The 57,671-nt window shown below is 39.7% G+C and carries 59 protein-coding genes, 1 tRNA gene and 1 pseudogene (1 of these 61 running past the window's edge); 33 read left to right on the top strand and 28 right to left on the bottom strand.

Annotated features, from left to right (window positions below; genetic code table 11):
* Positions 1–442 carry the 3' portion of an acyl-CoA dehydrogenase FadE gene (fadE, locus tag AC4IFT_RS18075; RefSeq protein ID WP_490752175.1) on the top strand. The gene continues 2,024 nt to the left of window position 1, outside the view, so 442 of the gene's 2,466 nt are visible here — the last part of the coding sequence; the start codon falls outside the window, past its left edge; it ends in the stop codon at positions 440–442.
* 292 nt (positions 443–734) lie between these two features.
* Here fadE and lysA read toward each other — a convergent pair whose 3' ends face one another.
* Positions 735–2,000: a diaminopimelate decarboxylase gene (lysA, locus tag AC4IFT_RS18070; RefSeq protein ID WP_490752173.1), complete on the bottom strand. Its 1,266-nt coding sequence runs from the start codon at positions 1,998–2,000 to the stop codon at positions 735–737.
* Positions 2,001–2,125: 125 nt separating this feature from the next.
* Here lysA and AC4IFT_RS18065 point away from each other — a divergent pair, with 125 nt between their 5' ends.
* On the top strand, positions 2,126–3,061 hold the full coding sequence (locus AC4IFT_RS18065; RefSeq protein WP_490731999.1) for a LysR family transcriptional regulator: 936 nt from the start codon (positions 2,126–2,128) through the stop codon (positions 3,059–3,061).
* On the opposite strand, the gene AC4IFT_RS18060 is transcribed toward AC4IFT_RS18065, so the two are convergent.
* Positions 3,035–3,955 (bottom strand): LysR family transcriptional regulator, encoded by a 921-nt coding sequence (locus tag AC4IFT_RS18060; RefSeq protein ID WP_490731997.1) that lies wholly within the window; start codon positions 3,953–3,955, stop codon positions 3,035–3,037. The genes AC4IFT_RS18065 and AC4IFT_RS18060 overlap by 27 nt on opposite strands.
* Positions 3,956–4,087: 132 nt before the next feature.
* On the opposite strand from AC4IFT_RS18060, the gene AC4IFT_RS18055 reads away from it, so the two are divergent.
* Both AC4IFT_RS18055 and AC4IFT_RS18050 read left to right on the top strand, forming a co-directional pair.
* The gene (locus AC4IFT_RS18055; RefSeq protein ID WP_490752171.1) at positions 4,088–4,960 is read left to right on the top strand and encodes an MBL fold metallo-hydrolase; all 873 of its coding nucleotides are present in this window, start codon (positions 4,088–4,090) and stop codon (positions 4,958–4,960) included.
* Positions 4,961–5,100: 140 nt separating this feature from the next.
* Positions 5,101–5,745, top strand: a complete 645-nt coding sequence (locus AC4IFT_RS18050) for a DsbA family protein (protein ID WP_490752169.1) — start codon at positions 5,101–5,103, stop codon at positions 5,743–5,745.
* A 34-nt stretch (positions 5,746–5,779) separates the two neighbouring features.
* On the opposite strand, the gene AC4IFT_RS18045 is transcribed toward AC4IFT_RS18050, so the two are convergent.
* A complete protein-coding gene (locus AC4IFT_RS18045; RefSeq protein WP_490752167.1) occupies positions 5,780–6,592 on the bottom strand; it encodes a prepilin peptidase in 813 nt (270 codons plus the stop codon).
* Between the two features lie 279 nt (positions 6,593–6,871).
* Between AC4IFT_RS18045 and rsmE the strand changes: the two genes are divergently transcribed.
* The 9 genes from rsmE to hemW all read left to right on the top strand — a co-directional run bounded on the left by rsmE (position 6,872) and on the right by hemW (position 13,637).
* On the top strand, positions 6,872–7,603 hold the full coding sequence (gene rsmE / locus AC4IFT_RS18040; RefSeq protein WP_490731991.1) for a 16S rRNA (uracil(1498)-N(3))-methyltransferase: 732 nt from the start codon (positions 6,872–6,874) through the stop codon (positions 7,601–7,603).
* 9 nt (positions 7,604–7,612) lie between these two features.
* Positions 7,613–8,560 carry a glutathione synthase gene (gene gshB / locus AC4IFT_RS18035; protein WP_206084735.1) on the top strand — a complete coding sequence of 316 codons (948 nt, stop codon included), beginning with the start codon at positions 7,613–7,615 and terminating at the stop codon, positions 8,558–8,560.
* 74 nt (positions 8,561–8,634) lie between these two features.
* A complete protein-coding gene (locus AC4IFT_RS18030) occupies positions 8,635–9,198 on the top strand; it encodes a YqgE/AlgH family protein (protein ID WP_219245916.1) in 564 nt (187 codons plus the stop codon).
* The gene (gene ruvX / locus AC4IFT_RS18025) at positions 9,198–9,617 is read left to right on the top strand and encodes a Holliday junction resolvase RuvX (protein ID WP_206084733.1); all 420 of its coding nucleotides are present in this window, start codon (positions 9,198–9,200) and stop codon (positions 9,615–9,617) included. The genes AC4IFT_RS18030 and ruvX overlap by 1 nt, the downstream gene beginning before the upstream one ends.
* Positions 9,618–9,764: 147 nt before the next feature.
* On the top strand, positions 9,765–10,457 hold the full coding sequence (locus AC4IFT_RS18020) for a YggS family pyridoxal phosphate-dependent enzyme (RefSeq protein WP_490752165.1): 693 nt from the start codon (positions 9,765–9,767) through the stop codon (positions 10,455–10,457).
* Between the two features lie 14 nt (positions 10,458–10,471).
* Positions 10,472–11,293: a pyrroline-5-carboxylate reductase gene (gene proC, locus AC4IFT_RS18015; RefSeq protein ID WP_490752163.1), complete on the top strand. Its 822-nt coding sequence runs from the start codon at positions 10,472–10,474 to the stop codon at positions 11,291–11,293.
* An 18-nt stretch (positions 11,294–11,311) separates the two neighbouring features.
* Complete coding sequence (locus AC4IFT_RS18010) at positions 11,312–11,896, top strand: YggT family protein (RefSeq protein ID WP_490731984.1); 585 nt, start codon at positions 11,312–11,314, stop codon at positions 11,894–11,896.
* 15 nt (positions 11,897–11,911) lie between these two features.
* Positions 11,912–12,505, top strand: a complete 594-nt coding sequence (gene rdgB / locus AC4IFT_RS18005) for an RdgB/HAM1 family non-canonical purine NTP pyrophosphatase (protein WP_490752162.1) — start codon at positions 11,912–11,914, stop codon at positions 12,503–12,505.
* Positions 12,498–13,637, top strand: coding sequence for a radical SAM family heme chaperone HemW (hemW, locus tag AC4IFT_RS18000; protein WP_490752160.1), 1,140 nt, complete (start codon positions 12,498–12,500; stop codon positions 13,635–13,637). Before rdgB ends, hemW begins: the two co-directional genes overlap by 8 nt.
* A 138-nt stretch (positions 13,638–13,775) precedes the next feature.
* Here hemW and AC4IFT_RS17995 read toward each other — a convergent pair whose 3' ends face one another.
* The 5 genes from AC4IFT_RS17995 to trmB all read right to left on the bottom strand — a co-directional run bounded on the left by AC4IFT_RS17995 (position 13,776) and on the right by trmB (position 17,769).
* Positions 13,776–14,726, bottom strand: coding sequence for a siderophore ABC transporter substrate-binding protein (locus AC4IFT_RS17995; protein ID WP_490752159.1), 951 nt, complete (start codon positions 14,724–14,726; stop codon positions 13,776–13,778).
* Positions 14,727–14,930: 204 nt separating this feature from the next.
* Complete coding sequence (locus tag AC4IFT_RS17990) at positions 14,931–15,662, bottom strand: DUF2884 family protein (protein WP_490752157.1); 732 nt, start codon at positions 15,660–15,662, stop codon at positions 14,931–14,933.
* Positions 15,663–15,689: 27 nt separating this feature from the next.
* Positions 15,690–16,616: a glutaminase B gene (glsB, locus tag AC4IFT_RS17985; RefSeq protein WP_490731974.1), complete on the bottom strand. Its 927-nt coding sequence runs from the start codon at positions 16,614–16,616 to the stop codon at positions 15,690–15,692.
* 104 nt (positions 16,617–16,720) lie between these two features.
* A complete protein-coding gene (locus AC4IFT_RS17980; RefSeq protein ID WP_219245907.1) occupies positions 16,721–17,050 on the bottom strand; it encodes a YggL family protein in 330 nt (109 codons plus the stop codon).
* On the bottom strand, positions 17,050–17,769 hold the full coding sequence (gene trmB, locus AC4IFT_RS17975; protein WP_490752155.1) for a tRNA (guanosine(46)-N7)-methyltransferase TrmB: 720 nt from the start codon (positions 17,767–17,769) through the stop codon (positions 17,050–17,052). Before trmB ends, AC4IFT_RS17980 begins: the two co-directional genes overlap by 1 nt.
* 294 nt (positions 17,770–18,063) lie before the next feature.
* On the opposite strand from trmB, the gene mutY reads away from it, so the two are divergent.
* The 9 genes from mutY to AC4IFT_RS17930 all read left to right on the top strand — a co-directional run bounded on the left by mutY (position 18,064) and on the right by AC4IFT_RS17930 (position 26,805).
* A complete protein-coding gene (gene mutY, locus AC4IFT_RS17970) occupies positions 18,064–19,116 on the top strand; it encodes an A/G-specific adenine glycosylase (protein WP_490752153.1) in 1,053 nt (350 codons plus the stop codon).
* A 10-nt stretch (positions 19,117–19,126) separates the two neighbouring features.
* Entirely contained in the window at positions 19,127–19,396 is a 270-nt protein-coding gene (locus AC4IFT_RS17965) for an oxidative damage protection protein (protein ID WP_219245904.1), read from the top strand.
* A gap of 54 nt (positions 19,397–19,450) precedes the next feature.
* Positions 19,451–20,524, top strand: coding sequence for a membrane-bound lytic murein transglycosylase MltC (gene mltC, locus AC4IFT_RS17960; RefSeq protein ID WP_490731966.1), 1,074 nt, complete (start codon positions 19,451–19,453; stop codon positions 20,522–20,524).
* Positions 20,525–20,700: 176 nt separating this feature from the next.
* Positions 20,701–20,776: transfer RNA gene (locus AC4IFT_RS17955), tRNA-Phe, on the top strand.
* A 130-nt stretch (positions 20,777–20,906) separates the two neighbouring features.
* Positions 20,907–22,586 (top strand): DUF6538 domain-containing protein, encoded by a 1,680-nt coding sequence (locus AC4IFT_RS17950; RefSeq protein ID WP_490752151.1) that lies wholly within the window; start codon positions 20,907–20,909, stop codon positions 22,584–22,586.
* Entirely contained in the window at positions 22,586–23,491 is a 906-nt protein-coding gene (locus AC4IFT_RS17945; RefSeq protein ID WP_166684958.1) for a hypothetical protein, read from the top strand. The genes AC4IFT_RS17950 and AC4IFT_RS17945 overlap by 1 nt, the downstream gene beginning before the upstream one ends.
* A 602-nt stretch (positions 23,492–24,093) precedes the next feature.
* Positions 24,094–24,663, top strand: coding sequence for a recombinase family protein (locus tag AC4IFT_RS17940; protein WP_490752150.1), 570 nt, complete (start codon positions 24,094–24,096; stop codon positions 24,661–24,663).
* Positions 24,664–24,982: 319 nt separating this feature from the next.
* Positions 24,983–25,804 (top strand): hypothetical protein, encoded by an 822-nt coding sequence (locus AC4IFT_RS17935; protein WP_490752148.1) that lies wholly within the window; start codon positions 24,983–24,985, stop codon positions 25,802–25,804.
* A gap of 170 nt (positions 25,805–25,974) precedes the next feature.
* Entirely contained in the window at positions 25,975–26,805 is an 831-nt protein-coding gene (locus tag AC4IFT_RS17930; RefSeq protein WP_490752146.1) for a hypothetical protein, read from the top strand.
* A 631-nt stretch (positions 26,806–27,436) separates the two neighbouring features.
* Here the strand turns inward: AC4IFT_RS17930 and AC4IFT_RS17925 are convergent.
* The 9 genes from AC4IFT_RS17925 to AC4IFT_RS17885 form a co-directional block, all read right to left on the bottom strand.
* Positions 27,437–28,588 (bottom strand): MrpH family fimbial adhesin, encoded by a 1,152-nt coding sequence (locus AC4IFT_RS17925; protein WP_490731964.1) that lies wholly within the window; start codon positions 28,586–28,588, stop codon positions 27,437–27,439.
* 40 nt (positions 28,589–28,628) lie between these two features.
* Positions 28,629–29,132 carry a fimbrial protein gene (locus tag AC4IFT_RS17920; RefSeq protein WP_490731962.1) on the bottom strand — a complete coding sequence of 168 codons (504 nt, stop codon included), beginning with the start codon at positions 29,130–29,132 and terminating at the stop codon, positions 28,629–28,631.
* Positions 29,133–29,444: 312 nt separating this feature from the next.
* Positions 29,445–30,068 (bottom strand): fimbrial protein, encoded by a 624-nt coding sequence (locus AC4IFT_RS17915; protein ID WP_490752144.1) that lies wholly within the window; start codon positions 30,066–30,068, stop codon positions 29,445–29,447.
* A gap of 59 nt (positions 30,069–30,127) precedes the next feature.
* Positions 30,128–30,874 carry a fimbria/pilus periplasmic chaperone gene (locus AC4IFT_RS17910; RefSeq protein WP_490752142.1) on the bottom strand — a complete coding sequence of 249 codons (747 nt, stop codon included), beginning with the start codon at positions 30,872–30,874 and terminating at the stop codon, positions 30,128–30,130.
* 102 nt (positions 30,875–30,976) lie between these two features.
* Positions 30,977–33,499, bottom strand: a complete 2,523-nt coding sequence (locus AC4IFT_RS17905; RefSeq protein ID WP_490731956.1) for an outer membrane usher protein — start codon at positions 33,497–33,499, stop codon at positions 30,977–30,979.
* 53 nt (positions 33,500–33,552) lie between these two features.
* On the bottom strand, positions 33,553–34,083 hold the full coding sequence (locus tag AC4IFT_RS17900; RefSeq protein WP_490731953.1) for a fimbrial protein: 531 nt from the start codon (positions 34,081–34,083) through the stop codon (positions 33,553–33,555).
* Positions 34,084–34,146: 63 nt separating this feature from the next.
* On the bottom strand, positions 34,147–34,668 hold the full coding sequence (locus AC4IFT_RS17895) for a fimbrial protein (RefSeq protein WP_490732052.1): 522 nt from the start codon (positions 34,666–34,668) through the stop codon (positions 34,147–34,149).
* Positions 34,669–34,757: 89 nt separating this feature from the next.
* Positions 34,758–35,096: a helix-turn-helix domain-containing protein gene (locus AC4IFT_RS17890; RefSeq protein ID WP_490731951.1), complete on the bottom strand. Its 339-nt coding sequence runs from the start codon at positions 35,094–35,096 to the stop codon at positions 34,758–34,760.
* 1,116 nt (positions 35,097–36,212) lie between these two features.
* A complete protein-coding gene (locus tag AC4IFT_RS17885) occupies positions 36,213–38,423 on the bottom strand; it encodes an extracellular solute-binding protein (protein ID WP_490731949.1) in 2,211 nt (736 codons plus the stop codon).
* A 345-nt stretch (positions 38,424–38,768) separates the two neighbouring features.
* Here AC4IFT_RS17885 and AC4IFT_RS17880 point away from each other — a divergent pair, with 345 nt between their 5' ends.
* From AC4IFT_RS17880 to AC4IFT_RS17870, 3 genes are read left to right on the top strand one after another with little or no spacing between them, the layout of a single operon-like run.
* Positions 38,769–39,590 carry an MBL fold metallo-hydrolase gene (locus tag AC4IFT_RS17880; RefSeq protein ID WP_490731947.1) on the top strand — a complete coding sequence of 274 codons (822 nt, stop codon included), beginning with the start codon at positions 38,769–38,771 and terminating at the stop codon, positions 39,588–39,590.
* A gap of 13 nt (positions 39,591–39,603) precedes the next feature.
* A complete protein-coding gene (locus tag AC4IFT_RS17875; protein ID WP_490731945.1) occupies positions 39,604–40,851 on the top strand; it encodes an MFS transporter in 1,248 nt (415 codons plus the stop codon).
* Between the two features lie 23 nt (positions 40,852–40,874).
* A complete protein-coding gene (locus tag AC4IFT_RS17870) occupies positions 40,875–41,588 on the top strand; it encodes an MgtC/SapB family protein (protein ID WP_490731943.1) in 714 nt (237 codons plus the stop codon).
* Between the two features lie 71 nt (positions 41,589–41,659).
* On the opposite strand, the gene hypT is transcribed toward AC4IFT_RS17870, so the two are convergent.
* The gene (hypT, locus tag AC4IFT_RS17865; protein WP_490731941.1) at positions 41,660–42,568 is read right to left on the bottom strand and encodes a hypochlorite stress DNA-binding transcriptional regulator HypT; all 909 of its coding nucleotides are present in this window, start codon (positions 42,566–42,568) and stop codon (positions 41,660–41,662) included.
* Positions 42,569–43,025: 457 nt separating this feature from the next.
* On the opposite strand from hypT, the gene cuyB reads away from it, so the two are divergent.
* The 6 genes from cuyB to AC4IFT_RS17835 all read left to right on the top strand — a co-directional run bounded on the left by cuyB (position 43,026) and on the right by AC4IFT_RS17835 (position 50,577).
* Positions 43,026–43,757 carry a cysteate racemase gene (gene cuyB / locus AC4IFT_RS17860; RefSeq protein WP_490731940.1) on the top strand — a complete coding sequence of 244 codons (732 nt, stop codon included), beginning with the start codon at positions 43,026–43,028 and terminating at the stop codon, positions 43,755–43,757.
* 78 nt (positions 43,758–43,835) lie between these two features.
* Positions 43,836–45,137, top strand: a complete 1,302-nt coding sequence (locus tag AC4IFT_RS17855; protein WP_206084713.1) for an anaerobic C4-dicarboxylate transporter — start codon at positions 43,836–43,838, stop codon at positions 45,135–45,137.
* A 733-nt stretch (positions 45,138–45,870) separates the two neighbouring features.
* The gene (locus AC4IFT_RS17850) at positions 45,871–46,944 is read left to right on the top strand and encodes a zinc-binding dehydrogenase (RefSeq protein WP_353242824.1); all 1,074 of its coding nucleotides are present in this window, start codon (positions 45,871–45,873) and stop codon (positions 46,942–46,944) included.
* 148 nt (positions 46,945–47,092) lie between these two features.
* A complete protein-coding gene (locus tag AC4IFT_RS17845) occupies positions 47,093–47,953 on the top strand; it encodes an ABC transporter substrate-binding protein (RefSeq protein ID WP_370661211.1) in 861 nt (286 codons plus the stop codon).
* 157 nt (positions 47,954–48,110) lie between these two features.
* The gene (locus AC4IFT_RS17840) at positions 48,111–49,595 is read left to right on the top strand and encodes a sugar ABC transporter ATP-binding protein (protein WP_490731937.1); all 1,485 of its coding nucleotides are present in this window, start codon (positions 48,111–48,113) and stop codon (positions 49,593–49,595) included.
* Positions 49,596–49,605: 10 nt separating this feature from the next.
* A complete protein-coding gene (locus tag AC4IFT_RS17835; RefSeq protein WP_490731935.1) occupies positions 49,606–50,577 on the top strand; it encodes an ABC transporter permease in 972 nt (323 codons plus the stop codon).
* A 160-nt stretch (positions 50,578–50,737) separates the two neighbouring features.
* On the opposite strand, the gene AC4IFT_RS17830 is transcribed toward AC4IFT_RS17835, so the two are convergent.
* From AC4IFT_RS17830 to AC4IFT_RS17820, 3 genes are all read right to left on the bottom strand, one after another.
* Positions 50,738–51,745 (bottom strand): LacI family DNA-binding transcriptional regulator, encoded by a 1,008-nt coding sequence (locus AC4IFT_RS17830; protein ID WP_490731933.1) that lies wholly within the window; start codon positions 51,743–51,745, stop codon positions 50,738–50,740.
* Between the two features lie 243 nt (positions 51,746–51,988).
* The gene (locus AC4IFT_RS17825) at positions 51,989–52,783 is read right to left on the bottom strand and encodes a sulfite exporter TauE/SafE family protein (RefSeq protein WP_490752141.1); all 795 of its coding nucleotides are present in this window, start codon (positions 52,781–52,783) and stop codon (positions 51,989–51,991) included.
* Positions 52,784–52,837: 54 nt separating this feature from the next.
* Complete coding sequence (locus AC4IFT_RS17820) at positions 52,838–53,185, bottom strand: thioredoxin family protein (protein WP_490731929.1); 348 nt, start codon at positions 53,183–53,185, stop codon at positions 52,838–52,840.
* Positions 53,186–53,357: 172 nt separating this feature from the next.
* On the opposite strand from AC4IFT_RS17820, the gene AC4IFT_RS17815 reads away from it, so the two are divergent.
* On the top strand, positions 53,358–54,233 hold the full coding sequence (locus AC4IFT_RS17815; protein ID WP_490752140.1) for a leucine-rich repeat domain-containing protein: 876 nt from the start codon (positions 53,358–53,360) through the stop codon (positions 54,231–54,233).
* 49 nt (positions 54,234–54,282) lie between these two features.
* Here AC4IFT_RS17815 and AC4IFT_RS17810 read toward each other — a convergent pair whose 3' ends face one another.
* The 3 genes from AC4IFT_RS17810 to AC4IFT_RS17800 all read right to left on the bottom strand — a co-directional run bounded on the left by AC4IFT_RS17810 (position 54,283) and on the right by AC4IFT_RS17800 (position 55,439).
* Positions 54,283–54,690 (bottom strand): DUF3597 domain-containing protein, encoded by a 408-nt coding sequence (locus AC4IFT_RS17810; protein WP_490752138.1) that lies wholly within the window; start codon positions 54,688–54,690, stop codon positions 54,283–54,285.
* 184 nt (positions 54,691–54,874) lie between these two features.
* Positions 54,875–55,255, bottom strand: coding sequence for a hypothetical protein (locus AC4IFT_RS17805; RefSeq protein WP_490731923.1), 381 nt, complete (start codon positions 55,253–55,255; stop codon positions 54,875–54,877).
* Between the two features lie 40 nt (positions 55,256–55,295).
* Complete coding sequence (locus tag AC4IFT_RS17800) at positions 55,296–55,439, bottom strand: hypothetical protein (protein ID WP_490752136.1); 144 nt, start codon at positions 55,437–55,439, stop codon at positions 55,296–55,298.
* 164 nt (positions 55,440–55,603) lie between these two features.
* On the opposite strand from AC4IFT_RS17800, the pseudogene AC4IFT_RS17795 reads away from it, so the two are divergent.
* A pseudogene (locus AC4IFT_RS17795) lies at positions 55,604–55,768 on the top strand (SymE family type I addiction module toxin); the annotation flags it as partial.
* Between the two features lie 26 nt (positions 55,769–55,794).
* Here the strand turns inward: AC4IFT_RS17795 and AC4IFT_RS17790 are convergent.
* From AC4IFT_RS17790 to AC4IFT_RS17775, 4 genes are all read right to left on the bottom strand, one after another.
* Complete coding sequence (locus tag AC4IFT_RS17790) at positions 55,795–56,130, bottom strand: DUF6572 domain-containing protein (RefSeq protein WP_490752134.1); 336 nt, start codon at positions 56,128–56,130, stop codon at positions 55,795–55,797.
* Between the two features lie 226 nt (positions 56,131–56,356).
* Complete coding sequence (locus tag AC4IFT_RS17785) at positions 56,357–56,713, bottom strand: hypothetical protein (protein WP_490752132.1); 357 nt, start codon at positions 56,711–56,713, stop codon at positions 56,357–56,359.
* Positions 56,714–56,718: 5 nt separating this feature from the next.
* A complete protein-coding gene (locus tag AC4IFT_RS17780; RefSeq protein ID WP_490752130.1) occupies positions 56,719–57,231 on the bottom strand; it encodes a hypothetical protein in 513 nt (170 codons plus the stop codon).
* The coding region (locus tag AC4IFT_RS17775; protein ID WP_490752129.1) for a VENN motif pre-toxin domain-containing protein at positions 57,228–57,671 on the bottom strand (444 nt) is incomplete at its 5' end. The genes AC4IFT_RS17780 and AC4IFT_RS17775, both read right to left, overlap by 4 nt.

The raw sequence follows: 57,671 nt of genomic DNA, 5'->3' as shown, positions 1-57,671 counted from the left end.
CTTGTTCCCTACAGGCCGTGCGATGTCCATGCCATCAGACAAACTTGACCATAAATTGGCACAGCTGTTGATGGAACCATCAGAAACCCGTGACAGATTAGGCCGTGGCCAATACTTAACGCCAACGGAAAACAACCCTCATGGGTTAGTGAACCAAGCGTTATATGACATCATTGCTGCTGAGCCTATTTTCGAACGCATCTGCCGTCTGAAAGAACGTAAACTGAGCTTCACCCGTTTAGACAAACTGGCAGATCAAATGCTGCCTGAAAATGTCATCACGCAAGAAGAAGCCGATATTCTACGTAAAGCAGAAGCAAGCCGGTTACGTACAATTAATGTCGATGAGTTTGAATTTGATGACTTAGGAGTGCTTCCGTCAAAAAAGTCCCCTGATGAACCGTCAAACGAAGACGCAAGCAAGAAAAAGAAAGCCGCTTAGTTTATAAATAAGTAATAAAGCTCAAGGAGCAACCTACTCCTTGAGCTTTTTGTTATTACTATTAATAGAACAAACTACACCGAAAACTTAACTTGAAAATATAAACAAAGAAAAAAAGAGTATTAACCTCATATTTAAATTATTCCAAAAATATCAATTAATCAGTAGTGGCTCCCTTATATTCACATGCGAAAAAATATTGTAAATCACCCAAAAGAGTAGTTTTTGCTTTCTTCAAAATAAAAAAAACCAGCGACCTAAGCGCTGGTTTTTTTCATCACATTCGCAGTTTTTAAAGTGATAGCTCTAACACTAATAATTCTTCTATTGTTTGGCGACGGCGAATTAATTGCGGTTTACCCTCAACAAACATCACCTCTGGTAATAATGGGCGGCTATTATAGTTTGAAGACATCGATGCGCCGTAGGCGCCTGTGTCGTGGAAAACCAAATAATCCCCTACTTTGACCTCAGGTAACGCGCGAGTCACTACAAGCCCGCCTTCAAGCTGAGTAAATACATCACCAGATTCACATAAAGGGCCTGCGATGATGGTGTCTTTTAGTTGTGACTCATCCGCTGCGCTTCCATCCGCCGGTAAAACTGAAATATGATGATAACTGCCGTACATCGCTGGGCGCATTAAATCATTAAAACCACTGTCGACTAGGACATAATGACGGCTGCCCATATCTTTAACAGCACGCACTTCCGCCAGCAAAACGCCCGATTCTGCAACTAAATAGCGACCCGGTTCGATTTCAAGTTCAATTGCGTGTCCTAGATGCTGTGCTATGCGCTGGCGCGCGTTATCCCATAGACTATAATAATGCTGCACATCGATTAATTCATCGCCTTCACGGTAAGGTGTCGATAACCCACCACCCGCTGAAATAGCATGAAGATCCACACCAGCAGTTGTCACCAGCGCCACCATCGAATCACATACATCTGCAAGATGTTGATAATCAACACCTGAACCAATGTGCATATGAATACCGATCAACGATAAATTGTAATGACGAATTTTCTCAAGTGCAGCTGGCAAATCTTCATGCCAAATGCCGTGTTTGCTGTTTTCACCGCCAGTATTGGTTTTTTGGCTATGACCATGACCAAAGCCTGGGTTAATACGCAGCCAAACTGGGTGCCCCGCTTTTTGCTGACCAATTTGGTCGAGCATATCAATTGAGCCTGCATTGACAGGTATATCCAGCTCCGTCACTTTAGCCAGTGTGGCTCTATCAAGCACGTCCGCAGTAAACACAATTTCTGAATTTTCACGACCCGGCTTGAACCCCGCCACCAGCGCACGTTCGATTTCCCCTAAAGAAACTGAATCGACTTTCACGCCCTGCTCTCTCATTAAGCGCAAAATGTGGATATTTGAACTGGCTTTTTGTGCAAAGCGCACCGTATCAAAGACTTGTAATTGCTTAATACGCTCAATGATGACTGCACTGTCATATACCCAAACAGGAGTACCATATTGTGCTGGTAGCGCGCGTAAATATTCAGGGGTTAAATACTGGCTTGAAGTGGTTGCGAATGAAGTCATTATGTTTCTCGTTTGCAAGTTTTTATTATATTAAAGTCTATTATTCAGAGAAAAGATGGGAAAAAAAATATCCATTTTGCTAAAGTCTATTCATATTTGATATAGCTTTAATTTTGAGGTGAGAAATGCAAGCCATTTCGTGGCGACATATTGAGATATTTCGTGCTGTGATGACCGCTCCTAACTTGACGGAAGCCGCGGCATTGCTGAATACTTCACAGCCGACCATTAGCCGTGAACTGGCTCGCCTTGAGCATTTACTGCAATTTAAGCTATTTGATCGCGTCAAAGGACGCTTGCAACCCACCGCGCAAGGGCTGCGATTTTTAGAAGAAGTTGAACGTTCTTATTATGGATTAGAGCGCATCAAAAACTCGGCAGAAACAATACGCCGTTTTGAACATGCCCAAATTTCAGTGACTTGCTTACCCGCTTTTGCTCAATCCCTTTTGCCGTCAGTCTGCCAATCTTTTATGGAAAACTACCCCGATGTCAGTATCACCGTGATCCCTCAGGAATCTCCTGTCCTTGAAGAGTGGCTTTCAGCCCAGCGCTATGACTTTGGTTTAACAGAACATTTGCAAATGCCACCTGGTACTGAGCAACAAACCCTTGGAAGTTTAAATGAAGTGTGTGTGTTACCTGCGGGACACCCTCTCACACAAAAAAAGGTCTTAACCCCCAGCGATTTTCAGCATCAGCGGTTTATTAGTTTGTCTTTAACTGACAGCTACCGCCAATTAATTGACTCAACATTTGCGGAGCAGCAAATTGACCGAAAAATGGTGATGGAGACGCATTCTGCCTCGTCTATTTGTGCGATGGCTCTAAAAGGCATTGGAATTTCCATTGTTAACCCACTAACAGCGTTGGATTTCCACCAGCAATCTTCAGGTAAGCTGGCTCTGCGCCCTTTAAGCTTTTCAATCCCATTTACAGTCAGTTTAATTAGGCCTATTCACCGGCCATCATCGCAACTCACTGATATTTTCACACAACACTTAAAAAAACAATTTAACCAGATTGAACAGCATTTAGCGTTGGCCTTGCTGCATCAGTGATAACCAATGGGGCGAAGTACTAAACCAGTTAGCAAGGTAATCAATCACTGCACGTAGTGAAGTTGGCATTTTTTGTCGACTGGTATACACAGCGTAAATACCTAATGGCATTGGTGTGTAATCAGGTAATAATTGAATTAATTCACCTGAATCCAAATACTTTGCTACTGAATAATAAGGCTGCATAGAAATACCAGCCCCATTTAAGGTCGCTTCGGCGATAAAAACAGACTCATTGGCACTCAATCTTCCATCCACTAACACTGTGTGTTGTTCCCCCTCTTTTTCAAACGCCCATAAACTACGGCCAAAGAAGTTATAGGTTAGGCAATCCATTAAAGCTAAATCTGCTGGTTTTGCTGGTCGCGTTTTTCCTTCCAAAAAACGGGGGGATGCACAGATCACGGAATAACAAGTTGAAAGTGGTTTGGCAATCAGGCTTGGTTCTAGCTGGTTAGTAATACGGATCGCTAAATCAATTCTTTCCTCAATAAGGTTCACCGATTTATTCGAGATTTGCATATCAATCGCCATATTGGGGTACTGTTGCATAAACTCGGTTATTGCAATAGAAAGTGCGCTTTGGGCAATAGATTGTGAACAACTAATGCGTACTAGCCCTGATAGTGCTTGGTTATCATGCTCTTGTTGCACAGGCACGGTTTGTGAAATCGCATTTAGCTGTAATGATTGTTGGTAAACTCCCTCCCCCGCCGAGGTTAAACTAAGCCGCCTTGTTGTACGGTTTAATAACCGAACCCCCGCCCATTGTTCCATCTCAGATAAATAGCGCGTCACCATCGCGCGAGACATATCTAGCTTATCTGCCGCACGACTTAGACTGCCACTTTCCACAATAGTGATAAACACTTCTACTGCTTTTAATCTATCCATAACTCACCAATTCGATCGATTTATGCAACAAATAAAGCCTAATTATGCTGTTTTTCCCAGCATTATTACAATCTAATATACACACCAAGCCAAACAACGCTTACCTACATCACTTAATTTTAGGATATAAAAATGAAACTCACCTTATTAGCAGCAACGACATTATTCGCAACTACTATGCACATGGCACAGGCTGAAAAGCTCACATTAGATGTGTATAACCCAGGCCATAACAGTGTTTTCCCTGTTTCTTCTGAAATTATTAGCGGCCCAACTGAAGTGGTTTTAATTGACGCTCAGTTTCAAAACAACGACGCACAAAAATTAGTCGATAAAATCCAAAAGCTGAATAAAAAATTAACAACCATTTATATTAGCCATTCAGACCCTGATTATTATTTTGGGTTAGAAACACTGACAAAAGCCTTCCCTGAAGCAAAAGTGGTTGCAACTGCCGAAACAGTTCAAGCCATTAATGCAACTAAAGATGGCAAACTGGCCTATTGGGGTGGAGAGTTAAAAAATGAAGCGCCAAAACATGTTATTGTTCCTGAAGTCATTAAAGGGAATAGCTTTACCGTTGATGGTGAAAAATTAGAGATTAAAGGCCTCGATGGTGCATCACCAGACAGAACGTATGTGTGGGTGCCCTCTTTAAAAGCGGTCGTGGGTGGCGTATTAGTTTACGATAACCTCCATGTATGGGTGGCAGATACCCAAACTGAAGTTTCACGCCATAACTGGCAACAAGCTTTAGAAAGTATTAAAGCACTTAAACCCGAAACTGTTGTACCAGGGCATTTTACTGGCAATTCTAAGTTTGATATTGGCACCGTTACATTTACTCAGCAATATTTAAGCGACTTTGAAACTGCGACAAAAGCAAGCAAAAACGCAGATGAGCTGATTAAAAAAGTAGAAACGCAATACCCTAATTTAGATGAAAAATCGAGCTTAGAGCTAAGTGCCAAAGTGATTAAAGGCGAAATGCAGTGGCCTCAATAAGCCAATAAATTATCCCCTATTTCGTTTGTTTTCGTTCTTCTTGTAACTTATCAATACACATTAAGAACGAAACTCTCTAGTGGGGTACATTACGATACAACCTTAAGTCTATTAAGAATATAATTCAGCGAGACATTATCATGAGCAATATTACCCTACATTATATTTATGACCCTTATTGCGGCTGGTGTTATGCAGCCGCACCATTAATTGAAGTTGCAGCAAAACACCCAAACATTCATATCGAAATGCATGGCGGTGGCATGTTAGCAGGCAGCTCCCGACTGCATTTAGATGATAATTTTCGCCAACACATTATCCAATCAGATAAACGCATAGCGTCAATGACAGGGCAAGTTTTTGGTGACGATTACCTCAAAATGCTGCATGAACCTAACTTCATTATGGACTCAGCAATACCGCAAACCGCGATATTAGCAGCAACAAAGCAAGGGAAAGGCTTAGAGATGCTAAAGGTAATCCAAAAAGCTCACTATATTTCAGGTCGCCACATTAATGACACCGCTGTCCTATTAGATTTAGCGCAAAACATTGGACTGAATGCAGCTCAATACGCCATGGATTATGCACAATGTGAGCAAGGTGAAACGATGTCTCACATTCAAGGGAGTAAAACACTCTTAGCGCAATCGGGTGCATCTGGCTTCCCTACATTGCTGATTCAGCAACAAGAACAGTGGCTACGGGTTCCATTGCAAAATTACCTCGGCGCCCCTGAAAAATGGCAGCAATTCTTAGATACCATGGTGAATGCTGCTAAATAACCAAATGAGCAAATAACTTGGCTGTGTAATGCACCTATAACTGAATAAGTGATAAATACAGCCAAATACTCGCACTCGCCAAAATAGCAGGGCCAAAAGGAACCGTTGAACCTCCCACACTGACACTATCCCCACTAATCAAATACGATTTTCCATCAGTAACATTGAATTTAGGTAAAACCCAATACCTTACGCTGTAATGCAATAGCCCTAATGCAGCAGCTAGACCTAAAAAATGCGGTAAGTTGATCATGCCAAGCCATGCAGCGCACGCAGCAATCAGTTTAAAGTCACCCCGCCCCATTTGTGGTTGTTTTTTGATTTTTTCCATCACCGTGGTCAATGCAAGGATAGCAATATAAGCCATCACAACAGCATAAATGGCCGAAACAACATTCCCCGCAGGCGAACCTATTTGATATAACAACCCGATGAACAAGGATGGAAAAGTGAGTACATCTGGTAAATACCCTGTTTTATAATCAATAATAAATAGTAAAACGGTGAAATTTAAAAACACAAAAGAAAATAGAATAATAAGTAAATGACTAAAAGAGTAAAAAACCACAAACCCTAATATTGAATAAATGAATAGCAATGAAAAATAACCAACTTCAATTGGTGGTAATTTGAAATATTTTTCAGGAATATAAAGCAATAACTTACGACTCAATATTACCGATAATGCCACCAAGATTAAAACCAGATAAATTTTCTTATTTACCATAACATTAGATAAATTAACATAAAAGCAGCCCCACTCTGCCTTCAGTTTAAATAAAATAATCATTATTTCATTAAATATGAAAACGAATTTTTCTAAAATAGAACACCATAAGTCGAGCATATTAACCCCTTATTCCATTATGGAGAGAAAAATAAATATACTGAGAAAAATTCACAACCTAAACACTTTAATTCCGTTCAATATAATCAGTTTATTCGATCCTAAATTTTTTCTTTTGATTTATCAGCCATGTCTAATTTAGTAACGATGGCACAGACGTACTATAAAAGCCTTTTTTTTCGTTATAAACTAGGCTACAGAGCTTGAGTTTTTTGATTCAATCCCCATATTCACCAGAGTTATCATTTTAATTAATTAAGTCTGTACTAAGGAAACGTCATGCGCATTCCACGCATTTATCACCCTGAGCTAATACAAACCAATACAACCATTCCGCTTGGTGATGATGCAGCAAACCATGTGGGCAGAGTTCTTCGCATGACAGCAGGCCAAAAGCTTGAGCTTTTTGATGGTAGCAACCAAACGTTTAATGCCGAGATTACGGAAGCTTCAAAGAAACACGTTCTGGTCTATATTGAAAGTGGCAACCTTGATGACAGAGAATCCCCCCTCGACTTGCATTTAGGTCAAGTCATGTCCCGTGGGGAAAAAATGGAATTCACTATTCAAAAATCCGTTGAATTGGGCGTAAATACTATTACCCCTTTAATTTCTGAACGTTGCGGTGTGCGTTTAGACGGTGAGCGACTTGAAAAAAAATTACTGCAATGGCAAAAAATTGCGATTGCAGCTTGTGAGCAATGTGGTCGAAACCGTATCCCCGAAATTCGCCCTGTACAAAGCCTTGAAGCTTGGTGTGCAGAGGATGACGGTGCATTTAAAGTCAATCTTCACCCAAGAGCGACAGAAAGCATCAACACCTTACCGACTGAATTAAAAAAAGTAAGACTGCTGATTGGCCCAGAAGGTGGGCTTTCAGCGGATGAAATTGCCATGACAGCGAATTATCAATTTACCGATATCCTGTTAGGCCCTAGAGTACTTAGAACAGAAACGACTGCGCTAACCGCTATCACTGCACTGCAAGTGCGCTTAGGTGATCTGGGTTAAGGAGAAAAAATGATCAAGCTCGGTATAGTGATGGATCCTATTTCATCCATCAAAATTAAGAAAGACACCAGTTTTGCAATGATGTTGGAAGCTCAGCGTCGTGGTTACGAAATCCATTATATGGAAATGAATGACCTCTATTTGCACCAAGGTGAAGCTCGCGCACAAACTAAAATTGTTACGGTCGAAGAAAACCCAGCCAAATGGTACGAATTCCATGGGGAGCAAGATATTGCTCTCGGTTCCCTTGACGCCATTTTAATGCGCAAAGACCCACCGTTCGATACCGAATTTATTTACGCAACGTATATTTTAGAACGCGCTGAACAAGCGGGCTCATTGATTGTGAATAAACCGCAAAGCCTGCGTGACTGTAATGAAAAATTATTCACCGCTTGGTTCCCTGAATTAACGCCAGACACGTTAGTGACTCGTAGCCCACAAAAATTAAGAGAATTCCATCAAAAACATGGGGATGTGATTTTTAAACCCCTTGATGGGATGGGCGGCGCATCAATTTTCCGTTTGAAACAAGATGACCCTAACGTAGGCGTGATCATTGAAACACTGACAGAACACAGCTCCCGTTATTGTATGGCGCAAAACTTTTTGCCTGCCATTAAAGAGGGTGACAAACGCGTGCTCGTCGTTGATGGTGAACCTGTGCCATATTGCTTAGCTCGCATCCCTGCGCAAGGCGAAACACGGGGTAACTTAGCGGCGGGTGGCCGTGGTGAAGCACGTCCTTTAACAGAAAGTGATTGGGCGATTGCACGTGCCGTTGCGCCAACATTGAAAGAAAAAGGTTTAGTTTTCGTTGGGTTAGATATTATTGGTGATCGCCTGACTGAAATTAACGTCACCAGCCCGACCTGTGCTCGTGAAATCGAAGCTGCTTTTGATATTTCTATCACGGGTATGTTGATGGATGCCATTGAGCGTCGTTTGAAAAAATAAATCATACAATGGCTAAAAGGGCAGTTTTCGCCTTTTTAGCCACTGAATTAAGTAAAAATGAATGGAGTTTAAGTTTGAATCTACAAAACCATTTTCTTATCGCTATGCCATCCCTTACAGATCCTTATTTTGAGCAATCTGTGGTGTATGTGTGTGAGCACAACGAAAAAGGCGCAATGGGTTTAGTCATTAATAAACCCATTGATGATTTCTCAGTCGATACTATGTTGAAAAAGCTCGAAATTACGATATCGGATAAAGTGAATAAACGTAATTTGCAACGCCCTGTCATTGCAGGTGGCCCTGTCGCAGAAGAGCATGGTTTTATCTTACATACGCCAATTGGTGGCTTTTTATCGAGCCTGCATCTTAATGATGAGGTGATGGTCACCACTTCAAAAGATATCTTAGAAACCCTTGGTAGTGATCAATCGCCGGAAAACTCTTTAGTAACCTTAGGTTACTCCAGTTGGGAGCCAGGGCAATTAGAACGGGAAATCATGGAAAATAGCTGGTTGACGGTTGAAGCCACCCCGAAGCTCATTTTTGATACGCCTATTAACGAACGCTGGGCTGCCGCCGCAAATTTACTTGGCGTAAATATTCATACGATTTCCATGCAAGCGGGGCATGCATAATGTCAGGAAGAACACTATTAGCCTTTGATTTCGGGACAAAAAGTATTGGTGTTGCGATTGGACAAGAAATCACTGGCACAGCACGCCCATTAACGTCTCTCAAAGCGAGCGATGGCCGCCCTGATTGGCAACAAATTGAAAAGTTACTTAAAGAATGGCTTCCACAATTGGTTATTGTCGGCCTTCCCCTTAATATGGATGGCACGGAGCAACTGGTCACCAGCCAAGCACGTAACTTTGCTAATCGCATTCATGGCCGTTTTGGTGTCAAAGTCGAGTTGCATGATGAACGACTTTCCACTGTTGAAGCAAAAGCAGGTTTATTTGAACAAGGTGGCTACCGCGCGTTAAGCAAAGGAAAAGTGGATTCAGCCTCCGCGGTGGTGATCCTTGAAAGCTGGTTTGAGCAACATAGTTAATTTTGCCCAATTTTGCAGTTATTTTTCACGGAAACCTCATGCAGAGGTGCCGTTCTAACACGATTTGCTTTACACTATGGTCAACAGTCGCTATTCATGCATACCATGAATAAAATAGTTTTGAATTAAACCATAATGAATAAACACATGACCATTCAAAATAATATCTCTGATGTTACCGCACGTATTCAAACTGCTGCCGAAGAATGTCATCGTTCCCCCCAAGACATTACGCTGCTGGCTGTCAGTAAAACCAAGCCTTGTGAGGCTATTTTAGAGGCCATTGAAGCAGGCCAACGCCAATTTGGTGAAAATTACGTCCAAGAAGGCGTTGAAAAAATCCAATATTTCGCGGATAGAACTGACCTTGTTTGGCATTTTATCGGCCCATTACAATCGAATAAAAGCCGTTTAGTAGCTGAACATTTTGATTGGTTCCACACGCTCGACAGAGCCAAAATTGCTCAGCGCCTGAATGACCAACGCCCTAGCGATAAAGCGCCATTAAATGTCCTCATCCAAATTAATATTAGCGATGAAAACAGCAAATCTGGCATAACGTTAAACAACGTTGCAGAACTTGCAGCCCAAGTTGCAGTGATGCCAAACCTTGTATTGCGGGGTTTAATGACGATCCCTGCTCCTGAAACAGACTATGACCGTCAATGCGAAGCATTTCGTCAAATGGACAACGCATTTAAACAATTACAAGCGATTTACCCAACTGTCGATACGCTGTCGATGGGAATGACTGACGATATGCGTGCGGCCATTCACTACGGTTCAACCCTTGTGCGTATAGGAACCGCGATTTTTGGCGCACGCCAATATCATCAATAATAAAGGAGAACAGAATGCAACACCGTAAAATTGCTTTCATCGGTGCCGGAAATATGGCTCATGCAATCATTGCAGGGCTGGTTGGCCACGGTTACCCCGCCTCGATGATCACCGTTTGTTCTCCAACACCAGTGCGTCGCGACAAAATAGCTGCACAATATGGCATTATTAGCAGTGATGATAACCTTGCCGCTGTTAAACACGCCGATGTCATTGTATTAGCAGTCAAACCACAAATGATGAAAGACGTTTGTGAGCCACTGCAAAACGCCACTGATTTTGATAACAAACTGGTGTTAACCATTGCAGCCGGTATCCCTGCTGAGCGCTATAACGATTATTTTGCGCATCAATTGAATTTAGTGCGCATCATGCCAAATACCCCATCTTTGGTTGGTAAAGGTGTGAGTGGGTTATTTGCACAGGCCAAGGTGACTGAGCAAGACAAACAATTTGCACAGGAATTAATGCAAAGTGTCGGTTCAACAATTTGGTGTCAAAAAGAGCAAGAGATCAATAACATCATTGCAATTACTGGTAGCTCCCCTGCTTATTTCTTCCTGCTTATGGAAGCGATGCAACAAAAAGCGGAACAACTTGGCTATGATGCAGAACAAGCGCGTGAATTAGTGTTGAATGCCATTGAAGGTTCCGTTGAACTGGCAAAATCCCAGCACGACACCGCTTTTTCAACCTTACGTGAACAAGTCACCTCTAAAGGCGGTACCACCGCGATGGCTTTAGAGCAATTTTACAATGATAACCTTCCGCAAACTGTTGCTAACGCGATGCAAAGCGCCATCAACAGAGCAGAAGAAATGGAAAAACTTTTTTAATTAATCGCGGAATTCACCATGCAGACTTTAGTATTTGTCGTTACCACCTTGATCCAGCTCTATATTTTTGTGTTATTACTCCGCGTTTGGATGCAGTGCGTTCGTGCGGATTTCTATAACCCATTTTCCAAGTTCGTAGTCAAAGCCACACAGCCTATCGTCGCACCGCTACGCCGTGTGATCCCTGCGATTCGCTCAATCGATACCGCATCGGTTGTTGTTGCCTTTGTTTTAGCCATTGCAGCGATTATTTTTGGTATGTGGGCAACTAACTTACTGCCTATCTTAGGCGTGACTGTTCTTCCGATGGGGATCATTTTACTTCTGACATACGCAGGTAAATTGATTTTCTGGATGATATTGATCCGCGCAATTTTGAGCTGGGTAAGCCAAGGCCGTAATCCTGTTGATTATTTATTATATCAATTAACTGAACCGTTAATGGCGCCAATTCGCCGTATTATCCCAGCAATGGGTGGGTTAGATTTCTCCGCAATGATTGTGATGTTTATCTTAATCGCTCTGAATTATTTGCGTGTGGACATTTCCCTGATGATTGACCCATCATTGACCGCGATGATGTATTCTATTGGTATTATGTAAAACGAGTTTTAAACGATGCAAAAAGTTGTTTTAGCCACCGGTAATCCGGGTAAAATGAATGAATTAGCCGACTTACTTCGCGATTTCGGTATGGATATCGTTGCACAAACGTCATTAGGCGTTGAATCTGCGGAAGAAACAGGCTTAACCTTTATTGAAAATGCCATTCTGAAAGCTCGGCACGCAGCGGCACAAACGGGTTTACCCGCCATTGCCGATGACTCAGGGATTTCGGTTGATGCCCTTGGTGGCGCACCGGGGATTTACTCAGCCCGCTACGCTGGTGAAGAAGCAACAGATGAGCAAAACCTCGTAAAACTACTGGAAGCCATGAAAAATGTGCCTGATGACCAACGTCAGGCGCAATTTAACTGCGTGTTAGTTTATTTGCGCCACGCCGAAGACCCGACACCATTAGTCTTCCATGGCCGCTGGCACGGTATCATCACCCGTGAGCGCAAAGGCCAAGGCGGCTTTGGTTACGACCCTATCTTTTACGTACCCGAGCTTGGCTGTACCTCCGCTGAATTAAGCAAAGCAGAAAAGCAAGCCGTATCCCATCGTGGTAAAGCCTTAGCAATGATGTTGGATGCCCTGAAGAATGCATAAGTTGCCACCACTGAGCTTGTATATCCATATTCCGTGGTGTGTGCAAAAGTGCCCATATTGCGATTTCAATTCGCATACTCTAAAAGGGGAGATCCCACAAAAAGAGTATGTTGAGCACTTATTAGCTGACTTAGACGTTGATGCAAAACTAATTGGCGAGCGCCCCGTTAAAACCATTTTTATTGGAGGGGGAACACCGAGTTTGCTGACGGCAGAAGCCATGCAAGCATTAATGGATGGGGTTCGCGCTCGGGTTCGATTAGACCCGAACGCAGAAGTCACGATGGAAGCCAACCCCGGAACCGTAGAAGCAGACCGATTCTCAGGCTACCAAGCAGCTGGTATCAACCGTATTTCAATCGGTGTACAAAGCTTTGGCAACGATAAACTGATCACGTTAGGGCGCATTCATGGCCCTGATGAAGCAAAACGTGCAGCAAAACTGGCCACTAACCTCAAGTTACGTAGCTTCAACCTTGATTTAATGCATGGCTTACCCGCACAAACACGAGATGAAGGTTTGTCAGATTTAAAACAAGCGATTGAACTTGCACCACCCCATTTGTCTTGGTATCAGCTGACTATTGAACCCAACACGCAATTTGGTTCAAGGCCACCGACGCTGCCTGATGACGACACCTTGTGGGATATTTACACTGAAGGTCACAAGTTATTAAGTGCAGCAGGTTATGTACAGTATGAAACCTCAGCCTATGCAAAGCCGGGGTATCAGTGTGAACACAACCTCAATTACTGGCGCTTTGGGGATTACCTCGGTATTGGTTGTGGTGCTCACGGCAAAATTACCTTTGAAGATGGGCGAATTTTACGTACGGTAAAAACCAAACACCCTCGGGGCTATATGGAAGGTCGATACATCCACCAGTCTTATGATGTTGAAGCCGAAGATAAACCATTTGAATATTTCATGAACCGCTTTCGGTTACTTGAAGCCATGCCCCGTCAAGAGTTTACCCAATACACGAGTTTGCCTGAATCAACCGTAAGGTCTGCCCTTGATGAAGCCTTAGCCAAGGGTTATATCACTGAAACCGATGATGAATGGCAAATTACAGAACATGGAAAATTATTCTTAAACTCGCTGTTGGAACTCTTTTTAGGCGAAGAATAACAGAACCAATCAGTGAAATGATGAAAGCCCGCGAGATAACTCAGCGGGCTTTTTATTAGAGATAAAAATCAAATCGACAAAAATAACAATAAGGGTATTTCATATTGCCGCCATCACAAAAATAGCGGCAGATATTCATTAAAGCGCGTTAACAACAGCATTAACTTGTTCTGTTAAGCTGACAAAACCACCACCTGATAAATACCACAGGTCAGATTGCAAGTAAGTGATTTTACCGTCTTTGTATGCTTTGGTTTCTTGGATATTGCTGTCTTCAAAGACCGTTTTTTCTAATTTACCTGCGCCGATAGCTTCACTACGGTCAACAATTAAGATGACATCTGGGTTTGCTTGCGCAATGGCCTTGGTATCGACAACACGGCGTTTTGATTTATCCGCATTTTCATCAATTTGCAACTCTGCACGCTGCGCTTTTACTACGTCATAAACCACGGCTTGGTTACTTGGAATTAATTTGCCATCGTTGTGCATTAACACTAAGACTTTCTTCTTAGAATCTGCCGCTTTTTTCTGAGCGTCAGCGATGGTTTTATCTAATTGAACGATTTGTTCATCAACGGCTTTTTGGTTACCGTATAAATCGCCAATCACCGCAAAATTCGCTTTGACTGATTCAATATAATGTTTGCTGTCAGACCCTAAATTAATCGTTGGGGCGATTTTGGATAATGCTTCGTATGACTTCCCTTGACGACCTGTGATGATGATTAAATCGGGTTTTAACTGTTCTATTTTAGCCAGGTCAGGTTGTTTCATGCCACCCGCATTTTCCATTGATGCAGGAATGCTGCCTTTCACATAAGCAGGCGCATTTGCCGTTGGTAAAGCCACCACGTTATCGCCTAAACCAAGTTTCTGCATTGAGTCGTATACACCAAAATCAAATAAAACCACTTTTTTGGGGTTTTTAACGACTTCTGTTTCACCCGAAATATGCTTAATCATCACTTTTTCAGCGCCTTGCGCAGTGACAGAATTTGGAGTGAAAGCAGTAGATTCAGCGCCAAGCGCAAAAGGAGCAGAGAATGACAATACAGAAACAAGTAAAGCAGGAATGAACTTTTTCATTTAAACGATCCCAATTAAGTCATTAAGCCAAACCCGCATTGTAAAGACCGAGACTTATATGTCAATCAAATAAGAATCAATTTCATTTTCATTCCCATTAATGGAATTGGAATCACAATTATCAATCCACATAATAACGCCCATAAATAAAAAAACAGCCATGCAGTTAATACAGGGCTGTTTTTAAGGGGTTAAATAAACGAATTAATTGGCTTTTATAGAATTCAATAAAGAAACGCGTTGTTGCTCGATACCAGTGACTTTTGAACACACTTGAACGCCGAACAATTGGAAGCTTTTTTCTTGTTTTTTCCATTCAGTTTCAAGCTCTTGCTGTAAACCGCCTAGATTACCCAGCATGCCTTGCAGGGCTTTATTCGCATCACCACCCGATAATAGTTGCTTGCGACCCATTTCGTTGATGCTGTCTTGTAAAATACCGCCTAAGCTTTCATTCACCAGCTGTTTGCCTTTTGCTTCCGCATTTTTCATTGCTTCATGATGAAAAGCATAGCCATTCGGGCGGGTTTCAATAATTTGGTTGATTTGGCTATTCAGGTCTTTTTCTAACTTAGTCAAACGCTTACGAACATTACTGTCGCTGCCAATGACTTTAACAACCACTTTATCTACCGTTTCACGTGACGTTGCCAGTTTTTTCTCAGACTCTTGTTTTATCCAAGGTAAATCATTACGAATAGCCGATTGGTAGCGGATCGCCTGCTGTTTTTGCGCCTCAGTCGCCGCAATATTTTTGCCATTTAAAGTGATATCACCATTAGGTGTAATCACTAAATCACCACTGCGGCCAATCACTTGCACGCTTTCTGGCGTCATGAAAATATCATCATTCGGTGTCACTGAGCAGTTATAATCCGCAGCTTGGCTTGCTGCACTCGCTAACAGTGAAAATGCAATTAATGTACGGCGTAACATAACTTCTCCTAGAAGGCGTTGAATTAATCAGAAAACAGAACGCCCAATTCGTTTTGATAATAGCTCTAAAGCGGCACACCCAACCAAAGAGTTCCCTGCTGCATCAAGTTCAGGTGACCATACCGCCACAGTAAATTGGTTAGGGACAACGCAAACAATGCCGCCACCGACGCCTGATTTACCGGGCATTCCAATACGAAATGCAAATTCACCAGAGCCATCGTACATCCCACATGTCATCATCAACGCATTGATTTGCCTTGATTGTAGTGGAGTGATAATGGGGTCTATGGAGCAAGATGACATTCCTTGCGATGTTAAATAGGAAAAACATCTCGCTAATTCAACACAGTTCATACTTAGAGAGCAATAATGAAAATAAGTTTCGAGCACCGTCAAAACATCGTTTTCAAAGTTGCCAAATGATTTCATTAAATAAGCGATTGCCGCATTACGGCTTGCGTGCTCCATTTCAGAACGTGCAACGACAGTGTCGTAGCTAATGTCCGGCTCGCAAGCTAACTTTCGGACAAACTCTAACATACGCTGTTTTGGCGCGCTTAAACGCGACTGCAACATATCGGCAATCACAATCGCGCCAGCATTAATAAACGGGTTCCGTGGAATGCCTTTTTCCATTTCAATTTGAATTAATGAGTTAAACGGTAGCCCCGACGGCTCTTTGCCAACACGGCTCCAGATTTCATTTTCTTCATAGCGTGTCATCGCCAATGTTAGGCTCAACACTTTTGAAATGGATTGAATGGAAAAACGCTGATGGGCATCCCCTGCGGTAAAAACCTCGCCATCAAGGGTGGAAACGGCAATGCCGAGATGATGGGAAGGCACACAGCCTAAAGCAGGAATATAGTTGGCAACACAACCTTGGCCTATGAGTGGCCGAACTTGGTCTAGAATGTCGTTAAGTAGCTGGTTAGAAAACAGTGCGCTCAAAACTTTTACTCCAGAAAATAAAGGCACCCAAAACTTGGATGCCTCTTCAAACACTGAGAAACTCAGCCTATTTATTTAGCGTGATTTAATCAACCAAAAAGTGATTATTCCCACCAAACATCAAACAGTTCAGAAACAACAACGTCGTTCATCCCTTTTGATTTTAACCAATTTTCAACGATTTGGCGGTGTTCTTCGGTACATTTACCAATTTGCTGTAGGCAAACAATCCCTTCCCAGCTCAGGTAGCCGCTTGCTTCAAACGCTAAACCGTTTGGTTCGATAGCTTCAGCAATCAGTTGGTCAACGGTAGTGTCAACTTCTTCGATCGGTGTACCTTCTTTAAAACTCCATTTAACCGTAAAACCTAACTCTTGGAATTCATCCAAACGCATTTTTTTACGTAAACGACGACTACGTGGTTGTTTAGCCATTATTTGGTCCTCTCAAACATTAAATCCCATACACCGTGCCCTAACCGCTGGCCGCGCTTTTCAAATTTTGTTTCTGGTCTTGATTCTGGACGAGGAACATAATCACCCGTTGGTGATAAGTTTTTATACCCTTCGACACTGTTCATGACTTCAAGCATATGCTCTGCATACGGCTCCCAGTCGGTCGCCATATGGAAAACGCCACCGACAGCTAATTTGCTGCGAATTTTTTCAGCAAATGGCGCTTGAACAATACGGCGTTTATTGTGTTTTGCTTTATGCCATGGATCAGGGAAAAACAATTGAACCATCGCAAGGCTCTCATTTGGCACCATGCAATCCAGCACTTCAATAGCATCATGGCACATCACACGGACATTGCTGACGTTTTCTTCTTTTGCCGATGCTAAACATGCCCCCACACCCGGAGCATGAACTTCAATGCCCAAAAAGTTTTGCTGTGGATTTTGCGATGCCATGGTCACTAATGAAGCGCCCATACCAAACCCAATTTCCAATGTTACTGGATTTGAGTTATTGAATACTTTGGTGAAATCAAAGGGTTCATTGATAAAATCAATCCCCATTTCAGCCCATTCTTTTTCTAATGCGTCTTCCTGACGTTTTGTCAGACGCCCTTGACGGCGGACAAAACTACGGACACGGCGCATAACCCGCCCTTCTTCATTATATTCGGGGGAGATAACATTATTGATCATAATAAAGGTTCTAAAAAATAGTTGCCCAATTAAGTTAATGTGCCAACGATCAAGTTGTATAAGGCTAGTAAATAGCAATTATGTTTAAATTACCCTTGATGATTCAAGCTATTAGGTTAACAACCTAATCACAAGTGATAGGGTAAGAGTAGGAGTTTAGCAAAACTTCCACAAGGATGCAGTTGATAATTGGCTAACTTTACACTAAACCACACAATAAGCGGTTTACAGCCCACCGTGTCTATGTTGCAATCCTTAGCATTATTAAAAATATCGATAAAAATAAAGTGTTCAATGGAAGCTCAACAATTTTCACGTGCAGTGCTCGACTGGTATCACAAATATGGACGCAAAACGTTGCCATGGCAGCAGGAAAAATCCTCTTACCATGTATGGCTATCCGAGGTGATGCTGCAACAAACCCAAGTCAGTACCGTTATACCGTATTTTGAGAAATTTATTTCTCGTTTTGAAGATATTACCGCCCTCGCCAATGCACCACTGGATGAAGTTCTACATTTATGGACAGGCCTTGGTTACTATGCCCGTGCGCGCAATTTGCACAAAGCGGCAAAAGTCGTTGCCGATCAGTACAGTGGAAAATTCCCAACCACTTTTGATGAAGTATTAGCTTTGCCGGGAGTTGGTCGCTCCACTGCGGGGGCTATTTTATCGCTGTCCCAACAGCAGCATTACCCTATTTTAGATGGCAACGTAAAACGCGTGCTGGCTCGTGCTTATGCCGTTGATGGCTGGCCGGGAAAAAAAGAGGTAGAAAACCGCCTGTGGGAAATTAGCACCGATGTTACCCCCAATGATGGCGTGGAATTTTTTAACCAAGCGATGATGGATTTAGGAGCGATGGTTTGCACCCGCAGTAAACCGAAGTGCGAGCTTTGTCCGCTCAACTTTGGCTGCGTGGCTTATGCCAACCATTCATGGCAAAACTATCCGGGGAAAAAACCGAAGCAAAAAATCCCTGAAAAAACCGCTTGGTTTTTAATTATGCAGCATGAAGACAATATATGGTTAGAGCAACGTCCTCCTTCTGGTATTTGGGGCGGGTTATTTGCTTTTCCACAGTTTGAATCTTCAGAACAATTAACAGCGTGGCTGGCGGAATCAGGCCTCTCCCATGAGACTCCTGAGCAATTAATTGCTTTTCGCCACACGTTTAGCCATTTCCATTTAGATATTATCCCTGTAAAAGTTAAGATTCAGGCATTTAATTCTGCCATGGATGAAGGCAAAGGACTCTGGTATAACTTACACCTAGGCGCAACTATCGGCCTTGCCGCCCCAGTTGAAAGTTTATTAAAACAGCTCGCCTTACTACCTGATATTTGAGGAAATTTTAATGAGTAGAACGATTTTTTGTACATTCTTACAACGTGACGCAGATGGGCAAGATTTTCAACTTTACCCTGGTGAATTAGGGAAACGTATTTTTAATGAGATTTCTAAAGAAGCATGGAGCCAGTGGATGACTAAGCAAACCATGCTAATTAATGAAAAGAAACTCAATACAATGAACCCTGACGATCGTAAAATGTTAGAACAAGAAATGGTCAACTTCCTATTTGAAGGCCATGATATTCACATTGACGGCTATACACCTGAAAAATAATCTGTCTGCCTACCTATTCTGTAGGTAGGCTTTTGCACCAATACTGTGAATCGTATGAAAAAACTATTTGCGCTGAGTTTATTGATCCCTCTAATTGTTTCGTGTTCCAGCAACCAAAAAACGGACTTTAACCCTGATTATGTCAAAGACACCAATGGGTTTGATATTTTAATGGGGCAGTTTGCCCACAATATCGAAAACATTTGGGGGATTAAAGAAGTCCTTATTGCAGGGCCAAAAGATTACGTTAAATATACGGACGAATACCGTACACGTAGTCATATTAATTTCGATGCAGGGACCATTACGGTTGAAACCATTTCAGCTGTAGAGCCATCGCAACACCTCAAAAAAGCTATTGTCACCACCTTATTGATGGGTGATGACCCCAATTCTATCGACCTCTATTCTGATATTAACGATATCCCCTACAGTAAAGAGCCATTTTTATTTGGTCAGGTGTTAGATAACACCGGGGAAGCGATTCGTTGGGAATGGCGAGCAACAAAATTTGCAGATTATCTGATTGAAAACAAAATACAGCGTCGCCAATCTGGCATGAATATCGTTTGGTCAGTCACAATGCAATTAGTGCCTAACCATCTAGACAAACGTGCCCATAAATATTTGCCGTATATTAAAAAATCGTCAGCAAAATATGGCGTTGATGAATCGTTAATTTTAGCGATCATGCAAATCGAATCCAGTTTTAACCCTTATGCGGTCAGCCGCTCAGATGCCTTGGGACTAATGCAAATTATGCCGAACACCGCTGGGAAGGATGTTTTCCGTTCCCAAGGGAAATCAGGCGTACCAAGCCGTAGCTACTTGTTTGACCCGGAAAAGAACATTGATACGGGTACGGCTTATTTAGCTATCTTGCAAAACAGCTATTTAGGCGATATTCGCAACCAAACCTCTCGCCGTTATGCTGTTATTACCGCATACAATGGCGGTGCAGGCAGTGTTCTGCGGGTGTTCCATAGCGATAAAAAACAAGCCGCTCAGCGCATAAACAATTTAGAACCGGGTGAAGTGTACGAAACCTTATCGACAAAACACCCTGCGGCTGAGTCACGCAACTATTTAATCAAAGTGAACAAAGCCCAGAAAAAATATCTGCGCTAACATGTCTGCGCAAATGAAAACACCCGTTAAATAACGGGTGTCCTTCATTATCCTGATTATTTTTAGGGGTTTTCGTTTAAAAAGTAGCTAAGGTGTTGAAAAAAAGCGCATACAGTCGAAAGTTTTTATAAAGCGCCTTGACTCAACTGATGGAATCAGGTTTAATACGTTCCGTTGCCCGGATAGCTCAGTCGGTAGAGCAGGGGATTGAAAATCCCCGTGTCCTTGGTTCGATTCCGAGTCCGGGCACCACGCATTTATAACCCTCGCTTCGGCGGGGGTTTTTGCTTTCTATATCATCAACTTATTGGTTTATCAGTGAATTTCATCTTTCACCCATCACCGTAATCGCTTCACGGTGGTACAGAATAGTGGTACATTCATGAGTACGATGATACAGCCAACTAAGAACCGACATGGGGTTTACACCCTCAGAATGGCAGTACCTGCCGAACTTAAAGACACCCTCGGAAAAGGTGAGCTTAAACGTTCACTAAAAACTAAAGATCTTGCAGAGGCAAAACGTAAAGCTCCAGCTATTACTGCCTTAATGCAAGCTAAAATAGAACTCGCTAGAAAAGCCCTTATAAGCGAACAAACCGTCACAAATGATGATATCGAGCGTATTGCAGCCGCCTGGTTAACTTCAATTCTTCCTCAGCCTGAACTTATCAAAGAACGCTATCTATGGGAGTACCCCCATGGTTTGGACTTCACACTTGAAAGTAGAGCGATTTCTGATCACTTAGAGCAAAACGATAGTACGGACACTAATTATTATGATAGCTCTGCTTTTTGGAGTGAGTTATCCGATGCTGAACCACGGTCTTCATACCTTGAAAAAACTCAAAGGGATATTGAAATTCTACAGCTCGTTAAAAATGAACTGGCTGAGGCTCTAGAACTCGTCCCCGCAGAGCTAACACCAAAATGGAAAATCGAATTAGCATGGCGATTAGCTGAGTATAGAAACCAAGCAGCGGGAATGCTGGTAGTGGGCATCTTTCCTCAGTATAAAGCGACTGAAACACAGGATGAGACCAGAGCCTCAATATCATTTTGTGAACTATTTGACGAATATAAAGAGCAAATTTTCAGAGATGAGCCTGAAAGAGCTGAAAAACGAATCAAGGAATACTCCACGGCGGCTAATCGCTTTAGTGAATTCATTGGGTTAAAAACCATTGAAGAAATTTCTAAAGAAGACATTATGAAGTTTCGCTCTTTAATGGAAAAACAACCACTTCGCCCAACAAAAGCAACTAAAAAGCTGACGTTGCAACAACAAGCTGAACTCACAGGTGATAAGCTTAGTCCTCAACGTGTAAGAAATTTGTTAATGGCATTATCAGCCATATTCCGTGTTGCCGTTGAAAATGGTTTACTACAATCCAACCCAATATCTGAGATCCCCAAGAAAAAACGTCAGCGTTCTAATAACCATTACGCCTTTAGTGAGAATGAAGTTACTACCATTTTCAATCTTCCTCTATTTGAGGGAGAGGAATCACCTCATGGCGCAATGGCATACTGGGTTCCTATCATCCTGTATTACACTGGTGCCCGAGTTGAAGAAATCTGCCAGCTATATAAACAGAATATCATTGATGATAATGGTATCCCTTGTATTCAGGTTGAGATGGGGGAAAACCAGTCGGTTAAAACAGGTAATACTCGTACAATCCCCTTGCATGACCACCTAATCGAACTCGGTTTTATGGATTACGTTAACAGCCAAGAGAATTACCTATTTTCAGGTCAACGCAATGCTGCTGGTAAGTACTCTTACAACTTTATTCGTTGGTTCGGTCAATACATTCGTAAACATGGGATAGATAATCCTGATATCAAGCCAACACATAGCTTTAGGCATACATTCATTACATACTGCCGTAATCGTGGCGAAAGGGAGGATATCCAGAATAGCGTTACTGGACACGCTCAAGGCTCAGTAGGAAGAGGTTATGGTGCTTATACTACACCAATGAAGAAAGAACTCATTGATAGAACACCAAAACTTAACCTTTCCCCCCTTAACATCTGGAATGGGGGCAATAACTGATGGGACAAGGCTATTTAAGACATTCACCCATTTTCCGTGATGGCAAAATAAAGGTTAGAAACCTCTATCAGTATGTTGAACTCAATAAAAAACGCCCGCAACAGTGGATTGATAGACTTCGAGAGCAGGCGGCTCAGGCTCCAGACGAGGTTAAACAGCTATGTCGCCCTGAAATATTCGACAGTTTAACGTCAGATGATACCGTAACAGCCGAAGAAGCCTTGGTATTGCTCACATATAATTCTAAAAGTGGTCGATATCAGAAGGCGATAGAAAAGATAGAAGAGCATACGCAAACATGCCTTCCAGTCAAAGCGTATCGCTCTAAGTTCGAAGATGCGTTTTATGCTCAGCTAACGGAAATTCTACATGAAATTTATCCTAATGAAGGTACGTGTACGATTACGCCTCAAAAAACCATAGGGCGATACCGTACCGATATCCATATTAAGCTAGTAACTGATAAACTTTATGAGTATGTCATTGAATTTGATGAAGCTGCTCACGAAAAGAAAGCATACTATCAACATAATGACCCCATAAGAGACCGCTGGTTTAAACAAAATCGCCCTGAAATGACTTACTTTCGGGTCAAACATAGCGAATCTGGCATTTGGCTAAATGCGGTAAAGCAAACAGAAAAACTTTGCAGCCTATCAGCCTTCTATGCAAAATGCATTCGCCATGCAGTGGAATCACGTTCGACATCAAGGTTAAAAATCACCAGTGAATCTTCAAGAAGAGCCTACGATATCAATCATAACCCATACGCTTTCTTGCTCCAGCGTCCAAGACAACGTATGAGAGAGATCAAAGGCATCCTTAATCGGCTGCAAATTGAATTCTCAGGGAAAAGAAGTATCAGCATAAGCCAGTCAACCTTAAACCGTCGATGTCGTAGCTAAATGTTGCAAGAAGATCGCCGCCACTATGCGGCTTTCTTCAAAATTCTACGTTTCAACACACTTACAACTGAAACATATACCCTATATAGTCAACTCCCTCCCTATCTATCTATATACTCATTTTCCCGACCTTAAGTATGTGCTTTCCTTCGATTTGGTTGATACCATCAAGGTATTCACTAAGATACCCTCTAGCTCAAAATTGCACAGCCATAAGCATTCCCAACGCAAGAAACCATGAAGCTCTCAACAAAATTAACCAGTGAAGGTACAAGAAAAGTACATTCACACTACTAAGGTTAAATTATGTACGATTCAACTAATCAGAGGTCATGGAGGCTACAAATGGTTTGGGCTTTACTACTTCAAGCATTAAAACAAGCAGCAATAGCCTTTCTTACCGCAACCTTTCGGGCGTTTACGGATTACTGTTCAACTAACACAAATATCTAACACTTTTCCCCTACCACTGTTCATGCATCAAGAGCATGAATCTAGATAAACAGCAAAATGCAGCTCAAAGCCCTGCTACAGGGCTGGTTCGACATATTTGGTCTGTCGTACAGCTTAGCATGGTCTATTGGGTCGAATGGAGAACAACAATGGCAATTATCGGATACGCCAGAGTATCAACTCGTGGTCAAAGCCTTGACGCTCAGCTCAACGCTTTACAGGACTGCGAGAAGATTTTTAAAGAAATCATCAGCGGTGCAAAAGACGACCGTCCTGAGCTTACAGCAATGCTGGAATACGTGCGTGATGGTGACACGGTCAAGGTCACCAAGTTAGACCGCCTAGCACGCAACACAAAGCACCTGCTGGAGATCTCCGAGTACTTGGATGCCAAACACGTCCGATTACAGATAATGAACCTAGGGATCGATACAGGAACACCTACAGGCAAACTCATGTTAACCATGATAGGTGCAATTGCAACCTTCGAACGTGAAATCATGCTTGAACGTCAAGCCGAAGGTATCGCACTGGCTAAACTCAAAGGGAGGTACAAGGGACGGAAGCCCACCGCCAGAGAGAAAACCGATGAAATTATCGAGCTGCTTGAGCAAGGGTTAACCAAGCCCGCCATATCCCGTCAATTAGGCGTTGGAATAACAAGTATTTACCGAATCATCAGGACAAACCGTCCTGATTTACTGGAAAACAAACGATGAAGAAAATCATATTCTGTCTAGTTTTGCTCTATAGCGCTTACGGGCTGGCACTTCCAGCCCCAATTAACATGTGGTTGCAATGTGAAAACGGCATTCATGCAACATTAGATAAAGACATGCTGCTTTCAATTGAGGGAATTTATAAGTTACCACTCATAAAAACCGAGAATGATAAACACGACCGAACAACGCTTGTATTCGCTGATAGTCAAGTATCCGCCAAGATACTGATAATTCATACTATCCCAGCATTTTTCATAAGTGATAGCAATGTATGGGTGCCATGTAAGGCAAGAAAATATCAACAAGGGTCAACTAAATGAACAAAGCATCAAAACTATGGGTAAGTATTGCCTGCTTAGCTGCTATCGGCTCAATATTCTATATCCAACAAGTAATAGGGGTTCATAGCTTCGACCCTTATTATTCCAACAGTAACGCGACATTTGCCAGAATCTCACTGTTCATTACTTCACTATGCATTTCAGCATGTTTCTGTCAGACATTTGCTGAGAACATCGAGTCAACAACAGGGAAATTCCAAGGGGTATTATACATTATCGTTGGTGTCGCTATCTCTCTGTATTACATGTTCAAAATCAATGACACACTACTCTATATCCTAGTGATTGCAACTCCGATCTGCATTAGTATTGGCGTTAAAACGCTAACTAAAGGCAAAAAGCCATATAACAAATCTGCAATGCTATTTCTGTTAATTATCATGCTATTAGCTGCAACCCCATTTGTGACCATGAACTTGTTTGATATTGAAAGGCATTCACGCTATAGGGACTATTTAATCTACCATGGAGCAACGGGCATCTATGTCATAATTGCTTCAATCATTGGCTCAATTAGTATGATTTACCTTACAGAAAAGCATAAAGATAAAGAAAGGTTGTTTGTTCCAGAAGAGTTCATATCAACACTAACAAAGCTGACCTCGCTAAGGAATGCTGACATGTTGAGTGAAGAAGAATTTAACCATCAGAAAGGCGAGTTAATCAAAAACATTACTGGCAAGAGCATAGATGGCGATCACCTGACGTTTCTTGCTGAGATTGCTAAGCTAAAACAGCAAAATGTGTTAACTAATGAAGATATCAACAAAATAAAAGCTATTATATTAAGCAGTTAATAATAATTGATTCAATATGCTGTAGCTCTAGCTCCCTGCGTAGCTACAGCATAGCAAAGTAAACAGCGTAGTTTACAACTAATTTATGTTAGTATCTCCGCTAAGTTTGACTAAACAATCGCTAACTAAACAAGAATAAGATAAGCAATACATAGATCAAGAGGCTAACTTTGGGATACTACTTATTTTTAATCATATCAACCTTATTATTTCTTTATGCTTTAAAGCGCTTTATTGCCAATCCCAAAAGAACAATCAAGTTCAGAAATAAAATAATTCTTAAGTTAATCAGATGGATAAACTCCTACAGACGATACATTTATTCATCAGGCTCACTAAGACGTTCACTTGTAGTACTTGTAGGAATCTCTATTTGGTACCTAGCAATTATTCCTTATCATATTAATTTTATTGATAATATTGCTTATTCGTTAATAGCTGCATTTATCTTTGATACATGCTTAAATTATGAAAAAGATCATATCGCTAAGGTTCTCATTTCATCGAAATGGCATTCTGATATTTATTCTAGTTTTGATCGATATAGAGCAATATGTGAGCTACTTGGGCTAGATAGAAATAAACCAAACAGTAAAACACTAACAGACTATTTTTTCTCTTTGTTTGTACACCCAAGAACTGATATTGCAGCAGATAAAGAACACAGGCTATATTGGTCATTTGATTCTAATGGATGTTCAATAATTGACATAAAAGCAGGCGAAAGTATACGTCCTACTCTTCTTCGATTTATTAAAGACGATGCAGAGTTTATTAATAGTTTTTACAAAGAAGCAAACACAATGTTAGCCTTTCCAACAACTAGTAAAGAGTCAAGAAGATTCAATAATATCTGTGTTAGGCTCTACAATAATATATCAGGTGATACTAATGAGTATTCAACGGCAGAGCTATATAAAAGCCAAATTCATGAATACTTGAATCAGCGTTTTACCTTTTTCAATCATGTAGAAAGTGTCATGGGTCATTATGGATATTAACACAAATTATATTGCTAAATGGTACATAACAATGGTACATTGACCTCGAAGCGAAAAAATAACTGATTGAAAACCAATAAAAAATCAGTATAGAAAGCGTGTCCTTGGTTCGATTCCGAGTCCGGGCACCACTTTTACTCTTAAAGTGGTCCTAAAATTAGTTTTTCTTTATTCATTCAATAGCCTAGTATTTACACCTTATCGAGCAATACCAAGCCAAGATTAAGTTAAAAACTCTATAGTATTTTTACTGTGCTTGTCACCTAGAGCTCAAATATTTCTTGTACTCTTTCCAAAGAACCTATACTCATCCCCAACATTTAGAGACAAAAAAAGAAATAACATAATGTTATGTTGTTTACAGCGATGAATTAAAAAATTCAAGTTAACTGATAAAACACAGCTATCTCTATAATAATAAAAAAACAATTGTTATCGTGTTGTTTTTTATTATAAGTATAATCCCAAAATGGTAAATTACCCACCTACGTTATAATAACACTATTTGGAATGAGTCGAAAAAATAGGAATATTGTTCGGCTTTAATCATAAATCACCCAAAATAGCCCTACTCTTCCTACAAACCATTCAATTAGTTAGCACTTCACCATTCTTCTGTAATAGGTCTCTACTATTGCTGCTCAGCCAAAACGATGATCGAACTTTCATAGCTTCCCACTTTAATTGCCTCACTTGCGCCTTCTAAGCTTCCATTAACATTCAATATCTTGATGTTTTCACCTATATTAATAGTAGGAGACTCTTCATTATTAATTTTCACCTTTACTTTAAATGGACCTAATTTTATGCTTTCTCCTTGAATAATAGAAAATTTAACATTCGCATCTCGCGAGCATGATGCATTTAATTGATAGGTGGCATTTTTACCTATATAATCCTCACTATTAACAGTTCCAAAATCCAACCCATCATTATTACCACTTAGATAACAATTTGTAGGTACAATGACTTCTCCATCTCCATTATCCGAACCTCCAGTTCCTGATTTGTTGGTTCTCACACAACTACTATTAATAACATTAGTTGGACAAATAAAAATATTATATTGAGGAGCAAAGTTATAATTTGAAGTTAAATTTAAAACAGTCATATAACCATATTCCATTATAGACCAATTATTATATCTATCACCAGAGGTCCAGGAAATAGGCGTTCCCCAAGCAATATAATACTCGGGCACATCAACTGGAATTGTTAATTGACTAAGCGTAGGATCATCGCCTTTAATTTCATTACAATTTTTATTAACCATCACACTTTGCTCTGGAGCATAATAAACGCCAACTATATTAGCTGCTTTATTGGATGAATGGCTGTATAATGATGTGCTATTTTCTGTATAATAGCTTGCGTAAAATGAAGGTATAAAATAACACTTCCCAGTTGAGGATATTGAAGTTGTTAAAGCTCCAGAACCTCTCAATCTGATAATTGCTGTGGTATTATTATACCTATATAAGCTAAACCTCACTCGAGTACCAAATGGAGAGTTACCCGTATATGCAGCTCCTTTATCGATAAGGTTAGGAGTTCCGCCCCCTAACACTTCAGCAGAAAATGGTACAGTTATCGCTCCCTGCATGAACTGTGCATAATTTGAAGAAGGCCAACCTTGAGAGGAACTAGCATAGTCTATCCAATAACCTGCATACACTGATGAGGAAAAGCCGTAAGCAAAAACAGTTATTAGCGCGACTAATTTGATATGTTGGATATAGTATGTAGCAATACCGCCAACATAAGAAAGCAAACACTTTAGCATATTAAAAATATTCCTAATCAGCTAGTAAAATAAAAATTTATTACTCATAATCAACATACAAAACTCCAGATGCATAAAATTCACCATATAAGGGTTCAGCATTTGAATTCACTACTGGCTTAACAATAATCACGGGCTTATTAGAATAGTTAAAAGAAAACGATTTATATGGCGACAATAATTCACCATTAACTTGCATCATTAACCCCAATGTATTATTAGATGTCGCTATAAGATTATCAGAAAATTTAGCTGACTCAGATTCAAAGGTTAACTTTAACTTAGGATTGTTTATATTTTCAGAACCACAATCCAGATTATAGATCACCTCTTTTTCATACCGGGGATTAGTAACATCATTATAGTTTATTGTTTTAAAATCAACTGTTATTGGAAAACCTTTTCCATCCACACCATATACATCACAGCCTTTCTCTATAACATTAACTTTCATTTTTATAGAAAACGACTCTCCAAATGCGGCAAAACTAAATAAAAAAACAAAGACTAAAACCACATTACTTAAAAAAAATTTCATCCTCATAATAAGCCCTATAATATATATATTTTCTCACGCAGAGGTAAAGTAAAATAAATCAATAATCATACATTTTCATGCAATTACATATCAAAAAAACAAACCACAAAACAAAATAAAATAAAATAAAATAAAATGATGTGTAGCTCAGGATATTATCGACTTTCATTCTACACATTTACACTTGTGTATTTCCCTTATCCCTCTATATTAAAGTAAATTCAATATTAGAGAATTAATCCACAATAATATAGTCGAATAAAAAACTAGCTAATATGAACATAATACTCATTTATTATTACGTACATGTTATCTCTTTTACTCATAAAACATTTCAAACGCAATAAGTGCCGAATAGGCACCTGGTACGAACGGCCCCATTTTCACTGGTGTCACGTAATACGTTAATTGGCTTTGCCCCGATGGTAGCAATTGAGGTTCACTTTCCTCCCCCATCGGTAATAACTTCCCGCTAGGTGTGCTAACAGCCAATCCCACCCCTTTGGCCCCCATCACCTGAACAATGTTTCTATTAAACGATACTGTCGGTGCCACAAAACGAACTTTCACGGCTGGCTGCGTTGAACTCCACGCTATCATTCCAGTTTGAACATTTTCAAGTCGGGTCGCCGTTTCTAAACAATCCTCCAATTCAATTTGAAACGGAACAGAAAGACCTTTGCCATTACGCTGTAAGGTAGCTGTATCCAAGTTCCCCATATCCACAGTCTGGTAGCTCGATATCATTGCCAAACGACATGGACTTTCCGTCAGTGTCCCTTTGACATAGACCACCCCGTGCTGTCCATCAACATTCCAGTTATCAGCTGAGCGATAGATATTACCATTACTATTTGCCATGCTAGGTACATTGATAATACCCCCCAGTACTACCGCTAGTAGGCCACGACAAAGTCTAAATTTTCTTTGTTGACTAGCCATCTGACACTCCTTGCTCTCTATTACGTTAAGCACCGCCAGTTAGGCGCTAAAAAACATTATTAACTTTTATTACTCTGCACAACATCACACGTCAGCGACTGACAACGGAACGTCAAAGTTGGGCGGCCACCAAAATCATTAATGTAGGTCAGCACAGGGCTACTGCCCAATAAGCTTACGTTAACCCCCAAATTATCTTGACTAAATGGGGGAACCATCACGGGTGTAAACTCTTTGCCGTTCGTTGATTTCGTATTGGCAGTCGCGTTAATAATTGTCACGTAATACGGTGTCGGATTTTTCAAAATGTACTGTTCGCCTTGTTTTTCTAAAGTTAATTTTTCTTGCCACGGTGTGTTATTTTTTTCTGGAACTATCGCCTTAGGGCGGTAAAACAACTTCACTCGTGTCTGTAAGGCAATTTGCAAAGTATTCGGTTTATCACTTTTCGGCGGTATTTCCCGCAAATTAAAATAAAACAATGATTCACGGTCTTGTGGTAATGCATTAATTGCTGGTAGCGCCTCTATTTTTACTTGGCTTGATTTTCCTGGCTCTAAACGCTGTACAGGCGGCAACAGCACTAACGGCGACTGAATTTTTTGCCCTTCCGTATTTTCAATCCAACCTTGCGCTAAATACGGTAATTGCTTATTGTTATTCGAAATATTTAATGAAACCGATTTTTGATTCCCGTCGAAAATAACACGAGTGCGGTCCATGGATACCGCACCATTAGCGGTATTGAATAACATAGTGCAGCCGATGAGACTCAAAACAATACTCGAAGCGATTTTTAATTGCATAGTGATTTACCTTTATCAAATAGGGAAAAAACTCACATTCCCTAAAGTACAACCTGATTGAGACCCACGTCGTTCTCTGGGGTCATTTCTTATGTGAATGGCTTACCCTTTAGGTTCAGCCAGTGCTATTGGGATACACGGTAGCAACAAGGTATTTTGTAGCGTTCCGAACTCATGAGGGAAACGTACTTCGCACGCTTTGTTCTCCCCCCACATCACAGTCATCACATCAGCAGGGTTAATACCGCTAATGTAGGCACTACCCATATCCCCAACAATACCCGTATTTTGACCTTTGCTATTTTGTACTTGCGCTCCAAAAGGTGGATGACTACCGTCAGACAAACGCAACACAGTCATCGCTTTTTGGCCTGAAACGACCGCAAAGTGCCGATAACCCACAGCGCCTTCCGTTAAGGTTGCTTGCACAACGGATTGCTGCGCATCCACGTTATCTGGCAATGTATTTAAATCAATCTGCGCCTTGCTACGGTAGTAACTGCTCACGTCACCAACCACTGCTTTACCAAACATATTTGAGGTAATTGGTGCGCCAATCCCTTTAATCGGCACGTCGGCTACGCCATCAGTATCAACCAACAGCCGCGTACCGCCTGGAGTATTGATACGATGTAAGTCCCCGCCTTCAGCCGTTAATGTCATACCACCGCTGGCCGAAACGCCAAATGCACTATATTGGTTATGCATATAACTGGCGTTTGCGGCGAAACGTGCCACATCTGACTGATGGGTTATAAATGCACTTCCCATCCCACCTTTTTTACTGCTGCCCGCACTAAGTTGATAGGTTGTCCGGTCATCAATGCGATCGTAATAGGTAGCTCGGCTAGTAGTGTCGTAACGGCTACTATTCAGGGAGTACCCGACGTTTGCCCCGTTACTTAATGGGAACGACGCGGATAAGAAAATACTGTCATCCTTAACTCCGTTATACTCACTGCGATTAGCTGACAAATTAACACTGACATTTTTAATCGACCCGATATCCATATACTTCGATAACATAACACTGTAATAATCGTTATCCGGTTGATCCCAATAGGTTTGATGGTTGTAGTTCAGGTACAATGACATCCCAAGATCAGCAAAATTTTTATTAAGCGATACGGTGTACATCTCTTTATTGCCCCCGAAACGCTCCCCCGCTTTTAAAGCAGCCAAGAAATCCGACATGGACATAAAATCGCGTTCGGAGAAACGATAACCAGCAAACTGAATAGTACTGTCTATGGTCTCAAAGCGTTTCGAGTAGTTAATACGATAAGAACCCCCACTGACACGGCTTTCACCCGGTAAACGCGCTAACGACTGGGTCACATCAAATGATATGGCTCCAAATGCTAATAAATCACGCCCTATACCCAACGACATCGCATTATAGTTTTGGCTGTTAAGGCTCCCTCCAAACAGAGACCAACCGTTATTGACTCCCCAAGAAAACTCTCCGGTAACAAAACTGTCACCTTCACTGTGACGTTGGTAATTCGTTGGTTGCCCTAAAGCTAATTTGTATTGAATTTGGCCTGGGCGTGTCAAATACGGTAAGTTTGCCGTATCTACCTGAAACTCTTGTGTTGAGCCATCTTGTTCCTTGACAGTCACATCCAATTTACCGCTTACGGCATCACTCAAATCCTGAATGCGGAACGGCCCTGGAGCGACTTGTGTTTCATATAAGACTCGGCCTTGTTGACTCACTGTCACCGTGGCATTAGTTTTAGCAATCCCTGTCACTTCTGGGGCATAGCCACGTAAATTTGGTGGCAACATATTCAAATCGGAGCGCACACTCGCACCAATAAAACGAAACGAGTCAAATATGCTGGATACAAGGTAATCTTCACCTAGCACCAGTTTTGCTGCTAAGTTAGGTAGCGCTCGATAGGCATAAAAACGGTTCCAATCAAAATCTTTACTGACGGTACTGCCAGATCCAGTTGAACGGTTTAAGCGTCCTTGCCAATCTGCACGAAAACGCCACGCACCGATATTCACACCAGCAACCCCGTTACCGTTTAAGGCATAACTGTCTCGTCCGCCGTTATAGGCATTATTTGTGTTACCATTCACGTTGTAATCAAACATTAATGCTGCAATGCCTTCGTCCCAACGAGATGGTGGATCCCAGTTCGGTGCCGTATACTCCAAATAGGCCTGTGGGATACTCACGTACAAGGAAGACGTTGCTAAATCACCACGCACTTGCATGCCGGGTACGCTATCCACTAATAAACACTGTCCCTCATGCCAAAATGTGGCCTCTTTTTGAATATTTGACTGAAGCCCTAATTGACTCGTAACTTCAGGTGAAAGACACGGAATACTCCCCTCAGAGTCATTCTCAGGGACATAAAATGGAATAGAGACTTCAGGTAGCTGTTCTTCATTCACTTTGAGTGTAAAGGAATAAGTACCTGGCATAATATAACCAGCACGGGAAAATTGATTCAGGTCAATGTTATTTTTGTCTTCTAAATCAAGTACATCAGTATTAAACTCAAACGCCTGCGTAGCAAATACTGGTACCGAGAGTCCATACAGCGATAAAGCAATCGCGAGGCTCAGCCCCTTTTTGGGGAGAACTGAAGATTGTGTTGAAGACATAAATAACATCCCTAAAAATCAAGTAAAAAAACAAAAAAAAGCAGGACATTTTTTTAGTAATATTCAAGCTTAAATCGCAATGCACCTTGGTATTCCCCTGGCCGTAATATATGGGTGTCAGAAACGAGTCGTAACCCGTAATGCAACACAGAATTACCTGGTATGATGGATTGTTTTTGTGTGGACTGGCCGGGATAAATTGGCTTTCCGTGCACGTCTTGCAGTGATAATGCGATACCTCTTGCATCCCCCGAAACAGAAAACCATTCACCGTTCACTGGCCCATCAAAAGTAACGGAAAACATTTGCCATCTATCCCCTGCATGCGGAGTTAATGTGCAACCAATAAGCGCAATTGAAAAAGGGTGCACAGGTCCTTGTCCCTCTTGACGTATTGCGCCTATTGGCAATACCCCCATATCCACTGTTTGTTCATGCGAGCCTGTATCAATAGCACAGGCAGAATTGACGATACTGCCATTCATGCTAAAGCGACCAAAAATAGGCGAAGATTCTGCCTGCACATAAGGCAGAACCACAAGTTGACTCAAAAGTAATACAGTATTAATTGAGATAGCGTTCATTATCCCTTCCCTGTTCACTAAAAATTGCCCTTCAACAATAGTCTCAGGGCAAGACACTTTCGCTTACTGGTAAGCTAAGGTGAAATTTGTGACTGCAGAGAAATTACCTGGAACAACTGTTGCACCTTTCAAACCTTGCAGTGCAGCAGTAAATTTCAGCTCGTTATCACCCTTTATATATTTTTGACTATGCTCACTGTTTACTTTGATTTGTTCACCAGTGGTATTCATAATTTTGACTGCTGCGCCTGAAGCTTCGCCAGTAATTTGCAGCATGCCTGTATTTGTCTCTCCATCAACTAATTCAGAACCGTTAAACGTAACTTTAACGATATTATCGCCTTTCAAGTTACAGCCTTCTAATTGAATAGAAAATGGCTGAGCACTTGATGATCCCCCTGCGGTTAGAGTTACATCAGACACTTGACCTAATTCCACTTCTTGGTTTTCTTCACCTGGTGCGATAGAACACGGTGCAGAAATAATAGAACCAGTGAACGTTACATTACCGCTACCTAAATTTGCAGCTAAAGCAGAAGTACTCATTACGCCAGAAATTAAAGTTGCTAAAATAATTTTTTTCATATTACCCTCAGATATTGACATATATAACACCATACTTTTTAGTATGGTATTTTCCAAAATAGATACTATTAAATTAACTAAGTATCACACTAATAAAAATAAACAGGCTCAGACATAGATATAACTGTCTTTAAAACAGAAGCATCACTAGAATAATTACTTTTAACTTCAGATATAATACTATTAATTAAACTTTCAAAAGGAATAGCTAGTACAATTGAAACATTAAGCAGCAAATCAAGAGTCATTTTATTAACACCTCTTTCATAACGCGATATTTGCTGTTGAGAAATATTTAATCGCTTAGCTAATTCTCGTCCGCTAATTCCAAGCTCTTTTCTTTTCTTTTTAATAACAAGGCCACTATAAGCTGAAAAAAAATTATCTGGAATATTGGACCAATTAAAATCCTGGTCAAATTTATTCATAAAAAATTTCTCGAATCATACTAATAACTAACTTTTTAGTTTCAGTAATTCATATGAATTTAATTTATTAAAATACACATTCATTAAAATATACAATTATTAAAATAAATAAATTAACAAATGATTAACGATGCTCAACAACTCATACGTTACCATTAATAATTTAATTTATTTTTTAATTTAAAATCGGTTACTCAAGCTTGGATACAATTATAAGGAGTGATTATTTCAAAATCAAATTGACAAATCAGAGTTTTTTTAAAAAATCATTGTGTTTACATATTTTACAATTCATTCCTTTTATGAAAAAACAATGAATTATACTTATTTCATAATACGAATAATATCTCTTCCCATTGGTACACATAAAGCGAGTAGACAAACAAGCTACATCCCACACAAAATAAAGTATTTAAATCTAACATTCACATTTTTTCATAATTGATTATATTTTGTATTCATTTTCATAAGGTAAAGCAATGAAAACACATATAAAGAGTAATTTTTTTTAAAGAAAAAATACCAAAAACAACATAAAAAACCGTAATGCACTGAATTTATTGAATAAATAAAAAACACGCAATAAGAGTTGAAATTGAAGGTAAAATTGAATAAATAATAAGTTTTGATACAAAAGATTCCTTGTTAGTGAGAAACCTATGACGTACTCCTATGTTACCGCCCCCCTTTTTTTGCTTTGTATCTCTCCTCATAATCTCTACACTTGATACTTAGATATCACAGTGACACAGGCAAACTCGGATTTTTTGATGGAATTTAGCATCTATGATTAGACGAAAGCTAGACTCCATTACTAAGCATATCAATGAATCTCATAGATATCGTTATTTTAGAGATCACAGGGCTATATAGTTTTTTGGCGATACCGCAAGTCTAGAGGAAAAAGAAGAAAGTGTTGATTACACTATGATTTCAGTCGAAAAAACTTAACTTTATGGAGGGATGTGCGGCTTTATTTAAACTCATATTCATAATACGATGGCGCACCGAAATTTTAATGATATTGAATTGACTTGATGAACAAAATCTTACCTTCATCAAATCTAACAATGCGACTTTTGCCGCATTGCTCTTACCAATCAAACAACGCCTACCCTATCGTTCCCCTTGGGTATCCACTAATAAACGCTGATTAATGTATTCAATAGTTTCCTCTATTGTCATGATCTTATTCACCACATTGGTAATACCCTGACCAATAATCACTTCAGCTTGGCGCAAATTAAACAACTTGCCGTTTGGAATGGAAGATTCACGGATCCCACCGTTAATTTCTTGATAAGCCAATGGCATCCACGGATAGCGATGGCAAATTTCTTGGTTATGGCTGAAATCTTGGTGATTGCTGTTCCCACCCAATAAAATCAGGTGATCCATCACGATAGGCGAATAGAGCCAGCGATAAAACTGCTCTGCGTAATGTGATTTTTGGCTGTAACGAGAGACGCCAAGCGCCCCCCCCCCGAGCTGAGGAAGCCCGCCAGGCACTGGCGCATAGCCAATTTTAGGGAAAATATCACTGTGAGCCACATCATTGAACAGATTCATATAGGCAATCAACATGGCAAGCTCACCTTGCTCAAATTGCCTAACTGACTCACTCCACCACTTTTCATGAATGTTTTCAGTGACAGAAACTTGGTGTAAGTAATCACTTAACACCTTGCCTGCCAAGGGCATTTCTAATCGAGGGATATCCCCCTCCCCAATTAACCGCCCACCTTCAGCGTAGTAGCGTAACAAATATTCACTGGCGATAAGACCTGCACTTCCCAGTGTTGTCGATGCACCAATTGGTCGGGAAAATTGCCCTTTCTCATGTAGCTCTGTAAAAAACTGCGTAACTTGGTCGTATTCATGAAAATTAGCCGGCACAGTCAATTCATTGCCTGTTTTCTCGTAATACATGCGTTTTAGAATCGGGTCTTCAAACAAGTCTTTTCGATAAAACAGCAACTGTGCACTCGCATCAAACGGCATAGCATACGCAGTATCCCCCACTAAACTAAATTTTTGTTGAGTTGGAGTCGAAAAATTACTTAATAAATCCGTCACTCCGTCCCCAATTTTATCGAGTGGCTGTAATATGCGCTCTGCAAACCAAGGAAAGCAGGCCATATCAATACGCAATAAATCATAATAAGGGTGTAGATGGAGCTGGCCTAATATTTGGTAAACTTCATCATATGGGTGTATGGCTAAATTCACCTTAATACCTGTTTGGCGATAAAAATGGGGCAATAGCTTTTTAAGCGCATTGGTTGAAGGGCTTGGCAAAATAAGGAGATTCAAGCTCGGCTCAACGGTATTAACGGTGCTCAGTGCTGGCGTTGCAGTATACAAATTACCACTTTGGTTCCGCACATAAACCGTATTTTCACCCGCGACGCCACTTTCCTGCACATCTTCTTTCATTAATTCATCGACAACTTCCAACCCCAATTGCGCATAGTTCATTGGAAAGCAATGCAACCCTTTTAATATTGGTGGGATATTACCACTTAAGGCGAAAATGGCAGGGCAATCACTGTGGCTACCAAAAAAGCTGGCTTGAGTTAAAAAGCTCGCTTTTTCAATATCTTCAGCTACAAACAAGTCCGGTATTTGGTCTAAGGTAAAAAAATCAAAAGCCGCTTTGTACGATTCATCATTCGACGCACGGATCACAACATATTTTTTATTCGGTGCTTGTTGTTTCAGGCTTTTTTGTAACTCACTCACAAATGTTGAGTGCTCTAACTCACCGTGTTCATCACTAAAAATTCCCACTAGTTGGCTGCGGCTTGTCGCAATTTGATGGCAAATGGCATCAGCGGCTTGAGAAAAATCTAACGTGAAAAAGTGGTGGGCATTAGCTGGTTGGCGATAAATAAACACGATTTGAGAAGCGGGCAGTTTTAACGTGTCAAAATAGGTATTTGCGTCTTGCAAGCAACTCACTGCAACCACCTGTTTATACCCACCCGCCGCAATTTTTTGTAATGCATCTAGCTCTGTAGTTTCAAGATCATCCGTCAAAAATAGATCATAGGTTATCTCTGGATATAAAGAGATTGACTGCCTAAATGAATTAAAAAAGATTGCGTATTTATCGGACACTAACTGCGGTAGCAGTATCGCGACTTTATGGCTCTTATTGGTTCTCAACAATTGTGCTTGTGTATTGAGCTGATACCCCATTTGCTTTGCCGCTTTATACACCGCTTCAATTTTTTCCACACTTACATTTCCACGCTTATTCAAAACGTTAGAAACCGTTCCATGAGAAACACCCGCCAATTTTGCAATGTCTTTAATTGTTGCCATTTGTCTTTTTCACCTTAGTTGCTTCTCGCAATAGCATACCTGAATTATTTATCACGACTACCGATAATTAATTTGAACGTTCCAAAATCAATCTGCTGATATAACAAGCAAATAAGCCAAAAAACATCATTTTTATATAAATTCGAATGAAAAACAAAAATAAACAAATTAATCAAATAGATAGATATTTTAGTTTGAATAAGATCACTGATCTAAACATCTATTATTGGCAAAATAAGTCACCCAGATTAATATTGGAACGTTCAAATGATAAAATTGTAGATTTAACACCAGCACCAGGGATTTAATAAAATCAAATAAAACAATAACATAAAGGTAATTATCATGAAAATTCACTTTTTAGGTACTGCGGCATCAGAGGGCATCCCAAACCCTTTTTGCCGTTGTGAGCATTGCCAAAAAGCAAGGCAACTTGGCGGTAAAGATATCAGAACCCATTCATCAGCGATTGTTGACGACCTGATGTTGATCGATGTATCCCCAACATTTAGCTACCAACTTATGCGCGATGGAATGGATGCAACCCATTTTGAAAGCCTGTTATTCACGCACACTCACCCCGACCATTTTAATGTGGGCGATCTGTTCAGTAGAATGGAAGGCTATGGCTTTGAAATTCATCATCCACTTCATATACTTGGCAATGATCGTGCGATCAACGGTTGCCTTGAAGTGTTACCGGGGTACAGTAAAGAGCGTTTCGCTTTTCATTGCTTAATCCCTTTTGTCACCGTTGAAAGAAACGGATATAAAATTACTCCATTACTGGCAAACCATGCGAAATGGGAACTTTGCTATGTTTATCATATTGAAAAAGATGGCAAAGCAATTTTCTATGGCCACGATTCAGGCTGGTTCCCAGAACTGACTTGGCAATGGCTTGAAAACAAACCTCTGGATATTGTTGTATTCGAATGCACCTATGGCCTAAATGGCAATAATCGCACCGATAACCATATGAGCTTAGAAACCGTTTTTGCAGCACAAGAAAGACTGCAACAACAAGGTTGTTTGCATTCTGATACCCAAATTGCCGTTTCTCATATTTCACACAGTGGTAAATTACTGCATGAAGAATTAGTGGCGGTTTGTGCTCCTTATAATATCCGTGTCGCATATGACGGATTAACGTTAGAAACACATTAAGAGGGAAATAAAAATGGATATGAAAATTACTTCCCGCTTACTGATTATGATGTTTGTCCAATATTTCATGCAAGGTGCATGGAATATGACTATGGGGCTGGTATTAAGCACCTATGGAATGGCACATATTATTGGTAATGCTTATGCGTTATTAGGTGTCGCGACCATTATTTCCCCGTTATTTATTGGTATGGTTGCTGACCGTTTCTTTGCATCACAAAAAGTGATGGGGATCCTTCACTTAATTAATGCCGCCGTTATTTTATGTGTGCCTCAATTTATTGAAGCACAAAACAGTGGCATGACCCTATTTTTGATATTCATTATTGGTCTGCTGTTTTACCCAACAACCGCGCTTTCTAATAGCATTAGTTTCTCCCATATTAATGGCGTGAAATATTTCCCTATCATTCGAGTATTCGGTACGTTTGGTTTTATGGCTATCGGGTTTATTTTAGGGGAAATGGGTTTCTCTGGCAGCACAATGACATGGTATATCGCTTCTGCCGTTGCGGTCGTATTAGGTTTTTACTGCTTTACACTGCCAAATACACCACCAAAAGCCAAAGGCAAACCGTTCTCTGCACGCGATATTTTATGCCTAGATGCACTTTCATTATTTAAAGACCGCTATTTCGCCATTTTAATGTTTAGCATCTTTGTATTAATGATCCCAAAAACAGCTTATTCCGCCTACATCCCTGTGTTTATTAAAACACTCGGGTTCGACAATGCCGCATCGATTATGCAAATCGGTATTGCTTGTGAAGTCCTGTTTATGTTCTTCTTATCGTTCTTCTTAATGAAATTTGGTTTTAAAATCACCTTATTATTAGGGGCAATTAGCTGGATTATTCGCTCTACCTTATTTGCCTATGCTGCGGTTGATACCAGTTTGTACTTTATCGTGTTTGGTTTGATGCTTCAGGGATTATGTTGGGACTTCTTCTTTACTGCTGGCGATATTTATGTCGACCGTAAAGCAAAACCAGAAATCCGCGCACAAGCCCAAGGGTTACGCTTTATTGTTTCAAACGGCTTCGGTTTATTATTTGCCTCCACGATTTGCGGGCAACTATTTAACTCAACGGTTACAGAAAAAGGTAGCGAGTCCTTACCACAATGGGAAACCTTCTGGCATTACCCTGCTATCGTCGCCGCTGTCGTTAGTGTGTTCTTTATTTTCTTCTTTAAAGATGATGTATCTAAAAAGAAAAATAATGACGATAAAAAAGCACCTGAGGGCGCTGTAGCACCGTAATTTGAAATATACAGAGGTAAGCCATGGATGCTCTTATACAGTTTGTCGACACCATTGGCCCTTTGTCACTATCCAGTATCGCTAAATTACTCGCCGCCTTTATTTTAGGCGGCTTTATTGGCTTAGAGCGTGAATCAAAGGGAAAACCTGTCGGCTTTAAAACTTGTGTCATTATTGCCGTTGCCAGTTGTTTATTAACCATTGTTTCCATTCAATCTGCCGAATATTACGCCAATATTTCAGATAATATTCGCAGTGATCCAATGAGATTAGCTGCACAAATAATCAGTGGCGTGGGTTTTCTAGGCGCGGGGGTTATTTTACATCGTCGTGATGATGCGATTTCTGGATTAACAACTGCGGCTATTGTTTGGGCTTCAGCAGGGGTTGGAATTGCTTGTGGGTCAGGCTTTTATTGGCACGCATTAATTGTCACCGTTCTTTTTTTCTTAGCGATTCAACTTAGCCCGCAAGTGGCATTGTTTCAGATGAAAAATCAAAAATTAGGTAAGATTAAAGTTCGAATGTTGTTTACCCACGAGGATGGCGTTCCCTTACTCATTGAGTATTTAAAACAGCATAAGGACATTATTGAAAACCTAACAATACGCGATATTAAAAAAGAGCGAGTCGAAGTGAATTTAAAGCTGGTGGTTCGCCAAAAAACCACATTGCCTGAATTTTATTGCTCGTTAAAACAGTTATCCTATGTGCATTCTGTTTCTTTAGATCACTAATATTCAACCATTGTATGGCACAAAACCCGCGACTAAAGCGGGTTTTGTCGTTATAGGATTTCTATTAGGTTTTACAAATGCTTTAAATCCTCGGGAATATTTCTCTTCAAAATACGCCAAAAATCCTCTGCGGTTTTATTTAAGCGAGTGTCCATGCGGTAGATGTATGCTTGGATTGGAATGGTTAACTCTGGGGTATCAAGACAAACCAGCTTTTTTTCTTTCAACTCATTGACCACTGAATAAATCGGCAACCATGCGATGCCATGACCGTCCAACGCCATATTTTTCAATAATTCACTCATGGATGACATAAACAACGTTTTCGAACTGATTGTACCGAACTCACTTAACCGACGGTTAACTAATCGGCCCATATAAGAGGCATTGGTATAATTCAACAAGGGAACTTGTGGTTGGTAAATATCAAATAACGGCTTGCCAAATTCATCTGCGGCACAGATAGGGTAAAGCTCAGACTCAAAAACATTTAAACATGAAAATGGCGACTGCATTAAATCCTCATCGTAAAATGAGATAATAAAATCACTTTTTCCTTCCCTTAACGCATTCACCACCTGCACCACATCAATGGCTTCAACATGATAGACAAATTCTTCGCCATAACCAGACAACGCATGAACAAGTTTGGGTAACAATGTTAATGATAAAGAATGTGCTGCCGCAATTTTAATATTAGGCAAACTCAAAATATTATGGCCCGATAACTCATTCAAATTGCACTCTAATTGCTGTAACAAGCTACGCGCTTGAGAGTGGAACACTTTGCCCTCTTCAGACAACTGCAAGGGTGAAGTGGTTCTATCGAATAGTTCCACGCCGATAGCTTCTTCTAACGCCTTAATACGCCGACTAAAAGCAGGTTGAGAAATATTTCTCTGCTCAGCAGCATGGGAAAAATGTCGGCAAGATTCCAAGGTTAAAAAATCGTATAGCCACTTTGTTTCTATATTTTTCATGTTATTAAGCCTTAAGCAGACTCGCTGTTAAAATATAAAATAATAATGAGATTCTTATTGGTATATTTAGTTAACCATCAGTTAAATTATCATGCATGGATTGTATGTCTGTTATTTGTATTATGCATAAGGCTATCGTTTTAAACATTAATAAAAATCAAAATTTATTTTTTATTCACTAGAACATTATCGTCAAACCCAATTATATTCAGGCTTTACCTTTCATTTCATTGCGCTCCTTCGAGTTAACATTAAAATCTTAATGCATATCTTGCATCATCCCATACTTACTTGCATTTCTCTTACCTAAAAAACATTGCTAAAAATTAGTCACTGATTAATTAGAACTAATCGTTAATAATTAATTAAATAATGTATTTCATGTTAAATAAGTTAAGCAACATCGCGTTTAATTTATCTTAAATCAAAAAAAGATAAAAATCGCAGGAGCGTAATAATGAAAGGTTTAATTGGTGTATTAGGTGGAATGGGTCCAGCGGCAACCGTCGATTTATTTAATAAGTTTGTAACATATACAGTTGCAAATAAAGACCAAGAGCATATTCCATTAATTATTTCATCCATTCCTGATATTCCAGATCGTACAGAAGCATTGCTAAACCACGGGGTATCACCACTCCCTTTAATGACTGATTACTTAAAAAAACTTGAAGATGCAGGGGCAGAATGCATTGTTATCCCTTGTAATACAGCACATTTTTGGTTCGATGAGCTAAGAAATGCATGCCATGTCGATATGCTCAGTATTGTTGAAACCACCATGCAAGAAGTTCTATTAACTAAGAAAAAAAATATCGGTTTATTAGCTACGAATGCAACCATGTATATGGGGCTTTATCAAAAAAGTATTGAACAAAAAAAATTAAACTGCATAACACCTGATGATGAAAGTCAGAAGTTAGTGATGAAAAGTATTTACTTATTAAAATCTGGAAATAAAGATGCAGCAGAAAAAATCATGAAGTCACAAGCTGAATTATTATTTTCACGCGGAGCTGACGTCATTGTTTTAGGCTGCACTGAAGTTCCCGTTATTTTAGCTAATGAAGTCAATAAGCATCCCGATAAATATATAGATTCAACCGGTTCTTTGGTTAGAGCAGGCATTCATTGGTATGAAGGCCGAGTGGGAAAGTCACATTTAATAACAAACCAAAATTCACAATAAATATTTAACCATTATTAAAAATAATCACTTTTATAAATTCTATTACTACTGACAGTATATTGTCTATTGGAGACGATTATGGTTTGGCTAGAGATCATTGTTGTACTAGGTGCAATTTTCTTCGGTATACGCATGGGCGGAATTGGTATTGGCCTATGCGGGGGATTGGGATTAGCGGTATTAACTATTGGATTTGGTTTGCCAATAGGCTCTCCCCCTGTCGATGTTATTTTAATTATTATGACCGTTGTTGTTGCAGCATCCGCATTGCAGGCAGCTGGAGGGATGGATTATTTAGTTCGCCTAGCCAGCACATTTATGCGTAAAAATCCGAAGTACCTAAATATTATTGCGCCAATCACCACGTGGGTAATGACCATTATGGCAGGTACAGGTTTTATTGTTTTCTCAATGCTTCCTGTCATTGCTGAAATCGCCAAAGACTCGGGTATCCGTCCTTCTCGTACACTGGCAGGCTCTGTTGTTGCCTCACAGATTGCTATTTCAGGCTCGCCGATTAGTGCTGCCATGGCGGCAATGTTAACCATTATGGAAGGCAATGGTGTCACATTTATTGTTGTTATGTCAGTGTGTTTACCTGCCTCCTTTGTTGCTGCGATGGTTGCTGCATTTATTGCATCACGCCAAGGTTGTGAATTGGAAGATGATGAAGTTTATTTAGACCGTTTACAAAAAGGGTTAGTCCATAAATACGAAGAGAAAAAAGGCGAAAGCACCACCCGTGAAAAATTTTCAGTCGTGGTTTTTCTCATCGCAACCGTTGCGATTGTGATATTGGCCGCTTTTCCACAATTACGCCCAGGTTTTGATATCGGCAAACCGATGGGTACCCGCGATATCATCATCATCTGTATGCTCAGTGCAGCCTGTTTGATGGTTATTTTCTGTAAAACATCACCAAACTCTATCGTTTTAGCGCCAACGTTCCGTTCAGGAATGAGCTCCCTTGCAGTCATATTGGGGATTGTGACATTAGGCACCACTTTTGTTGATGCTCATATGGATCAAATCAAAGCTATCGCAGGGGATGTGTTATCTGCCTACCCTATCTTGTTAGCTGTCGTGCTGTTTTTTACCTGTGCATTGCTGTATTCCCAAGGGGCAACCACACCGCTAATAATTCCATTAGCTATTGCTTTGGATGTACCAACATGGGCTATTTTAGCATCATTCGTTGCTGTCACGGGGGTGTTCGTTTTACCAACTTACCCAACGTCTTTAGCTGCCATCGAATTTGACTCCACAGGTTCAACCCGCGTCGGAAAATATATTCTTAACCACCCCTTTATGCTACCGGGGCTCGGTGGGATTATTGCAGGGGTTGCCTTTGGATTTATTATCGCGCCGATGATTGTTTAGCTTGATAAGTGAGGGTTTCATCCCTCACTTATCACTATAAATAAAATACCGATTTCCTTACAAAATGAAGTTATTAATTGGTATTTTTTGGCTTTATTCTGAGTTGAATTGATTAAATACAATGCAGAATAGAGCCCTTTTTTCTTTCAAATCGTATTTATTCATACTCAATTTTGATAAAAATTTAATTTGAAGCATCTGTTGCTTTCACATCTAACTATAAAATTATTTTTAATAAATAAAATAGTGGTTTATTTTCAATTTTAAATCACCTTATTTAATGAAAATGAAATTAATTTTCATATAAAAATGTGAGCTGAAATGTTTTTGCATGAATTATCCACTTCTGAAAACAGTTAAAATAATTATACTCGGCTTCATATTCATTTCTTAATAAAGCTAATACGAGGGATGAATTTTATTTTATTACTTATTTTTCATCGTGTTAGAAGCTTGTGATAGGCGTTTACTCCCCCTTTTGAAGGTGCTCTGAAAGCAATTAAAATTAAGAGTTAAATCACAAATCTTAGTTTTTCTTCTTCGCACTTTCAAAAATGACGACGTCGTCATATTAAAAATAAATTATTTTATCTATAACATTAAAGAATCATTTTTCTTACATTCGTATCCAAATTTATCGTTAAGCGTAAAAATTAAAGCAATTTAGAGATAAAAAAAACGCTTAATGTTGACGTCAACATTAGGGCTAACAACTAGAAAGAGGTTTTAGAACATGAGTAACCTACCTGAAAAAATGAAAGCCGTTGTTTGTCATGGTCCCCATGACTATCGCTTTGAAAATATTAAAAGACCTGCGGCTGGCTTTCGCGAAGTTGTCATTAAAGTCGATGGCTGTGGGATCTGCGCCGGTGACTGCAAAGCCAATGATGGTGCACAAATGTTCTGGGGCGATGACCCGTGGATCAAAGCCCCTGTCGTTCCAGGTCATGAGTTCTATGGCCGCGTAGCCGAATTAGGCGAAGGATCCGCTGAAAAATATAAATTAAAAGTGGGTGACCGTATCCTTGCAGAACAAATCGTCCCTTGCTGGGAGTGCCGTTTCTGTAAGTCAGGTAAATATTGGATGTGCGAAACCCATGATATCTACGGTTTCCAAAAAGAAGTTGCAGATGGCGGGATGGCAGAATACATGCGTTTTTCTGAGCGCGCTATTATTCACAAAATTCCCGATGAGCTTTCCGATAAAGACGCCGCATTAATCGAACCAATGGCCTGTGCTATCCACACTGTTCGCCGTGGTGATATCGATTTAAATGACGTCGTCGTCATTGCAGGCGCAGGTCCACTTGGCCTGTGTATGATCCAAGTTGCAAAACTTAAAACCCCCAAAAAATTAGTCGTCATTGATGCTATCGACGAACGCCTTGAATTAGCGAAAAAATTTGGTGCTGATGTGGTGATCAACCCACTGAAAGAAGACGCCATTAAGTTAGTCAAAGAGATGACGGAAGGCTACGGTTGCGATGTTTACATCGAAGCAACAGGCGCCCCTGTTGGTGTGACTCAAGGATTAGAAATGATCCGTAAACTTGGCCGTTTCGTTGAATTTAGCGTATTCGGTAAAGAAACCACGGTTGACTGGTCAATTATTGGCGACCGTAAAGAACTCGATATCCGCGGTGCGCACTTAGGCCCATACAGCTATGAGGTTGCTATCGATCTCTTTAGCCGCGGCTTAGTTAATGCTGATGATATCGTTACCCACTTCTACTCTATCGATGATTGGGAAGAAGCCTTTGTCATGGCGAAATCTGCCGACTCAATTAAAGTCGTCATCAAGCCATAGGCATAACTAACTGCTTGTAATAATTAATAATTTTAATAAACACTAAATAAGTAACACCCTACATATAATTAAATGCTCTTTAGGAGAACATCTTATGTTGAGTAAATTCAAAAAGTTAGCTGTAGCAGCAAGTGTCCTGACTCTAGGTATGGCGTTCAATGCTACGGCAAAACCCGTTTCAGTTGGTATGTCGTTTCAAGAATTAAACAACGAATATTTCGTTACGATGAAAGAAGCTCTGGAGAGCGCAACTGGTGATATGGGTGCTCAGCTGTATATTTCTGATGCGGCACATGATGTATCGAAACAAACCAGCGATATCGAAGATATGTTACAGAAAAAAATCGATATTTTGTTAATCAACCCAGCGGATAGCGTTGGCGCAGAAACAGCAGTATTGGCAGCGAAAAAAGCGGGTGTTGTGGTTATCGCTATCGATGCGCAAGCGAATGGTCCAATTGACTCTTTCGTCGGTTCTAAAAACTACGATGCAGGCTTAATGGCAGGTAAACGTTTAGGTGAAGCACTGGGTGGAAAAGGTGAAGTCGCAATTTTAGATGGTATCCCAGTTGTGCCAATCCTCGAGCGCGTTCGTGGCTTTGAAGCAGCAATGAAAGAATATCCAAACATTAAAATTGTTACCAAACTGAATGGTAAGCAAGAGCGTGATACTGCGATGAACGTCACAGAAAACATGCTGCAAGCTAACCCGACTTTGAACGGTATTTTCAGTGTTAACGATGTTGGCTCATTAGGCGCATTAGCCGCTATTGAATCTTCTGGTCGTGATGTGAAACTCGTCAGTGTTGATGGTTCACCTGAAGCCGTTGCTGAAATTGCGAAAGGCAACTCACCGTTTATCGCAACATCTGCACAATTCCCACGTGACCAAGTTCGTATTGGCTTAGCAATGGGTCTGGCAAAATATTGGGGTGCTAACGTGCCAAAAGAAGTACCGATTGATGTTAAATTAATCGACAAAACAAATGCAAAAGATTTCCACTGGTAATCGAATGTTGACTCACTAATTGTATTGCACCTGTACTTTACGTATTAGGTGCAATACCTCTACATAACAATTAATAATTAAATGCATATTGGAATCACTTTATTCCAAATGACTTTGTTACCCATTTTTAAGCGGTTAAGAAATATAGGGAAGCAATATGATGCAATTATTAGCATTACAAGATGTCAGTAAAACTTTCCCTGGGGTTAAGGCGTTAGATAATATTAATCTCTCCCTTGAAAAAGGTGAGGTTCACGCATTATTAGGTGAAAATGGCGCAGGTAAATCTACGCTAATGAAAGTTTTATGTGGAATACACAAACCTGATAGCGGAAAAATTCTGATCGAAGGTAAAGAGCATACATTCCATAACTACAGGGATGCAATTAAGGCAGGCGTTGGCATTATTTTCCAAGAGTTTTCCCTGATCCCTTATTTAAATGCATTTGAAAATATCTTTTTAAATCGCGAGCTAAAAAATAAATTTGGTTTATTAGATAGAAAACTGATGCGCCAAAAGTCTCAAGCCTTATTGGCCGATCTGGGTGTTAATATCGATATTGATGAACCAATTAGCCACTTAAGTATTGCTGAGCAACAATTTATTGAAATAGCCAAAGCACTCTCTTTAGATGCCAAAATTTTAGTATTAGATGAGCCAACGGCGACACTAACACCGAATGAGGCGAACCATCTATTTGATGTAATGAGGGACTTAAAAGCCAAAGGCGTTGGCATGTTTTTCATTTCTCATCACTTAGAAGAAATTTATGAAATATGCGATACCATCAGCGTACTACGTGATGGGCAATATATTGGCTCGCGCAAAGTTGATGAAACGGACTTAGACGTCATTATTGAAATGATGGTGGGTCGTGAAGTAGAAAATATCTATCCGCATAAGCGTGAATTCACCCAACAAGAAATTATTCTTGATGCTGAAATTCAACGGTTTGCGAATAGCCCAGTGAACCACCTGCAATTGAAAAAAGGTGAGATTTTAGGGTTAGCAGGCCTTGTTGGTTCAGGAAGAACCGAAACTATTCTCGCTATGATTGGTGCGGATAAGGCGTATAAGAAAAAAGTCGTTTTAGAAGGCAAAGAAGTCAAAATTAAATCTGCGGCAGCCGCGCTGCAATTAGGTATCGGCTTATTACCTGAAAGCCGTAAAACCCAAGGTTTAGTTTTACCGTTCTCAGTCAATGAAAATATTTGGCTGAATAACCATGCTCAAAAATTATTTTTAATTCAAAATAAAAAAGAACTGACTTTATCCATTGATTTAATTTCTCAAGTAAAAGTTAAAACACCAGAGCCTCATACTGCGGTTTCCACATTAAGTGGTGGTAATCAGCAAAAAGTTGTTATTGCTCGCTGGCTAAATAAACAAGCCAAAATTCTTATTTTCGATGAGCCCACTCGAGGTATTGATGTTGGGGCAAAATCAGAAATTTATCAGCTAATGCGCTCACTCACTGAAAAAGGGATCTCCATTATTATGATCTCTTCTGAATTACCTGAAGTTATTGGTGTGAGTGACAGAGTTTTGGTCTTTCGTGATGGTGAAATTGCCGCTGAGTTAAGTGGAGAAGATATTAACTCGACTCAGATCATGGTACATGCGGCTGGCAATATTATATAGGATAACGACTATGTCTAATCAAAGTGCAATTCCTTTAACTAAACCTAAATTTAGTTTTTCTAGATTAACAAAAATACCTGCATTTTTGCCACTTGTTGGTTTAATTCTTTTATTTACTTGTATGTCCATTTTTAATGAGCATTTTTTAACGGTAAATAACCTTTCAACGATTGCGCGCCAAGTTTCAATTAATGCCATCATCGCTATTGGGATGACCTTTGCTATTTTAACCGGTGGTATTGATTTATCTGTAGGTGCCGTTATGGCGCTGTCAGGTACTTTAATGGCTGGCCTAATGAAATATTACGGTATGGATCCCTATGCAGCCATTGCACTGGGATTATTATCAGGGATTGCATTTGGCTTTATTAATGGGATTTTAGCCGCTTACGGTAAAATGCCGCCAATTATCGTCACATTAGGTGCGATGATTATTGCGAAAGGTTTAGCGTTAATTTATACCGGCGGCTATCCAATTTCAGGGTTACCTAAAGAATTTGCCTTCTGGGGTCGCGAAGAGTTAATGGGTATTCAAGTACCGATCTTATTAATGCTTGGCCTTTATCTTATTTTCTATGTCGTGTTAAACCACGTCTCATTTGGCCGCTATATTTATGCCATTGGCGGAAACGAAGAAGCCGCTCGCTTAAGCGGTATCCGTGTTGAACGTTATAAAATGCTGGTATACGTTATCAGTGGTTTTACCGCCGCATTTGCAGGGTTAATTTTTACATCGCGTGTCATGAGCGGGCAACCTAATGCTGGGGTCGGCTTTGAATTAGATGCGATTGCCGCAGTGGTATTGGGCGGTGCTTCCATCGCCGGTGGACGCGGCATGATCATCGGTACTCTGATTGGTGCTATGATCCTAGGAGTTCTCAATAATGGATTGAATTTACTGGGTATTTCCCCTTATGTTCAATACATTGTCAAAGGTTTAATTATCTGGGGTGCAACATTTATTAGCTCTATGAAACGCTAAGTTTTTCAGGATCCAACTTTATCGGTTAATTGCTTGTCGATTATGACAACCAATTAACCGATTTTTTAATCACTAATTAAAATGAAATATAAAACAGTAAAGGTATTATCGAGGAAAAATAATCGGATAAATAGCCCCTTTACGAGGCAATTTTTTATTATTAATAAATAACAAGCTTACCATTAACAAAAATTTGTTTGGCTTCATGGTCTTTATTAGTATCACGCTCGATTTCTGAGAATAGTAATTCTGTGGTTAATTCACCAAGATAAACGGAATCATGATGAACACCAGAAATAGACAAATGATAGGTATCTGCATAAGGCGGTAAATCGACTGAAAAATAACGACAGGACAACCCTAATTCTGCAATAATTTTATACATCCCCGCGGTAATAATTCCATTCAGCCCAACAATGTACATACCCGGTGTGTAAAGTTCTTGAACCTTTTGTCTTAAATAAGCTTCATCTTTCTTATTAAACATATAACTGCTATATAAAACATTAAGATTTTTTCTATTTTGAAAGCTTGCATATATCCCAGACAAACGAGACAAACTAATTTCCGAATTTTTAGGGCCAGAGATAATTAATGTGTTTTCGCTATTTTGTTCATTAAGAAACTTTCCTGTTAACGCCCCAATTTCAAAGTTCTTTAAAAATAACCCTGAATATTTTTTTTCGTAACCATAAATTGCACGGTCGACAAACACTAACGGCACATTATGCTGATCAATTAATGAAAGATAGCTGGGCTGATAATCTTTATCATCACGTACAGGGGATAGCAAAATACCACTTGCCTTGTAACTAACTAAGGTTTCTATTGCGGTTTTTTCTGCTTTTTCATCACTATCCGAATCAAAAATCATCACTTGGTACCCTTTCTCCTTCGCTAAACGAGAAACGGTCTGAATGAGTACCACATAGAAAGGGTTAAATGTACTGTCTGTAACCACACCAATTATACGGCTATTTTTATTTTTCAGATTTCGTGCAAAAAGATTTGGAACATAATTAAGTTCTTGAGCAATTGCTAATATTTTGTCTCTTGTTTCTTTCTTTACCATTTCAGGATGGTTAAATGCACGTGAAACGGTAATATCAGTAACATTTGCACGCTTAGCTATATCAATTATTGTTGTTGAGCTATCTTGTTTTGTCATAATTATATTAGTCAACCTTTAATGACGCCCCTGATTGATATAGTGAAATTTCTTTAAGCTATTATCAGAGAAGATGAAATGCGATTATTCATTATACCGTATTGAAGGTGAAGATAAATCGTTTTTCTTCAATAATGGCACAATAATCACTACCCCAAAGGGTGATGTGCACCATAAAATGAAAAATAATTAAATTATAAAAAGCAAATGGATTTATTCTATTTTTAATTCAAACCACATCATTCAAATTATATTTAGCTCATCAAATACTGAATAGAGCATCCCAAGAGAAACAATAACAATCAAGCTCGCAAAAATATTTTTAACTAATTTCAACGAAATATAATTGATGATGACTCTCCCTATTAACATGCCAATAATACAAGAAACGATAAATATAAGGCTAATTTCCTTAGGGTATTGAAATCCATTCAAAATATTAATTAGAATACTCACGCTGCCAATACAAAAAATGACCATTAATGAAGTGGCAATAATGCTTTTTATATTTAAGTTGGACACTTTTCGTAAAGCGGGAACGATCACAAAACCGCCGCCAACACCTAACAATCCAGTTAAAAGCCCCGCAATAATTCCTATCCCACCCAATATGGATGCCGTTTTTATATTCCAAATAAACTTGCCTGTTTCTTGATTGATTTGGCAGGGGGCATCGTTTAGTTCAGTTAATTGGCTGAAAAAAGTACGATACGCAACAAAAAGCATCACAAGACTGAAGGCTAGCGTCAACCAAATAGGCGTAATTATTTGGGCCAGATAAATACCATATTTAGCAAAAGGAATGCTAACTATGGCTATCCATATAGCTGCTTTATAACGTATTGTTTTATTAATAAGCCCTTGAATAACACCAATAAAAGCAGCCAATGTTATTGCCAAAAGCCCAACAGGGGCAGCAAGCGCCACCGTCCAATTTTGGCTAGCCATCAACGCAGGAACTGCTAAAATACCACCGCCGGCCCCTGTTACCCCTAGCAAGCACCCAATCAGTAAACCTTCAAGAATCAATAGCAGCATAACAATCAGTTTATTCGTGTTATAAAAAAGGGAAAATCACTTTAAACCGAACGCCTAATTAATACAAAATATTTGGTTTAAAGTTTCTACAGCTTTAGCGAAAGATAGTTCTCCCGCCATCACTTTTATCAATCGAGACTCTTTAAAAACAGCAATTGTTGGGACAGATTTAATACCGTATTTAGGCGCTAATATGGGGGACTGAGCAATATCAACCGTACCAAATTTAACCGAACTTTTTTCAAAGTGGCTCGCTAATTGCTCAAAAACAGGCTTCATATTTTTGCAAGGTATACACCATGATGCCGAAAAATAGACAACAACAATGGGTGAGTCTTGCTCCTGCGGGTTATATAATGTGCGTGAGAAATTTTCACTATCTAACAATAAAATATTAGACATTTTGATCACCTAGGCTGGTATTGATATCCGTTAATTTCTTGAACTGTACCATAAATAACAGCATGATTAATGGCTTAAAACGCCATTCAATTCAACCTTACTATGTTGTTCATTATTCTAATTTTTACAGATAAACTGCATACAATACATTTTAATTAGAGGGAGGAAGGCGATGCTACACCAACATTCAAACTCACAGTTTGAACTCAATCTAGATTCAAGCTGCCAAGAAGAAATTGACACACGCATTCTAGTGCCTTTCGATTACAGTTTAATCAGCGCCTACAACAATAAACTCAGTGCATTTCCTCGTAATGTAACTCACTGTAAAAACCTCAGCGTTCTCAATCTATCCTGTAACCAGATTCAATCGATTCCTGCTGAAATAGCAAAGTTAACACAGCTCAAAATGTTAGATTTAGGGCACAACCATATTGCCGAAATTTCCGATGAAATAGGTAAGCTGCATCAATTGCAATTTGTCTATTTGAGCGATAATGGCATTCGCACTCTGCCAAATTCATTATCCCAATTAAAAAATCTCGTTTATTTCAATGCAACGGATAATCTATTAACTGAGATACCCTCTTGGTTTTCTCAGTTACAAAACCTTAATGAACTGCGACTGTATAATAACCAAATAGAGAGCTTGTCCGACTCTCTTTCTCAATTACCCAATGTGCATGAAATACACTTGATGAATAACTGTATTTCAGAACTTACGGATAATATTTCAGGCTTATCTTCTCTTCGTGTTCTGGATCTGAATCAAAATAAAATTCACACGATCTCCCCTGCAATATCTGCGCTTAAGAAATTACATACTTTAAATTTAAGATTTAATCAGTTAGCTCAACTACCAAAATCAATAGGCGAAATGGCATCTCTCCAATATTTAGATTTACGTGCCAATCAACTTCAAACATTACCCGACTGTTTAATAAATTTGACTAGCCTAATTAAGCTAGATTTACGGTGGAATAATTTTACTGAGGAACCGAAAGTGGTTGAAGCACTGAGAGATAAAGGCTGTACCGTTTTTATTTAATGGTGACTTTAAGCGTGCCGCAGTCATGACACTGCGGCACTACTGAAAATTATTTTTTGAGTTGATTCACAAGCTCATTCACATTACCACCCGCTTGCTCTAACTGCTTAATCACTTCTTTAATTAACCATACGTTCATGGTTGCAGTATCATTTGTGTCGCCTTGGTAACCTAGCTCTGCGGCAAGTTTTTTCCGAGCCGTTAAACTGTTATCCAAGCCTAATAATGTTAATAAATCAACAATCGACACTTTCCAATTCAGTTTTTGCGGATAACTTTTTGCCAAGCCTTCTAGCACAACTATGGCATCAATTTTATTATCTGAAATAGCATCATTACTGATATTAATATTGGCTCTAATCGCTTCTGTCATGGCAGCTACAGGGTCTGCACTATTTTCTATTTTTGCATCCGCGGGTTTAAAAACCTTAGTTAAAATCTCTTGGAAAAAGCTCATAAGTGCCCCTCTCGTATTGTGCTAAAGGATAATATTCTTCATATAAACTATAGCACCTCATAGTGAGAAATCTATTTTTCTGGTTATATGCTGGGGTGGATATCTTTAGGTTATCAAAGTTCGATGACGGTATTAACTACAGACTAAATAGATCGCTTGAAGGTTAGGATAAGTTAATTATTCTTTATAAAAATTTATAATAACGTTGCTTAATTCTTAGCATTGATGTCTCAACTGATATTTTATCTTTAGGATTATCAATGAGATAATTATCTGATAAATATTGCATAAATTCTATAAAAATAGGTATTGTCATTTCCGTACTTTCCAACCCACCAACGTAAAACTCAACAGAATCAAAGTCATTTGGGTCATCATAATCACCATCCAATGCAAAATCGAATCCTTCACCTTCACCATTGCTAATGCCATGAGATGCATCATAAAGGAATTGCCTATAGGTCATTTTTTCCCTTTTAATCAATGATTCGAGCAAATAATAGAGATCTCCCCCCTCATGACTTATTAAATAGTTTTTTGTTTTTTTCAACCAACGAATGTCCATTAACTTTCACCTCCAGAAAATATTCATTTAAAGTTTATTACTAATATACCTTTTTAAGATTAGCTAGTATCACCGTGATATCAAAACCGCCTTTGCCTGCATTGATACCCGTTTGTTTATCCACCGATTGATAATCACTGTGCATCTCGGTTTTATTCACATTCACCGATGCCGTGGTATTCAACCCTGTGCCAATACTCCCCGACAGGCTACCGCCTTTTTGCTTCGAGTCGTATTTGTCGGTGGTTTGTTCCGTATGTTTGAGTAAAAAAGACAGGAAAATAACAAGATAGGCTTGGAATATTTGGATAGGTGACTAAATAAGAAGTAACAAAAACCAGACAGTATACAGTGGGTTACTTAACGAATAGAGGTAAACCCAACCCCAGCCCACAACTCACCCTAAGCGGTAAGTGGCTGAATGAGTTGGGGTTTGAGGTGGGAACCCACTTTTCCCTCACTCGCCAAGTCGGACAGTTGATTATCCGGTTGGCTGAGGAGTGGGGAGACTAAGGATGATCTCAGTCTAGAACTGGGACTTATTCATTATCTACTTCATATCTTAACGATGTATTGATAGTAACCAGTATGTCTTTTACCTTTTCAAGAAATTCAATACATTCTGATGGTATTTCATGCAGAAAGAATATTTCTATTAAAAAATTATTAATTCCTTTCGATTCAGGGAAAGCTTCATATACCTCTTTACTTTCAATAAAACGAATATAACTATTAATTTTCTCTTGTAATAAATATAAATGTTCAAATATATCGTCATTCCAACATAGATGATCAGTTATACCTAATCGAACAAGATCTGTATTATCTTTTGGTATACCAATCATATCTACTTTATCGGTATCTACTATTGACATTTATTCCCTCTATTTTTCTTTATCTGGTCTGACAATTTCGACTTTAGTTGGAGGTAATTTTGTTCCTCCCTCAAAACCAGGTTTGCCTTCACCGACTATTATCCCACCATTTTTTTCTAAATCTGGGTATCCTATTTTTTGATTATCGGTTATCCGGTTGGCTGAGGGGGAATAAGGTAGATTAGGAGATCCCAGTGTAGGGCTGGGATCCTATTAAAAAAATTTATTAGTTATGATTGATATATATTGCATTATCGTTGGGAGGCGGAGTTTCAGACCATTCCATGCTACCTACAACCTTTCGTGCTAGTACTCTCATTTTTTCCCATTCGATACTGGATGAAAGCGCTTCATTATTCCAATATCTCACATTATCTGGACCACTGATTGATAACATATAATCATCAAATTCTTTAATCGCAGAGCTTTGCTCAATAGATAACAACTCATAACTTATATCATCTAATGCTATTTCCCACTCTACGGCAAGTTGATCTGCCACATTTACAAAATCAGGAAATAAACTCATTTGAGTGTCACTTGACTGCATAAAAGCACGAGTAACCCATTCTAATTTTTCCATAATATCTACTCTTTAGTTTTATTAATTATTGTAGCTTTTTCACCTTGTGTAGGTTTATATGTGCTTGGATCTACAACTTTCATTGTACCTTGTGTTGTCGTGGATACTTTATAATAGCTACCTCCATGTCTGCCGCCCCCTGGATGGTATTGAATTTGGCTAATTTCAGGATGCCCTTTAACCTCAATAATAACGGCTTGGCCAGAACCTCTTGTTGATTGACGGACATTAACTTGATAGCCGGCGGCTTTAAAATCTTTAGCTATATCATCTGTAGAACGCCCCCAAATGGCTTGAGGTGTTTTAGTGAAACTAGCAGCTATATTTACTGAGTTATCTGGTTTTACATTATTTGAACTGTTTTTTTGTTCATTTGCTGGTTGCTTAGAATTACCTAATTTATCGCCACCTGTTTGATTAGGTACAGTTTTCGGTGGTATTTGTTCATTGAGTTTTGTTGTTACATTAGGCTTAGTAACTGATGATGTATTATTTCCTTTAGAAACTCCATCAATCAACCCGCTTTATTCATCACTATCACAGTGGCTAAAATTCCTGTTAGCTCTTTGAGATTCTCTATTTGTGATGAATGATTATTAATCCTATTTTCTAATGTAGACTCGAGTTTAGATATTGAACCTCTTACCATTTCTTGGCATTGTGCATTACAATCTGGCAAGCCTTCCAATGCTTTTAGGCTTGATAATGCACTCTTCATATCATTGGTTGATATTCCCCAAGCTTCCGCTTGTGACTGAAGTTGCCTGTCTAGTTTATCAATATCTTGTTGTAACTGTTTTCTCTCTTCTGGTGTTTTTGCATTAGCGAACTCACCAACGAAAGTAATGATTTTTTCAGCATGTAAGAAGTTATTCTCAACCGTGGTCTTCCCGGCCTCTGCGGCATTTGCTGCACTGGACGTATCGCCGCCGACTAATCCACCCGCGATACCCGCGGC

The sequence above is a fragment of the Providencia sp. UF-183 genome, assembly GCF_058246155.1.
Note: the sequence above shows the minus strand (reverse complement) of the source record. Positions and strands in the feature narration are given on the sequence as shown.

What these genes read in the sequence shown, in the direction of transcription:
- AC4IFT_RS17840 (WP_490731937.1), top strand. Translation starts at nt 48,111, where the DNA reads ATGATGCAATTATTAGCATTACAAGATGTCAGTAAAACTTTCCCTGGG.
- AC4IFT_RS17945 (WP_166684958.1), top strand. Translation starts at nt 22,586, where the DNA reads ATGGGACAAGGCTATTTAAGACATTCACCCATTTTCCGTGATGGCAAA.
- AC4IFT_RS17900 (WP_490731953.1), bottom strand. Translation starts at nt 34,083, where the DNA reads ATGAACGCTATCTCAATTAATACTGTATTACTTTTGAGTCAACTTGTG.
- AC4IFT_RS17950 (WP_490752151.1), top strand. Translation starts at nt 20,907, where the DNA reads ATGAGTACGATGATACAGCCAACTAAGAACCGACATGGGGTTTACACC.
- AC4IFT_RS18050 (WP_490752169.1), top strand. Translation starts at nt 5,101, where the DNA reads ATGAGCAATATTACCCTACATTATATTTATGACCCTTATTGCGGCTGG.
- AC4IFT_RS17810 (WP_490752138.1), bottom strand. Translation starts at nt 54,690, where the DNA reads ATGAGCTTTTTCCAAGAGATTTTAACTAAGGTTTTTAAACCCGCGGAT.
- AC4IFT_RS18010 (WP_490731984.1), top strand. Translation starts at nt 11,312, where the DNA reads ATGCAGACTTTAGTATTTGTCGTTACCACCTTGATCCAGCTCTATATT.
- AC4IFT_RS17820 (WP_490731929.1), bottom strand. Translation starts at nt 53,185, where the DNA reads ATGTCTAATATTTTATTGTTAGATAGTGAAAATTTCTCACGCACATTA.
- AC4IFT_RS17935 (WP_490752148.1), top strand. Translation starts at nt 24,983, where the DNA reads ATGAACAAAGCATCAAAACTATGGGTAAGTATTGCCTGCTTAGCTGCT.
- AC4IFT_RS18065 (WP_490731999.1), top strand. Translation starts at nt 2,126, where the DNA reads ATGCAAGCCATTTCGTGGCGACATATTGAGATATTTCGTGCTGTGATG.
- AC4IFT_RS17825 (WP_490752141.1), bottom strand. Translation starts at nt 52,783, where the DNA reads ATGCTGCTATTGATTCTTGAAGGTTTACTGATTGGGTGCTTGCTAGGG.
- trmB (WP_490752155.1), bottom strand. Translation starts at nt 17,769, where the DNA reads ATGATCAATAATGTTATCTCCCCCGAATATAATGAAGAAGGGCGGGTT.
- AC4IFT_RS17815 (WP_490752140.1), top strand. Translation starts at nt 53,358, where the DNA reads ATGCTACACCAACATTCAAACTCACAGTTTGAACTCAATCTAGATTCA.
- AC4IFT_RS17895 (WP_490732052.1), bottom strand. Translation starts at nt 34,668, where the DNA reads ATGAAAAAAATTATTTTAGCAACTTTAATTTCTGGCGTAATGAGTACT.
- AC4IFT_RS17885 (WP_490731949.1), bottom strand. Translation starts at nt 38,423, where the DNA reads ATGGCAACAATTAAAGACATTGCAAAATTGGCGGGTGTTTCTCATGGA.
- AC4IFT_RS17805 (WP_490731923.1), bottom strand. Translation starts at nt 55,255, where the DNA reads ATGGACATTCGTTGGTTGAAAAAAACAAAAAACTATTTAATAAGTCAT.
- rsmE (WP_490731991.1), top strand. Translation starts at nt 6,872, where the DNA reads ATGCGCATTCCACGCATTTATCACCCTGAGCTAATACAAACCAATACA.
- AC4IFT_RS17925 (WP_490731964.1), bottom strand. Translation starts at nt 28,588, where the DNA reads ATGCTAAAGTGTTTGCTTTCTTATGTTGGCGGTATTGCTACATACTAT.
- AC4IFT_RS17915 (WP_490752144.1), bottom strand. Translation starts at nt 30,068, where the DNA reads ATGGCTAGTCAACAAAGAAAATTTAGACTTTGTCGTGGCCTACTAGCG.
- AC4IFT_RS17940 (WP_490752150.1), top strand. Translation starts at nt 24,094, where the DNA reads ATGGCAATTATCGGATACGCCAGAGTATCAACTCGTGGTCAAAGCCTT.
- AC4IFT_RS17980 (WP_219245907.1), bottom strand. Translation starts at nt 17,050, where the DNA reads ATGGCTAAACAACCACGTAGTCGTCGTTTACGTAAAAAAATGCGTTTG.
- AC4IFT_RS17910 (WP_490752142.1), bottom strand. Translation starts at nt 30,874, where the DNA reads ATGCAATTAAAAATCGCTTCGAGTATTGTTTTGAGTCTCATCGGCTGC.
- AC4IFT_RS17890 (WP_490731951.1), bottom strand. Translation starts at nt 35,096, where the DNA reads ATGAATAAATTTGACCAGGATTTTAATTGGTCCAATATTCCAGATAAT.
- cuyB (WP_490731940.1), top strand. Translation starts at nt 43,026, where the DNA reads ATGAAAGGTTTAATTGGTGTATTAGGTGGAATGGGTCCAGCGGCAACC.
- mltC (WP_490731966.1), top strand. Translation starts at nt 19,451, where the DNA reads ATGAAAAAACTATTTGCGCTGAGTTTATTGATCCCTCTAATTGTTTCG.
- AC4IFT_RS17850 (WP_353242824.1), top strand. Translation starts at nt 45,871, where the DNA reads ATGAGTAACCTACCTGAAAAAATGAAAGCCGTTGTTTGTCATGGTCCC.
- AC4IFT_RS17855 (WP_206084713.1), top strand. Translation starts at nt 43,836, where the DNA reads ATGGTTTGGCTAGAGATCATTGTTGTACTAGGTGCAATTTTCTTCGGT.
- AC4IFT_RS17880 (WP_490731947.1), top strand. Translation starts at nt 38,769, where the DNA reads ATGAAAATTCACTTTTTAGGTACTGCGGCATCAGAGGGCATCCCAAAC.
- AC4IFT_RS17790 (WP_490752134.1), bottom strand. Translation starts at nt 56,130, where the DNA reads ATGTCAATAGTAGATACCGATAAAGTAGATATGATTGGTATACCAAAA.
- gshB (WP_206084735.1), top strand. Translation starts at nt 7,613, where the DNA reads ATGATCAAGCTCGGTATAGTGATGGATCCTATTTCATCCATCAAAATT.
- AC4IFT_RS17875 (WP_490731945.1), top strand. Translation starts at nt 39,604, where the DNA reads ATGGATATGAAAATTACTTCCCGCTTACTGATTATGATGTTTGTCCAA.
- AC4IFT_RS18055 (WP_490752171.1), top strand. Translation starts at nt 4,088, where the DNA reads ATGAAACTCACCTTATTAGCAGCAACGACATTATTCGCAACTACTATG.
- AC4IFT_RS17835 (WP_490731935.1), top strand. Translation starts at nt 49,606, where the DNA reads ATGTCTAATCAAAGTGCAATTCCTTTAACTAAACCTAAATTTAGTTTT.
- AC4IFT_RS18060 (WP_490731997.1), bottom strand. Translation starts at nt 3,955, where the DNA reads ATGGATAGATTAAAAGCAGTAGAAGTGTTTATCACTATTGTGGAAAGT.
- AC4IFT_RS18045 (WP_490752167.1), bottom strand. Translation starts at nt 6,592, where the DNA reads ATGCTCGACTTATGGTGTTCTATTTTAGAAAAATTCGTTTTCATATTT.
- AC4IFT_RS17785 (WP_490752132.1), bottom strand. Translation starts at nt 56,713, where the DNA reads ATGGAAAAATTAGAATGGGTTACTCGTGCTTTTATGCAGTCAAGTGAC.
- ruvX (WP_206084733.1), top strand. Translation starts at nt 9,198, where the DNA reads ATGTCAGGAAGAACACTATTAGCCTTTGATTTCGGGACAAAAAGTATT.
- rdgB (WP_490752162.1), top strand. Translation starts at nt 11,912, where the DNA reads ATGCAAAAAGTTGTTTTAGCCACCGGTAATCCGGGTAAAATGAATGAA.
- hypT (WP_490731941.1), bottom strand. Translation starts at nt 42,568, where the DNA reads ATGAAAAATATAGAAACAAAGTGGCTATACGATTTTTTAACCTTGGAA.
- AC4IFT_RS17905 (WP_490731956.1), bottom strand. Translation starts at nt 33,499, where the DNA reads ATGTCTTCAACACAATCTTCAGTTCTCCCCAAAAAGGGGCTGAGCCTC.
- lysA (WP_490752173.1), bottom strand. Translation starts at nt 2,000, where the DNA reads ATGACTTCATTCGCAACCACTTCAAGCCAGTATTTAACCCCTGAATAT.
- AC4IFT_RS17845 (WP_370661211.1), top strand. Translation starts at nt 47,093, where the DNA reads ATGGCGTTCAATGCTACGGCAAAACCCGTTTCAGTTGGTATGTCGTTT.
- AC4IFT_RS17990 (WP_490752157.1), bottom strand. Translation starts at nt 15,662, where the DNA reads ATGTTACGCCGTACATTAATTGCATTTTCACTGTTAGCGAGTGCAGCA.
- AC4IFT_RS17920 (WP_490731962.1), bottom strand. Translation starts at nt 29,132, where the DNA reads ATGAGGATGAAATTTTTTTTAAGTAATGTGGTTTTAGTCTTTGTTTTT.
- AC4IFT_RS17995 (WP_490752159.1), bottom strand. Translation starts at nt 14,726, where the DNA reads ATGAAAAAGTTCATTCCTGCTTTACTTGTTTCTGTATTGTCATTCTCT.
- AC4IFT_RS17965 (WP_219245904.1), top strand. Translation starts at nt 19,127, where the DNA reads ATGAGTAGAACGATTTTTTGTACATTCTTACAACGTGACGCAGATGGG.
- proC (WP_490752163.1), top strand. Translation starts at nt 10,472, where the DNA reads ATGCAACACCGTAAAATTGCTTTCATCGGTGCCGGAAATATGGCTCAT.
- AC4IFT_RS17870 (WP_490731943.1), top strand. Translation starts at nt 40,875, where the DNA reads ATGGATGCTCTTATACAGTTTGTCGACACCATTGGCCCTTTGTCACTA.
- hemW (WP_490752160.1), top strand. Translation starts at nt 12,498, where the DNA reads ATGCATAAGTTGCCACCACTGAGCTTGTATATCCATATTCCGTGGTGT.
- mutY (WP_490752153.1), top strand. Translation starts at nt 18,064, where the DNA reads ATGGAAGCTCAACAATTTTCACGTGCAGTGCTCGACTGGTATCACAAA.
- AC4IFT_RS18020 (WP_490752165.1), top strand. Translation starts at nt 9,765, where the DNA reads ATGACCATTCAAAATAATATCTCTGATGTTACCGCACGTATTCAAACT.
- AC4IFT_RS17830 (WP_490731933.1), bottom strand. Translation starts at nt 51,745, where the DNA reads ATGACAAAACAAGATAGCTCAACAACAATAATTGATATAGCTAAGCGT.